The sequence below is a fragment of the Pseudomonas sp. CHM02 genome (assembly GCF_000612585.1).
Lineage (GTDB): Bacteria > Pseudomonadota > Gammaproteobacteria > Pseudomonadales > Pseudomonadaceae > Aquipseudomonas.
The window spans coordinates 1-57671 of record NZ_JFCA01000018.1 but is presented as its reverse complement, the minus strand read 5'-3'; the positions used below and the strand labels follow the sequence as shown (position 1 = coordinate 57671).

The window sequence follows — 57671 nt, the reverse complement described above, 5'->3', positions numbered from 1 at the left end:
CAGCCTGCGTTACGGCAAACAGCAAGGCCTGGGCCTGACACCCGCGTTTGAAACGCGCCTGGTCAGCCCCGACGGGCAATCGGTACGCAGCTTCAGTGATGTGATCATGCCGGTGGACGGCGGCCTGGAAGACGCCGACATCATCGTGCTGCCGGCCTTCTGGGATGACTTCGATGCCTTGTGCAGGCGCTACCCGCAGGTGCTGCCGTGGTTGCGCGAACAGCACGCACGCGGTGCGGTGCTGTGCGGCGAAGCCACCGGGGTGTTCTGGCTGGCCGAAGCCGGCCTGCTCGACGGCAAGGAGGCAACCACCTACTGGCGCTTCTTCAACGCCTTCAGCGAACGTTTCCCCAAGGTCCAGCTCAACCAGGACAAGCACCTCACCGACGCCGACAACCTGTATTGCGCGGGCGGCACCACCTCGGCGTGCGACCTCTACATCTACCTGATCGAACGCTTCTGTGGCGCCAACATCGCCCAGGCCGTGGCCCGCGACATTCTCTACGAGGTGCAGCGCAGCTATTCGCCTGGACGCATTGGGTTTGGCGGACAGAAGCTGCACCAGGACGTGATCATCCTGCAGATCCAACACTGGCTCGAAGAACACTTCGCCGATAAATTCCGCTTCGAAGACGTCGCAAGGGAACACGGCATGAGCATCCGCAACTTCATGCGCCGCTTCCAGACCGCCACCGGTGACAAGCCGCTGCATTACCTGCAGCGGCTGCGTATCGAGACAGCCAAAGGCCTGCTTTCGGGCAGCCGCAAGAGCATCAAGACCATCAGTTATGAGGTGGGTTACGACGATGCGAGTTTCTTTGCGCGATTGTTCAGGCAGCACACGGAGTTGTCGCCGAACCAGTACCGCCAGCAATTCCAGCAGGCCGCCTGATCTCAGGCAAACGCAAACCATTGTGGGAGCTGGCTGGCCCGCGATGGGTGTGTATCAGCCAGCAAATAAGTTGACTGATACACACCCATCGCGGGCAAGCCCGGCTCCCACATTAGATCTCCATTGAGCTGGAGATTGATTAAGGCTTGTGACCGCGCGACAGGAATTCGTGGGACTGCATTTCCAGCAAGCGACTCAGGGTGCGCTGGAACTCGAAGTTCAGGCGACCGCCGGTATACAAATCCTTGAGCTCGACTTCCGCCGAGATAATCAGCTTGACGTTACGGTCGTAGAACTCGTCGACCATGTTGATGAAACGTCGCGCGATGTCGTCGGTGGTGACGCTCATCTGTTCCACGCCACTGAGGATCACTGCGTGGAAGATCTTGCCCAGTTCAATGTAGTCGTTCTGGCTACGCGGGCCGTCGCACAGCTGGCGGAACTCGAACCAGGCCACGTCATCGCAGGTGCGCAGCGCGATGATTTCGCGATTCTCGATCATCAACTTGTCGTTTTCCACCGCCTGGGTGCATTCCGGCGTGAGGGCGCGGAAGCTCTTCTTCAGGCTTTCGTGGGCCGCTTCGTTCAGCGGGAAGTGGAACAGCTCCGCTTGCTCCAGGTGACGCAGGCGGTAGTCGACGCCGCTGTCGACGTTGACGATCTCGGTGTTCTGCTTGATCAGCGCGATGGCCGGCAGGAAGCGCGCGCGTTGCAGGCCGTCCTTGTACAAGCCGTCCGGCACGATGTTCGAGGTGGCGACCAGGGTCACGCCGTTCTTGAACAGCTCTTCCATCAAGGTGCCGAGAATCATCGCGTCGGTGATGTCGGAGACGAAGAATTCATCGAAGCAGATCACCCGCGCCTCTTGGGAAAAGCGCTTGGCGATGATGGTCAGCGGGTTTTTCTCGCCCGGCAGGGTCTTCATCTCTTCGTGCACGCGCTTCATGAAGCGGTGGAAGTGCGTCCGCACCTTTTCCTTGAACGGCAGCGCTTCGAAGAACGTATCGACCAGGTAGGTCTTGCCACGGCCCACACCGCCCCAGAAGTACAGGCCTTTGACCGGCGTGTGGTCTTTTTTGCCAAACAGCTTGCTGAACATCCCTGGCTTGCTCTGCGAGGCCGCGATCAGGTCATCGTACAGGCGCTGCAAATGACGCACCGCGTTTTCCTGGGCCGCGTCATGGAAGAATTCAGGGCGTTTCAGATCAGCTTGATATCGTTCTAGGGGCGTCATAATTTCGTTAGCAAGGCAACAAAAACGGGCCGTCACTGTAACGACGGCCTTGGATAATGGCAATCAACCCTTGGTCGGGTTAATCCTCGATGGGGGTCAACGCGACGCGCAAAGCGGCGATGGCTGCATCACGGGACGCTTCGTCGGCGAACTCGGCGCTGTCAGCGACTGCCGCGCCGTCCAGCCAAACACTGAAGCCCAGCGCCTCGGTGCGCAGGTCCAGCGCGCCGCCGCCTTGCAGTTGCTTGGTCACTGCGCCCGCCACCTTGCCATCGGCAAAGTTGCGCGACAGCAGCAGTTGCTCGCCGTCCGCCGCCAGCAGGCGGAAGCGGAAGCTGCCGTCGTCTTCACGGAAGCTCACGAAGCGCGCGGCTTTTGCGGCTTTCTTCTTGGTTGCGACCGGCGCGGCCGCCTGGTTGACAAACGAACGCAGGCCCACCGCCTCACGCAGCTCAGCCAGGAACGGCGCCGCCACCGCACGGGCCTTGTTGGCACCGACCAGCAGCAGGTCTTCCATGTCGGATGGGCGCGACATCAATTGATGGTAGCGCTCGCGGGCTTCGCCCAGTTGGCCATCCAACAGTTGGAACAGACGGTTTTTCGCCTCGCCCCAGCCCAGCCCTTGCAGCAGCTCGGCGCGGAACTCTTCTTCCTGGGCCTTGCTGGCAAACGCCTGGTACAGGGTGAACAGGTGCGAATTGTCCGGGTCCTTGGCTTCGCCGGGCGCGCGGGAGTCGGTGACGATCCGCGAGATGGCGTCCTTCATGTCCTTGGCGCTGGTGAACAGCGGGATGGTGTTGTCGTAGCTCTTCGACATCTTGCGACCATCCAGGCCCGGCAAGGTGGCGACGCTTTCTTCGATCAACGCCTCGGGCATGGTGAAGAATTCTTTACCGTTGCCGAACAGGTGGTTGAAGCGCTGGCCGATGTCGCGGGCCATTTCCACGTGCTGGATCTGGTCACGACCGACCGGCACCTTGTGCGCGTTGAACATCAGGATGTCCGCCGCCATCAGCACCGGGTAGCTGTACAGGCCCATGCTGATGCCCGCATCCGGGTCTTCGCCGGCTTCCACGTTCTTGTCCACCGACGCCTTATAGGCGTGGGCGCGGTTGAGCAGGCCCTTGGCGGCAACGCAGGTGAGCAGCCAGGTCAGCTCGGGGATTTCCGGGATGTCCGATTGGCGATAGAACGTCACGCGGTTCACATCCAGGCCGCCGGCCAGCCAGGTCGCGGCGATTTCCATGCGCGAGCGCTGGATGCGCTGCGGGTCATCGCATTTGATCAGGGCGTGGTAGTCGGCCAGGAAGTAGAAGGAATCGGCATTGGCGTCCTGGCTGGCGAGGATGGCCGGGCGGATCGCACCGGCGTAGTTGCCCAGGTGCGGCGTGCCGGTGGTGGTGATGCCGGTGAGGATACGGGTACGAGTCGTCATGGGTAATCGCTTGTCAGACTGCTATCAATTCGAGAGGCGCGGCAGCACCAGATCCTTGAGATCGGTCAGCTTGCCATGAAAAAAGTGTCCGCATTCTGCCACTTTCAGCAGCTCATGGGGGCGTTTCAGGGCGGCGGACCAGTCGTAGACGGTCTGCGGGTCGACCACTTCGTCGGTTTCCGGCTGGATCAGGGTCAGTGGGCAGCCTTGTGGCAACGCGTCGGTATCGCGCAGGCGCATCACCGCCGCGGCGACCATGAACAGGTGCGAGAGTTTTTCGCCCTTGGCTTCCAGGCGGCCGCCGAGGCTGGCAGCCACGTAGCCGCCGAAGGAAAAGCCGAGCAAGGTGAGCGGCAGCCCTGGGTGTTTTTCCCGCAGCCAGGTGGCGGCTGCTTCGGCATCGTCCACTTCACCGGTGCTCATGTCGTGGGTGCCGGCACTTGCGCCGACGCCACGGTAATTGAAACGCAATGTAATCAAACCGGCGTCGCGGGCGGTGCGTTGCAGGGTCGATACCACTTTATTGAGCATGGTCCCACCCTGCACCGGGTTGGGGTGGCAGATCAACGCCAGCCCACGTGGCTCGGGGTGATCCAGGTACAGGGCTTCCAATTGGCCTACCGGGCCATCGATCAAAACAGGGGTTTCACGCATGAGCAAGGAATGAACTCCGTGACCTCTCAAAGGGTCGACTCGTCTAGCTAAAAGTCTGTGCATGGCATCATTGCGAGCTTAATCGCGGTATACAGCGCAGGTCCGAGCCGTTAACGTAAAGCAAAGCCGTTTATAGAGGAAGGACTCGTGGAACACTCGCTCTTAGTTTGGTTGTTGCCGACTCTTGCCCTGGTTGCCGGTGTCGCCATTGGTTTCCTGGTTGCTCGCTTGCTGCCGAATGCCGCGCCTAACCGCACGCAGCGTCAGCTGGATGACATTCAGGAACGTTTTGACAGTTATCAGAACGAGGTTGTTACCCACTTCAACAGCACCGCGACCCTGGTCAAGAAGCTCACCCAGAGCTACCAGGAAGTACAGGATCACCTCGCCGATGGCGCCAATCGCCTGGCCCTCGACGACATTACCCGTCAGCGCCTGCTGGCCGCGCTGCATTCCGATGCACCGCAGACCCCACGGGAACGCTTGACCCCACCCCGGGAAAACCAGGAGCCACCACGGGACTACGCGCCAAAAACGCCGAACGCCCCAGGCATGCTGGATGAGCATTACGGCTTGAAGAAGTAAGTCGTCTTCAAGCACTGAAAAAGCCCGGCTGATCGATGATCAGCCGGGCTTTTTTTGGCTCACGATCAACCAACTGTAGGAGCCGGCTTGCCGGCGATGCAGGCGCCTCGGTATTTCTGACGTAACGAGGTGATGCTATCGCCGGCAAGCCGGCTCCTACAAGGACCGTGTCAGGACACGGGTTGCTCCTGCAATCGACCGCTGTCGATGCGCACATGCCGCCCATGGAAACGCTTGAGGCTGCTGCGGTGGCCGACGCTGACGATGCTCAGCCCCGGCAACTCATCGATCAGCGCCTGATACAACGTCGCCTCATCCTCTTCATCCATGGCCGAGGTGGCTTCGTCCATGTACAGCCACTGCGGCGCGAACAGCAACGCACGGGCGAAGGCCAGGCGTTGCTGTTCGCCCGGTGACAGCATGCGCTGCCAGTGATTGGCTTCATCCAGCCGGTCGACCAAGTGCGGCAGGCGGCAGGTTTCCAGGACCTGTGCATAACGTTCTGCGGGGTAGACGCTGTCGTCCTGTGGATAACTCAACACCGCCTTCAGCGTGCCAATCGGCAAATAGGGCTTCTGTGGCAGGAACAGGTAACGCTTGGCCGGCAGGCGAATGCTGCCGTGGCCAGCAGGCCAGAGATGGCCCATCGCACGCAGCAAGGTACTTTTGCCGCTGCCGGAACGACCGCTGAGCATCACACGCTGACCCGGCTCAACGACCATGTCGGCGTCGGTCAGCAGGTGACGACCATCGGCAAGGTCCATGCCCAGCCCTTGCACCACCAGGCGTTCGCCCTCGGCACTTACCTTGATGGCTGCTGGGCGTTGCTCGTTGTCACGCATGGCCTGCTGAAAGCTCAGCAGACGATCGCTGGTCGCGCGCCAGCCGGCCAGGTCGGCGTAGGCGCTGATAAACCAACTGAAGTTGCCTTGCACGTTGCCGAACGCCGAGTTGATTTGCATCAGCTCGCCCAACTCGATCTTGCCGGCGAAGTAGCGCGGCGCGGCCACGATAAACGCAAACACAATAGCGATCTGTTCATAGCCCGCAGTGAAGAACGTCAGGCGCTTGGACACCTTCATGATGTCCCAGTAGTTATGCCAGACCTTCCCGAAGCGCGCGCTCAAGCGTTGATTTTCGTTGGGCTCGCCGTTGTACAGGGCGATGCTCTCGGCATTCTCCCGCACTCGCACCATGGAGAAACGCAGGTCCGCTTCGAAGCGCTGTTGCTGGTTACTCAAGCCGATCAGACGGCGACCGATCAGATGGGTCAACCAACTGCCGACGACGGCGTACACCAATGCACACCAGAACATGTAGCCAGGGACCGTGATACCGAAGACCTCGATGCTGCCCGACACGCCCCACAGGATGATCGAGAACGACACCAGGCTGACCACGTTGCGCAGCAGGCCCAGGCCGAGGCTCAAGGTGTTCGAGGTAAAGCTGTTGAGGTCTTCGGAAATCCGCTGGTCCGGGTTATCGGTGTAGCCGCCCTGCTCCAGCTGGTAGTAGTTCTTGTGGCCAAGCCAGCGCGCAAAATGCTTTTCAGTGAGCCAAGCCCGCCAGCGGATCGTCAGCATCTGGGTCAAGTAGAGGCGGTATACCGCGCCGAGAATGGCCACCGTGGCGATGCCGCAGAAATAGCCGATCTGTTGCCAGAAGGCGGCGGTGTCCTTGTTCTCCAGGGCGTTGTAGAAGTCCTTGTACCAGTGGTTGAGCCACACGGAAATCGCCACGCTGAACAGCGACAGGCCGATCACCACCGCCAGCAACAACCAGGCCTTGCCCTTCTCTTCACTGCGCCAATAGGGCGTGATCATCGCCCAGGTGCGGCGAAAGAATTGCCCACGCACCGCGTCGTTGACCGCGGAGTACTCAGCGCTCTGATTCATCGTTCAGGCTCGGTAGGGAAAAGGTGACAGGCATTCGAACCGATCATAGTTGATCGGTTCGCAGCTCCGTGCGGCCTGAAGCAGATTGTTCAGCCGGCGTTCAGCGACGTACCGGGCGCTTCTGCAGCTTGCGCTGCAAGGTGCGGCGGTGCATGCCCAGGGCGCGGGCCGTGGCGGAGATGTTGCCTTCATGCTCGGTGAGCACGCGCTGGATGTGCTCCCACTGCAGGCGGTCCACCGACATCGGGTTTTCCGGCACCAGGGTGTCCAGGTCAGCGTGCTCGGACAGCAACGCTGCCAGCACATCGTCAGCATCCGCGGGTTTGCACAGGTAGTTGCAGGCACCGCGCTTGATCGCCTCGACGGCGGTGGCAATGCTGGAATAACCGGTGAGGATCACCACGCGCATTTCCGGGTCGAGTTCCAGCAGCTTGGGCAACAGCACCAGGCCGGAGTCGCCATCCATTTTCAGGTCGAGCGCGGCGTAGTCCGGCAGGTCGGCCTGGGCGATGGTCAGGCCTTCCTCGGCAGACCCCGCGGTGCTGACCCGGAAACCGCGACGGCTCATGGCGCGCGCCATCACGCGGGTAAAGGTGGCGTCGTCATCTACCAGCAGCAAGTGCGGCAGTTCTTCGCCTTCGACTTGGATCTCGTCACTCATCGATATCTCCTCGTGCGACACGGGGCAGGCGCAGCTCGGTAAGCGTGCCGCCTTCCTCATGACTATAGAGCTTCACTGAGCCGCCCGCGCGGGTCACGCTGGCCTTGCTCAAAAACAGGCCGAGGCCGAAGCCTTTGCCCTTGGTGGTAAAGAAGGGTTTGCCGATCTGCTCGGCAATGGCCAGCGGCACGCCCGCGCCGTGGTCACGAATACTGATGGTCACGTTTTCCGCGTCCCAGTCCAACTGCACGCCCAAGCCCTCGGGGCAGGCGTCGGCGGCGTTGTTCAGCAGGTTGAGCAGCGCCTGGGTCAAATCCGGCGGCGGCGCCATGCGTGGCACAGTGCCCTGCCCCAATAGATGAAAACGATAACTGGCTTCGGGGCGCATCAGGTGCCAGCGGTTCAAGGCTTCGTCGAGCCACTGGGTCACGTCCTGCATCTCCACCGCCAGGCGGCGATTGGCTTCGGCGGCGCGCACCAGTTGCTGCAAAGTCTGCTTGCACTGCTTGACCTGCTCCTGCAATACGCTCAGGTCATCCTGCAGGGCCGGGTCGTGATGGTCCTGAGTCATTTCCTTGAGCAGCACGCTCATGGTCGCCAACGGCGTACCCAGTTCATGGGCAGCGCCGGCGGCCTGGGTGGCGACGGCCAGCAGTTGCTGATCGCGCAGGCCTTCTTCACGGCGAATGGCGCGCAGCTCTTCCTGGCGCCGCAGTTCTTCGGCCATGCGTGCGGCGAAGAACGTGATGACCGCGGCGGACAGGGCAAAACTCAACCACATCCCGTAGATTTGCAGGTTTTCCCGGGCGATGGGGAAGGTTTGCAGCGGGTAGAAACGCGCCAGCAACAAGGTGTACAGGGTCAGGGCGATGCCCGACAGCACCACCGAATAGCGCCACGGCAGGGTCACGGCGGCGATGGTCAGTGGCACCAGGTAATAAGAAACGAACGGGTTGGTGGAACCGCCAGAGAAATACAGCAACACACTGTGGATAAACAGGTCGCAAGCCAACTGCAGGGCGTATTCCAACTCGGTCACCGGCCAGGTGGTGCGCAACCGGATGGCGGTGAACACACAGAGCACGATGGAGAAGCCGAGGGTCACACCCAGTTGCAGCCACGGCAGCGGCAGCAGGTCGAACCAATACGCAAGCCCGACGGAGCCGGCCTGTGCGGCCAGGACCAGGGTGCGGATGAACGTCAGGCGCCAGAGGTTCTGGCGGGTGGCGGAAGTCAGTTTTACGGCGGCGAGCATGAGCTCTCCCGGTGAGCGCTGCAGGCGGATCGGCAGGAGTATAAACGAAGCGACGCCTCGGACATTGGGTGTGTGGCTCTTTGACGCAGGGCAATGCAGCTTCAAGTGACAAGCTTCAAGCAGCAGGAATCCGCGGGCCTTTTAGCGTGTAGCTTGCAGCTTGAAACTTTTTTTCTAATTCGTAAACCCGAAGAACCCAACGCCACCGTCTACAGTCATACCGAACACGAATCCCCCAAGGAGCTTCCATGTCTCGTTTCATTCGCAGTACCGCCTTCATGACCCTCAGCGCCAGCGCCCTGGCCAGCCTGCCGGCAATGGCCGCCGATGAGCTGCATTACAACCAGATTTCCCTGCGCGCCGAGGTCAGCCAGGAGGTGGCCCGCGACAAGATGATCGTGACGCTGTACACCGAATCCCAGAACAGCGACCCGGCCAAACTGGCTGCCGAAATCACTACCACCATGAACACGGCTCTGGGCCAGGCCCGTGAAGTCAAAGGCGTGACCCTGCGCCAGGGCAGCCGCAACAGCTACCCGATCTACGACAACAAGAACCAGAAGATCACCGGCTGGCGCGAGCGCGCCGAGCTGCGCCTGGAAAGCGCAGACTTCCCGGCGCTGTCCAAACTCACCGGCGAGCTGCTGAATACGTTGAAGATGGAAAACATGGACTTCGCCATCGCCGACGCCACGCGCAAGTCCAGCGAAGATGCGTTGCTCAAGGACGCGGTCGCCGCGTTTAAAGCACGCGCGCAACTGGCCACCGATGCGTTGGGCGGCAAGGGCTACAAGATCGTCAATCTCAACTTCAACACCAATGGCTACCCGATGCCTTATGCCCGTGGCGCGATGATGATGAAAGCCGCCATGGCGGATTCGGCGCCGACACCTGAAGTGGAGGCGGGTACCAGCCAAGTGTCTATGTCGGCAGACGGAGTAATTGAAGTCATCCAGTAAAGACTTCAACCCTGTGCAAAAACGGCGCGAACTGAAAAACGCGCCGTTTTTTTCGCCTGAAACAAACCAGATAAAACACGCGTCTTGTCAGCCATTTCGTAACACGCTGCCATCAATCAGCAGCGTCTTCGTGGAATTGATCACCCGGTTCAAAACACTCAGCTAGACCCTCCCAGACTTGCAAGGAGAGCTCGGCGGGCAGGTATTCACACCACAGCGAGAACTGAATCGATGACCATCACCCCCCGTTCGTCCGCCCTTTCGCCTCAAAACGCCCCACCGACCGTTCAGCGCGACACCAACGCGCCAAGGGCGGCTGACGTACCGCCCACCAGCCGCGCCGAGGGCGACAGCCAATTGGCGCAAAACCTGGCCAGCGCAGTGCACAAAGCGAAGGGTGACTGGCAGGCACCTGTTCAAGTCCCACCCTCTTCCACACTGGGTCAGTGGCGAACCCAATTGACCATCGCACTGAAAAACCCCGAGTTTCAACACTGGATAAAGGCCAAGGGGATCAAGCCTGAGAGCATTGCGATTTTCCCAGACACCGGCTCCATCATGGCGACGATCAACCATCAGCGCACCACCTTCACCCTCAACGATAATTCCGGATGGTCCACCGTCGCTGCTCCCATCTTGTCGGCAAGCAAGGTGATAGAAAGCGGCAGTGGTGACTCCATTCACTACCATGACGTTTTTCGCGAGACCATGGACCTGAGACACATAGCCTCCTTTTATGGCGTGCCGGCCTTGGGAGATGCGACGCTCAAAGAAATCGAACGCACTCGCACGTTTCCTCCAATTGCGCCGACAGATGCGCACAGGTCGCCCTCCGTACGCGGAGAAAAATCACTGGGCGAACAACAACAGGCCGTGGCCGCCATTTATCAGCGCAACAGCGCTAACCCTGTTCCGCCGGGTGAGGCGCAACTGGTGCAACTGTTCACCCGCGAATGGCAAAAGAAGCTGGAGGGTGGCCAACCAGGCTTGGTCAGCGTCCCGCTTCAAACCACATTGGGCCAATGGCTGGACTTTTATGGCGCCCTGCTGGAAACACCGGTGGTTAAAAACTGGATGCGCGAGCAGAACATTGATCCAGGCACCCTGAGAATCGTTCCGTCCACCGGCGCCATGTCGGCGATGGTCGACGGCAAAACGACAGCCTTCTCACTGACCGATAACTCGGGCTGGCGGCAAATCGCGGGCCCTTTGCTGGAAGCAGGCAAGGTTATCGCCCCCGCGCCCAAGCAGTCCTTGAGCGTGTCCTTTGACCAAGGTGTCGCTGCCGTCTCCTTGAAGGTGGTTGCCAAGTTTTATGGAGAACCCACCCCTGCCAACAGGGCCGCGTGCAAGCCGCGCATAGAGCAATTGAATCGGCAGAAAACTTTTGGCGCGCTGCCAAATGAACGGCAATCGGCAGACGCCCTTGAGACACTCAGGCGCAATGCCGAGAAGGCTTACGCCGTGGCGCCTGCCAAGCTCGCCTACACCCGCCTGGCAACCGGCCTGGCTAACGCTGTGCCCAATCCGCGCGCGCAAGCAAAGCAACTGGCAGAAAAAATACTCCGGGAACATCTGCCAAAGGAACAACTGGCCAAGCTTGAACCATTGGATGCAGACAAGCTTTACCTGAATCGTTTTCAGGGCGGCGTTTCATCCTCGACTGCACGGTCCGGGTGGGACCATCCAGGCGAAGAGCCCAAACGCTCACAAACGCTGACAGAGGCTGTTCTGAGTAATTTTACAGAACATGATTGGCTTCCCGGAGAGCTCGACAACAACGCCGGTATTTATATCGAAGGCCCAGGGCAGAGCACAAAGCAGGGCTACGGGGCACACAACGAAGTGGCTATCGACCCCTCGACCTTTATGCGAGGCGTATGGAAGGCCGACTTCCAGAGCGAGATCACCCGAAAAATAGAGACGTTCTGGAAGGAGCACGGTACTGACTACCGCACGATCTCAAAGGGGGAGTTCATCAATCAGGCGCGCCAGCAGCTCAAAGCCCAAGAGGCAAAAAGCGCCTCGGAGCGTGCATCGCAGGCCGACGAACATAAATTCACCCGATCTGACTATCAACTGGTGATGAACGCCGTCTCCAATGTCCCCGCGGGTGAAAACACCCCCGCCACCCTTGAGCAATTGCAGGCTCAAGCGCCAACAGAAGACAAGTTGCGCGCGCACGCCTTCGATATCAACGGTTGGCCCAGCAATATCATCCGCTTTGCGGACGCGAATGACGGCCAATACAACTACGAAAACAACCGCCGAGACGGCCGACAAATCCTCTATGTGCCTGGCGCCACGCCGGCGTTCTTGCGGTTTGATTCACTGAAGAAAATGGACGATTGGGTGGTCGAGCAAGCCAAGGACCCGAAAAAACGTGAAGCCCTGGCCTCGCACTTTTCTTTGTACAACCGCCAGGACCGTGGAGTGCTTGGCAAGTATGGCGTCGATTCTGCACTGGCCCACCTGGCCACTGGGAATTGGGATAACTGGGAAGGCAAAACCATCGACCGTCGCGACATCAAAATCGAGGGTGATGTCTTTACGCACCTGAGCGACGAAGCCAAGGACCGCATGACAAGTGACGCCGATACCGTGATCAAGTCCAACGGCGAAGTGACCCGGGATACTTGGCTCAATGACATTAGCGCAGGTGCGGAGCTACTGATCAAACTGGCGCCACTGGGCGCGCCTGCTGCCCTTGCGGCCCTTGGCACCAGCCTCACCGAGATGGCGCTGGGTTCGGAAAAATCCTATTCGGGCGACACACTGGCCGAACGCAAAGACGGGGCGTGGAAAACCTTCGATGGCGCCCTCAATACATTGTTTTCGGCACTCGCCGATGGGGGCCATGCAAAGGACCCGTTCGAACTGCCGGAAGAAGAGCTTCCTTCATCTCCCGCCGCGGGAACGAATGACATTCCAGAATCGACTCCCGGCAGTTCCGGTGGCACGCCGTCGCAGAATGAGGTGCCCGGCACAACGCCGTCACGCCAATCCTCCACAAGCCTCATTAAAATGAGCGAACACGCGTTGCCTGATGGAGAGGCATTAATCAGAAATGTCACCCCTGATGCATTGGGTGTTTATCGCGTCCAGGCCGCCGACGGACTGTACCGCCAGCTGGTTCGCTTTACCGATGAAATGGGCGATAACAAGGTATTTGAGCTCAAAGGCAATTACAAAACAGGCGATATGTTTGCTTCGATCATTAACCCCAAAACCGGCAGGGATGTGATGAAGGTCAATCCTGGCCGCAACGGAGAGTGGGGACGGGCGCCAGGAAATGGTGGGATAAAATGGCCGTGGGAACGCCCGGCGTCACCCACGCCAAGTAACGATCTGAAGACACCTCCCAAAGTTTCAGATGGCTTCGAAATCCTGGGCGATCCAAAAACAAGTGGCGCCGACAAATTTGACGAAATCTTCAAAAGCGATAGCACTGGTCACTATGAGCAATCGATCAATAACATTGAAGAGCACGGCGTCATTAAACAAAAACTCACGGTGACCTCGACGACCGAAGAAAAGAACTTTGAGGTTTACCCAAGCGAAAGAGCACAGCCCAACGAACACAGTTCGACGGACTACTCGCCAAACTTTCTAAAAGACCTGAACCGTGACCGCTACACCGTCCAAATAAAGCAACCTGACGGCAGTTACACCACTGTCGAGTTGGATGCTACGGGAAGCGCGAACGGCGAAACATTGAGCAAGCGCCTGAAGCAATTCGAGGAGGCAATCCCCGACCCGGCCCTGCGCTCGCGTATATCCGAAGTCGCTCACCAGGCAAGTGTCGCCCCGACGTCGGTGGAGCTGAAAATGAACCAATTGCAGGACCATATCGGCTTCAGAGGCAAGGACACGCATTACACGATCATTTACGACCCGGCAGTTGGTCAAGCCCAAGTCAAATTTGAGGCAAAAATGACGCTGGTCGACTTGGATAAAGATGCTGCGCAAATTCCGAATGTCGAGGTCAGTGCGAAGAGAACCTTCCAGATTGGAGAAACCAACGAACTGCAGGACGATGCAAACCCTTACATCATTGATAAAAATGCACCCTTTACCTTGAGCACGACGGTAACTACAGACCTGAAATAGCTCGTGACTACCTGAAAAGCCACAACGGCGGTAACCTCGGTAACCGCCGTTTTGTGCCACTTCAGGGGTCTCCATGGAAAGAATCGCCTTAAAACCGCTCCTCCTCGCTGCCGGCCTGCTGGCCTTCATGCCAATGGCCCACGCCGCCAGCACCCTGGTCTACTGCTCCGAAGCCAGCCCCGCCGGCTTCGACCCCAGCCAGTACACCAGTGGCACCGATTTTGATGCTTCCGCCGAAACCGTGTTCAACCGCCTGACCCAGTTCAAGCGCGGCGGCACCGAAGTCGAACCAGGCCTGGCGACGAGCTGGGAGGTATCCAAAGACGGCCTGACCTACACCTTCCACCTGCGCGATGGCGTCAAGTTTCACACCACCGATTTCTTCACCCCTACCCGCGACTTCAACGCGGATGATGTGCTGTTTACCTTCAATCGCCTGCTGGATGCCGACAGTCCGTTCCGCAAGGCCTACCCCTCCGAGTCGCCGTACTTCACCGACATGGGCTTGAACACCACGATCAAGAGCGTCGACAAACTCGACGAACACACCGTGCGCTTCAACCTGAATAACGTCGATGCGTCATTTGTGCAGAACCTGGCGATGAGCTTCGCCTCGGTGCAATCCGCCGAGTACGCCGCTCAACTGTTGAAACAAGGCAAAGCCGAAGACATTAACCAGAAGCCTGTGGGCACCGGGCCGTTTGTGTTCAAGCGCTACCAGAAGGACTCGCAGATCCGCTACGTGGCCAACAAGCAGTATTGGAAACCCGAGGATGTGAAGCTCGATAACCTGGTGTTCGCCATCACCCCGGATGCCGCGTCGCGCCTGCAAAAGCTCAAGGCCGGCGAGTGCCAGGTCAGCGGTTACCCGCGCCCTGCCGACATTGAAGTGATGAAACAGGACCCGAACCTGCGCGTGCTGCAGCAAGCCGGTTTCAACCTGGGCTTCCTGGCCTACAACGTGACCCACCCGCCGCTGGACCAACTCAAGGTGCGCCAGGCCTTGGACATGGCCATCGACAAGCCGGCGATCATCAAGGCCGTGTACCAGGGCGCCGGGCAATTGGCGCAGAATGCGCTGCCTCCTGCGCAGTGGTCTTATGACCCCACCCTCAAGGATGCGCCTCACGATCCGACCAAAGCCCGTGCGCTACTAAAAGAAGCAGGGGTTGCACCAGGTACCACCCTCAACCTTTGGGCAATGACCGTACAACGTGCATCCAACCCGAACGCGCGCATGTCGGCACAAATGATCCAACAGGATTGGGAAAAGATTGGCATCAAGGCCAATATCGTCAGCTATGAGTGGGGCGAATACATCAAGCGCGCCAAAAATGGCGAACACGACGCCATGATTTATGGCTGGACGGGCGACAACGGCGACCCGGATAACTGGCTGGGCGTGCTCTACAGTTGTGCCGCGGTCAAGGGCAGCAACTATGCCAAATGGTGTAATCCGGCGTACGACAAACTCGTGCAACAGGCCAAGGTCAGCAGCGATCGCGAGCAGCGCATCAAGTGGTATCAACAGGCGCAGAAAATCCTTAAGGAACAGGTACCTATAACGCCTATTGCAAATTCGACGGTTTTCCAACCGCTGCGCAAGGAAGTGAAAGACTTCAAAATCAGCCCCTTCGGGCTGACGCCTTTCTACGGTGTGAGTCTAGATAAGTAACAGCAACGCCCCAACCGAGTGCGCTAGACGCCTCGGTTGGTCATTTTTGGTGCGACGCTTGCACCGAAAAAACCCTCAAAATATGCGCAAATATGTACAAACTTTCATAATTGCGACATTCCTGTACGTTCGTACCACTGTTTCACCCTCGTAACGGTTCAGCATCTTGCAATGGGTATGGCGCCTGCATAAGTATCCGCAGGCCGACTCACGAGGTCGCCCTCACCACCAAAAATGACAACAAATCATGAGGCCAACATGCTTAAACACGCAGTCATTCCGTTAATTGTTAGCGCTGGCCTTATGGCCGCAGCTCCTTTCGCCCAAGCGGCGACTAACCTGGTGTTCTGCTCCGAAGGGAGCCCGGCCGGTTTTGATCCAGGCCAGTACACCACCGGAACAGACTTCGATGCCTCGGCCGAAACCATGTTCAACCGCCTGACCCAGTTCGAACGCGGCGGCACCGCTGTGATTCCTGGGCTGGCCACCAGCTGGGACGTTTCCCCGGATGGCTTGACCTACACCTTCCACCTGCGTGATGGCGTCAAGTTCCACACCACCTCGTACTTCAAGCCGACCCGTACCTTCAATGCCGATGACGTGCTGTTCACGTTCAACCGCATGATCAACAAGGACGATCCGTTCCGCAAAGCCTACCCCACCGAGTTCCCGTACTTCACGGACATGGGGATGGACACCAACATCAAGAACATCGAGAAGGTCGATGAGCACACCGTCAAGTTCACCCTTGGCACTGTGGACGCCGCCTTCATCCAGAACCTGGCAATGAGCTTCGCTTCGATCCAGTCGGCTGAATACGCCGCCCAACTGCTGAAAGAAGGCAAACCCGCGGACATCAACCAGAAACCGGTCGGCACTGGCCCGTTCGTGTTCAAGAGCTACCAGAAAGACTCGAACATCCGCTACACCGGCAACAAGGACTACTGGAAACCTGAGGACGTGAAGATCGACAACCTGATCTTCGCCATCACCACCGACCCGTCGGTGCGTATCCAGAAGCTCAAGAAAAACGAATGCCAGATCACCCTGTTCCCACGTCCGGCCGACCTCAAGGCGCTGGAAGCCGACAAGGACCTGAAACTGCCGAACCAGGCCGGTTTCAACCTGGGCTACATCGCCTACAACGTCATGGACAAGGTCAAGGGCAGCGACCAGCCAAACCCGTTGGCTGACCTGCGCGTACGCCAGGCGCTGGACATGTCGGTGAACAAGCAGCAGATCATCGACTCCGTATACCAGGGCGCCGGTCAGTTGGCCGTGAACGCCATGCCACCGACCCAATGGTCGTATGACACCACCATCAAGGACGCCAAGTACGATCCCGAGAAAGCCAAGTCGCTGCTCAAGGAAGCCGGCGTCAAGGAAGGTACTGAAATCGTTCTGTGGGCCATGCCGGTTCAGCGTCCGTACAACCCGAACGCCAAGCTGATGGCAGAAATGCTGCAAAACGACTGGAAGAAGATCGGTCTCAACGTGAAGATCACCAGCTACGAGTGGGGCGAGTACATCAAGCGCTCCAAAGGTGGCGAGAACCAGGCCATGATCATTGGCTGGAGCGGTGACAATGGTGACCCGGACAACTGGCTGAACGTGCTGTTCGGCTGCGACTCGCTGTCCGGTAACAACTTCTCCAAATGGTGCGACAAGAAATTCGACGGCATCGTGAAAGAAGCCAAGGCTACATCGGACGTCGCCAAACGCACCGAGCTGTACAAGCAGGCGCAACATATCCTCAAAGATGCAGTCCCGATGACACCTATCGCGCACTCGACGGTGTATCAACCCATGCGCAACACCGTGCAGGACTTCAAGATCAGCCCGTTTGGCTTGAACTCCTTCTACGGCGTGAGCGTAAGCGGCAAGTAAGGAGCCTTGACGGCGACGTTTCATGACGTCGCCGTTATTGCATCCGCCTGGCCCGTAGGAAACAAACCACGTCCGCAATCGCTGCTTCCTACAGCAACGAATTGCGATGCGCGGCGCCGTTGCCTACAAGGTCAATCCAATTCGGCGCATTTACTGCGAAGTCCGCGACTCATAACGTTGTAGGACAGCGGAAGCTCCGAATTCGGAAAGGCACTTGCTGCGTGTGGGATCAGTGATGTCACCCTGGCTGTGCGCCAGGGTGATTGCTCGCTGATGACAAATACAAACAAGGATCGGGATCGTCATGCGCCATACCACCGTTCTATCCGCAATTTTTGCCACCAGCCTGCTGGCTGTGGCCACGATGGGCCAAGCCGCCGACAAGAAGAGCCTGGTGTTCTGCTCCGAAGGCAGCCCGGCAGGCTTCGACACCGCGCAATACACCACCGCCACTGACAACGATGCGGCCGAGCCGCTGTACAACCGTCTGGTTGAGTTTGAAAAGGGCGAAACAGGGGTCGTACCTGCGCTGGCAACCAAGTGGGATATTTCGCCAGATGGCCTGATCTACACCTTTCACCTGCGTGAAGGGGTGAAATTCCACAGCAACAAGGAATTCAAGCCGACGCGGGACTTCAATGCCGACGACGTGCTGTTCACCTTCAACCGCATGCTTGACCCTGACCACCCGTTTCGCAAGGCCTACCCCACCGAGTTTCCGTACTTCAACGGGATGAGCCTGAACAAGAACATTGCCAAGGTCGAAAAAACCGACCCGCACACCGTGGTGATCACCCTGAACACGGTAGACGCCGCGTTCATCCAGAACATCGCCATGAGTTTCGCCGCGATCCTGTCGGCTGAATATGCCGAGCAATTGCTCAAGGCCGGCAAGCCCAGCGACATCAACCAGAAACCGATCGGCACCGGCCCCTTCGTATTCCAGCGGTATCAGAAAGATTCGCAGATCCGCTATGCGGCCAACAAACAGTACTGGGACTCGAGCAAGGTCAAGCTGGACCAGTTGATTTTCGCCATCAACACCGACGCGTCGGTGCGGGTGCAGAAACTCAAGGCCGGCGAGTGCCAGGTCACGCTGCATCCGCGCCCGGCTGACGTCGACGCCCTCAAGGCCGACCCCAACCTGCAACTGCTGACCAAGCCGGGTTTCAACCTCGGCTACATCGCCTACAACGTGCGCCACAAGCCATTCGACCAGCTCGAAGTGCGCCAGGCGCTGGACATGGCGGTGAACAAGCAGAGCATCCTGAACGCGGTGTACCAGGGCGCCGGGCAATTGGCCGTCAATGCCATGCCACCGACGCAGTGGTCCTACGACGACAGCATCAAGGACGCCGCCTACAACCCGGAAAAAGCCAAGGAACTGCTCAAGGCCGCCGGCGTGAAGGAGGGCACCGAAATCACCCTGTGGGCGATGCCAGTACAACGGCCCTACAACCCCAACGCCAAGCTGATGGCCGAGATGCTGCAAAGCGACTGGGCCAAGATCGGCCTCAAGGTCAAGATCGTCAGCTACGAATGGGGCGAGTACATCAAGCGCACCAAGAACGGTGAGCACGATGTGAGCCTGATCGGCTGGACCGGCGACAACGGTGACCCGGACAATTGGCTGGGCACCCTCTACAGCTGCGACGCCATCGGCGGGAACAACTACTCCATGTGGTGTGACCCGGCGTACGACAAGCTGATCAAGCAAGCCAAGGTCGTGACCGACCGCGAACAAAGGACTGTTCTGTACAAACAGGCGCAGCAACTGCTCAAGCAGCAGGTGCCGATCACGCCAATCGCCCACTCGACGGTCAACCAGCCGTTAAGCGCCAAAGTCGAAGGGTTCAAGGTAAGCCCCTTCGGCCGCAACGTATTCTCGGGCGTCAGTATCAACCCATAAGAAAATAACCGGATTGCGCAGGGCGCCCCACGTCCTGCTGCAAACGCGCGGCCTTTTGTTGGGATTTTTCCTACGCCAAACGTTTGCAAGGGCTTGAACGAGTTACACACCCAATAGCCGGATCACCAAAAAAGACCGGCATTAAAAAGAGAACCAAAGGAGCTTCATCAATGAAACTGAGCAGCAAAGCGCTTCTGGCCCTGGCCATCAGCAGCATCACGGCCACCGCCTACGCTGAATCCGCCAGCCAGGACTTCGTGCCAACCACATTGGCCGGCACCAGCGCCCAAAGCGAGGCCAAAGGCTTTATCGAAGACTTCAGCCTGGGCGGCACTACCCGCAACTGGTACTCCCACGAAAGCAAATACCGTGGCGGCACCTTCGAGTACAAGAAGCACGGCCAAACCCTGACCGACCGTAACCGTACCAACTGGGTACAGGGCACTATCATCAACGCCAGCTCGGGTTTCACCCAGGGCACCGTGGGCGTGAAGACTGAATTGGCGGTGTACAACGCCTTGGTCCTGGACCGCAGCAAGCGTGACATCAAGGGCGGTTCCAACCGTACCCTGGCTGACTCCGACGGTGATGCAGTAGGCCAGTGGAGCAAACTGGGCCTGGCCAACGTGCAGTTCCGCGTATCGAACACCACCCTGACCGCCGGTCGCCAGAACTTCAGCAGCGGCATCGTCGACACCATCGGCAACCGTGCGCTGCCTTCGAGCTTCGAAGGTGTGAGCTTCAACAGCGAAGAGTTCAGCAACCTGTCGTTCCAGGGCGGCGTGTTTGACCGCGTTTCGCCACGTACCGAACAGAGCCTGTCGAAATTCCGTTCCGAATACGGCAATGGCGCGGAAACCGACAAGGTGTACACCCTGGGCGCGAACTACCAGCCGCTGAAGAGCCTGAAAACCAGCATCTTCGCCGCCAACGTGAAGGACTTCTGGAACCAGTACTACCTGGGCGTAACCCACGAGCTGGGTGATGCACAGCAACTGGCGCTGACCACCGGCTTCAACTACTACAAAACCGTCGATGAAGGCAAAAAAGAGATGGGGGAAATCGACAACGATACCTACTCCCTGTCCCTGGGCCTGGCCCACCAGGCTCACAGCCTGACCTTCTCCTACCAGCAAGTGAACGGTAACGAGTACTTCGACTACCTGCACGAAACCAACGGCATCTACCTGGCCAACTCCCTGACCTCTGACTTCAACGGTCCGAACGAGAAATCCTTCCAGATCGCCTACGGCATCAACATGGCCGAATACGGCGTGCCAGGCCTGAAGTTCAACGCCTACTCGGCGCGCGGCTGGGACATCGACGGTACCCACTACACCGGCAACGGTGGTCGGGCCAAGTTCGCCTATGACGGCATCCAGAAACAAGACGGCGAAAAACACCAGGAATACGGTGTAGGCGCCTCTTACGCCATCCAGAGCGGCGCTCTCAAGGCCACCACCGTACGCGCAACCTACGTTGAGCACCGTGGCAGCGAGTTCCAGTCCGACGGCAGCATCAAGGAACTCCGTCTGGTCACCACCATTCCGTTCAACATCCTTTAATCAGCGCCAGGTAGACGGCGGGCTCAGGACGAGCCCGCCGTCTACGCTTGTCTGGTCCCATCGATTGCAGAGGGCTCCGAATGAAATTGCTCCCACTACAAGCCGCCATGGCTGCCGCGCTGTTGAGCGTGGCGATCGGCGTTTCGGCCAAACCACTGGTGGTCTGCACCGAAGCCAGCCCGGAAGGTTTCGACCCGGTCCTGTACACCACGGCCGTGACCGCTGACGCCGCCGCTGAAACCATGTTCAACCGCCTGGTGGACTTCAAGCCCGGCACCACCGAAGTGATCCCCGCGCTGGCCAAAGACCTGCCCGAGATCAGCGCCGATGGCCTGACCTACACCTTTCACCTGCGTGACGACATCAAGTTCCACACCACCGACTACTTCAAACCCACGCGCAACCTGAATGCCGACGACGTGCTCTGGAGCTTCCAGCGCCAGCTGGACCCGAACCATCCGTGGCACAACAAGTCCCTCGTGGGCTACCCGTACTTCGAAAGCATGGGCTTCAAGGAACTGCTCAAGAGCGTCGAGAAGACCGACGACCACACCGTTGTCTTCACCCTGACCCGTCCTGAAGCACCGTTCCTGGCCGACCTGGGCATGGCATTCTCTTCAATCCATTCGAAGGAATACGCCGACCAGTTGCTCAAATCCGGCAAGACCGAAGACCTTAACGCCAAGCCCATCGGCACGGGCCCGTTCATCTTCACCCGTTATCAGAAAGACGCCCAGGCGCGGTTCAAGGCCAACCCCGACTACTTCCGTGGCAAACCGCAGGTAGACCCGCTGATCCTGGCGATCTCAACCGATAACAACGTGCGCCTGCAGAAACTCAAGGCCAACGAATGCCAGATCGCGTTGTTCCCCAAGCCCGATGACATTCCAAGCATCAAGAAAGACCCGAACCTGAAAGTCGATGAACTGGCGGCGATGACCACCAGTTACACCGCGCTGAACACCACCCACAAATACATGAGCGATGCGCGGGTCCGTCACGCGATCAACATCGCGTTCGACAAGGCCGGCTATACCGAAGCCCTGTTCGGCAAAGGCAATGCCGTGGTGGGCACCGGCCCTTATCCGCCGACCTTGCTGGGTTTCAGCGACAAGCTTAAAAACCCGACCCGCGATCTGGACAAGGCCCGTGCCCTGCTCAAGGAAGCCGGCGTACCGGAAGGCACTGAGTTCAGCCTGTTCACCCGTAACGGTGGCGGCCCGACCAACCCCAACCCGATGCTCGGCGCCCAGCGCATGCAGGCGGACCTGGCGCAGATCGGCCTGAAAGTGAATATCAAAGTCATGGAATGGGGCGAAATGCTCAAGCGTGCTAAAAACGGCGAGCACGACATGGTTTCGGCGGGCTGGGTCGGTGATAACGGCGACCCGGACAACTTCCTGACGCCAAACCTGAGTTGCGATGCAGCGAAAAACGGCGAAAACTACGCCCGCTGGTGTAACAAAGAGTTTCAAGACTTGATCGACAAGGCACGCGCTGTCGCTGAACCCGCCCAGCGTGCTGCACTCTATGAACAAGCACAGGACGTTTTCGATAAAGACCAACCATGGCTTCCCATGGCTTACCCGAAACTGTTCACCGCCATGCGCAAGAACGTAGAAGGCTTCACCCAAAGCCCTCTGGGTACAAATAACTTTGCCACTACCCAGGTGAAGTAAATAAGAAAAACGCTCGGCGCCGTCGCTGTTGACGGCGCCGAACCTGCCTAACCGGCTGATTGAGGTACACGACAAGATGTTTAGTTTTATTGCCCGCCGACTGGGGTTATTGATCCCCACGTTTTTCGGCATCACGTTGCTGACGTTTGCGTTGATTCGCATGATTCCCGGCGACCCCGTAGAAGTCATGATGGGCGAACGCCGCGTCGACCCCGAGATGCACGCACAGGCAATGGAACGCCTTGGCCTTAACAAGCCGCTGTATGCGCAATACCTGGATTACGTCGGCAAACTGGCCCAGGGTGACCTTGGCGAATCGCTGCGTACCCGCACCAGCGTGTGGACTGAATTCACCGCCCTCTTCCCGGCGACCCTGGAACTGTCCATGGCCGCCCTGCTGTTCGCCGGCATCCTGGGCCTGTTGGCCGGGGTGATCGCGGCCCTGAAGCGAGGATCCCTGTTCGACCATGGGGTGATGGGCATCTCCCTCGCGGGATATTCGATGCCGATCTTCTGGTGGGGCCTGATCCTGATCATGTTCTTCTCGGTAAGCCTGGGCTGGACCCCGGTTTCCGGACGTATCGACCTGCTCTACGACATCGAGCCGCGCACCGGCTTCATGCTGATCGACACCCTGCTGGCTGACGAGCCGGACGCCTTCTTCGACGCGCTGCACCACCTGATCCTGCCGGCCATCGTGCTCGGCACCATCCCGCTGGCGGTGATCGCGCGGATGACCCGTTCGTCGATGCTCGAAGTGCTGCGCGAAGACTACATCCGCACCGCCAAGGCCAAGGGCCTGTCGCCGACACGCGTCGTGTTCGTGCACGGCCTGCGTAATGCGCTGATCCCGGTACTGACCGTGGTCGGCCTGCAAGTCGGCACGCTGCTGGCCGGCGCGGTTTTGACCGAAACCATCTTCTCCTGGCCCGGCATCGGCAAATGGCTGATCGAAGCCATTGGCGCGCGGGACTACCCGGTGGTGCAGAACGGCATCCTGCTGATCGCCTGCCTGGTGATCCTGGTGAACTTCGTGGTGGATATCCTCTACGGCTTCGCCAACCCACGCATCCGTCACCAGCGCTGAGATCATGACCATGACCACACCTACTCAAGTGTCAGCAGTCGATCAAAGCCTGCTGTACCCGTCCCCGTACAAAGAATTCTGGCAAGCCTTCTCCAAGAACAAAGGCGCGGTTGCCGGCCTGCTGTTCATGTTGCTGATCGTGTTCTGCGCGATCTTTGCCCCGTGGGTTGCACCGCATAACCCAAGCGAGCAATACCGCGACTTCCTGCTGACCCCGCCGGCTTGGCTGGAGGGTGGGCAGATGCAGTTCCTGCTCGGCACCGATGAGCTGGGCCGTGACCTGCTCTCGCGTCTGATCCAGGGCTCGCGCCTGTCGTTGCTGATCGGCTTGTCGTCGGTGGTGATGTCGCTGATCCCGGGGATCCTGCTGGGTCTGTTCGCCGGGTTCTTCCCGCGCCTGCTCGGCCCGACCATCATGCGCCTGATGGACATCATGCTGGCCCTGCCGTCGCTGCTGCTGGCGGTTGCCATTGTCGCGATCCTCGGCCCTGGCCTGATCAACACCGTGATCGCCATCGCTATCGTGTCGCTGCCGTCCTATGTCCGTCTGACCCGCGCTGCGGTGATGGGCGAGCTGAACCGCGACTACGTGACTGCCGCCCGCCTGGCCGGTGCCGGCCTGCCGCGCCTGATGTTCATCACCGTGCTGCCTAACTGCATGGCGCCGCTGATCGTCCAGGCCACCCTGAGTTTCTCTTCGGCGATCCTCGATGCCGCGGCCCTGGGCTTCCTCGGCCTTGGCGTACAACCGCCAACCCCTGAGTGGGGCACCATGCTGGCCTCGGCCCGTGACTACATCGAACGCGCCTGGTGGGTGGTAAGCCTGCCTGGTTTGACCATTTTGCTCAGCGTGCTGGCAATCAACTTGATGGGCGACGGCCTGCGCGATGCGCTGGACCCGAAACTCAAGAACGCCGCCTGAGGAGATTCCCATGTCACTGTTAGAAATCAAGAATCTCAACGTCCGTTTCGGCGACAAGACCGCCGTACCGGTGGTCGATGGCCTCGACATTTCCGTCGACAAAGGCGAAGTACTGGCGATCGTTGGCGAGTCGGGCTCGGGTAAGTCCGTGACCATGATGGCGTTGATGGGCCTGATCGAGCACCCCGGCATCGTCACCGCCGATGCCCTGAACTTCGACGGCAAGGACATGCTCAAGTTGAGCAACCGCCAGCGCCGCCAGATCGTCGGCAAAGACCTGGCGATGGTGTTCCAGGACCCGATGACCGCGCTGAACCCCAGCTACACCGTGGGTTTCCAGATCGAAGAAGTGCTGCGCCTGCACCTGAAGATGTCCGGCAAGCAAGCGCGCAAGCGTGCCATCGAGCTGTTGGAAAAGGTTGAAATCCCGGGCGCTGCCAGCCGTATGGATGCTTACCCGCACCAACTGTCCGGCGGTATGAGCCAGCGCGTGGCAATCGCCATGGCGATTGCCGGCGAGCCGAAACTGCTGATCGCCGACGAACCGACCACTGCACTGGACGTAACGATTCAAGCGCAGATCATGGACCTGCTGCTGGCCCTGCAGAAAGAGCAGAACATGGGCCTGGTGCTGATCACCCACGACCTCGCGGTCGTGGCGGAAACCGCCCAGCGCGTGTGCGTGATGTACGCCGGCCAGGCTGTAGAGGTCGGCCAGGTGCCGCAGTTGTTCGACATTCCGGCGCACCCGTACAGCGAAGCCCTGCTCAAGGCGATCCCCGAGCACAGCCTGGGCGCCACGCGCCTGGCCACGCTGCCGGGTATCGTGCCCGGTCGTTATGACCGCCCACAGGGTTGCCTGCTGTCACCGCGCTGCCCGTATGTGCAGGAATCCTGCCGCGCCCAGCGACCTGGGCTTGACCCGAAAAGCAACAGCCTTGCGCGCTGCTTCTACCCCTTGAACCAGGAGGTGGCGTAATGGCCGTCGTTCTTACTGCCCGCGACCTGACCCGTCACTACGAAGTGTCCCGTGGCCTGTTCAAGGGCCACGCCACCGTGCGTGCCCTCAATGGTGTGTCCTTCGAGCTGGAAGCCGGCAAGACCCTCGCCGTGGTAGGCGAGTCGGGTTGCGGCAAATCCACCCTGGCCCGTGCGCTCACATTGATTGAAGAGCCGTCTTCCGGTTCGTTGAAAATCGCCGGCCAGGAAGTTGCCGGCGCCGACAAAGCCCAGCGCAAGCAATTGCGCAAAGACGTGCAGATGGTGTTCCAGAGCCCGTACGCCTCGCTGAACCCTCGGCAGAAAGTCGGTGATCAACTGGGCGAACCGCTGCTGATCAACACCAACCTGTCCGCCGCCGAACGCCGCGAGAAAGTGCAGGCGATGATGAAGCAAGTGGGCCTGCGCCCTGAGCATTATCAGCGCTACCCACACATGTTCTCCGGTGGCCAGCGCCAGCGAATCGCCCTGGCCCGCGCCATGATGCTGCAACCGAAGGTGCTGGTGGCGGATGAACCGACCTCCGCACTGGACGTGTCGATCCAGGCCCAGGTGCTCAACCTGTTCATGGACCTGCAGCAGGAGTTCAACACGGCCTACGTGTTCATCTCCCACAACCTGGCAGTGGTGCAGCACGTTGCCGATGATGTGATGGTGATGTACCTCGGCCGCCCGGTGGAAGTGGGTCCCAAGGAAGACATCTACGCGCGTCCCCTGCACCCGTATACCCAGGCGCTGCTGTCGGCCACCCCGACCATCCACCCGGACCCGAACAAGCCGAAGATCAAGATCGTCGGCGAGTTGCCCAACCCACTGAACCCACCGCCTGGCTGTGCGTTCCACAAGCGCTGCCCGTATGCGACGGCGCGGTGCAGCACTGAAGAGCCGCAGTTGCGCGCCCTGGATAACCGTCAGGTGGCATGCCACTACGCGGAGCAATTCGTGGCTTGAGGCAAACACCGCGCCCTGTAGGAGGGACGTGGCAGTAATGAGTTCTACAACCCTTCCCACCCGGTTGCGCATCAGCCGGGTGGGAGGGGTTTTCTTTTGGCTAAAACCTACGTTTGGCTGTCGCCATCATCGTCGTCCGGATCGTCACTGTCCGGCTCGTTCGTGGTGGAATCATCATCGTCCTTGCTGCCGCCCTGGTCCTTGTCCCCAGGCTCGGCTTCCGACTTGGCCAGCAGCAGCCCCGCATCATGCGACGCCGAAAAGCTCGCCTGACCGCTCTGCACCGGGTTATGGGCCCAGGCCGCCGACATTCCCAAAGACATCAGCACCAGCACCTTTATCAACAGCACTACTCGTTGAAAAATACTCATGGTCGATTTCCGTCCAGTCAGTAGATGAAACCCGTACGACAGTGATCCACCGTCGCCAGTCCTTGAAGCTAGTTGTGATACCGGGTTTGCGCCAGCTCTCAGGTGTCACCGTCATCATAGGTTTCGCTGTCTTCCCCTTCGTTGTAGGGGTTTTCCGCATCCTCCTTGGGCGCCGGTTGGGCCTGTGGCTGCCAACTACCGGAGTTGACCTCCTGCTGTTTTTTCTTGGTGACAGGGCCGGTGTCTTTCCATTGGGGTGTGCCGGCGTCGGCCAGGGCGTGGGTGGTAGGGAGTAGCAGGCCCGTTAGCAGAACCAGATGGATGGCGTGTTTAAGACTCGGCACTGGGGGCTCCTTCTCAGTCGTTGGGTAAAAACTAGACCCGAAGCATGATTCTCACCAATCTCCAGCCGAGTGGAGATCAAACTGTGGGAGCGGGCTTGCTCGCGAATGCGGTGTGTCATTCACAGCATAGGCTGGCTGATCCACCGCTTTCGCGAGCAAGCCCGCTCCCACATTTGATGTGAATTGCCCATGAAAAAGGGTGAAGCCATCACAGCTTCACCCTTCTATTTACCGCTCAGACCTTAATGGTGTTCGCGGGTCGCGCGGAACTTCACATCCGGCCAGCGCTCTTCCATCAGCGCCAGATTGACCCGGGTCGGGGCCAGGTAGGTCAGGTGACCGCCGCCGTCGAGCGCGAGGTTTTCCACGGCCTTGTTGGAGAACTCTTCCAGCTTCTTCTTATCGCTGCACTCGATCCAGCGCGCGGAATAAACGGTGATCGGCTCGTAGGAGCATTCGACCTTGTATTCCTCTTTCAGGCGGCTGGCGACCACATCGAACTGCAGCACGCCGACGGCGCCGAGGATGATGTCGTTGCTGCGCTCGGGGAAGAACACCTGGGTGGCGCCCTCTTCCGCGAGTTGCTGCAGGCCCTGGCGCAGTTGCTTGGATTTGAGCGGGTCACGCAGACGCACGCGGCGGAACAGTTCCGGGGCGAAGTGCGGGATGCCGGTGAAGCCCAGCGCTTCGCCTTCGGTGAAGGTGTCGCCGATCTGGATGGTGCCGTGGTTGTGCAGGCCGATGATGTCGCCAGCGTAGGCTTCTTCAAGTTGCTCACGCTCGGAGGAGAAGAACGTCAAGGCGTCGCCGATGCGCACGTCCTTGCCGGTGCGCACGTGGCGCATCTTCATGCCTTTTTCGTATTTGCCGGAGCAGATACGCATGAAGGCGATACGGTCGCGGTGCTTGGGGTCCATGTTCGCCTGGATCTTGAACACGAAGCCCGAGAACTTTTCTTCCACCGGCTCCACGGTACGCTCGTTGGCGACACGGGCCAGCGGGCGCGGCGCCCAGTCGACGACGGCGTCGAGTACGTGGTCGACCCCGAAGTTGCCCAGGGCGGTCCCGAAGAACACCGGGGTCAGTTGGCCGTCGAGGAATTCCTGCTGGTTGAACTCATGGCAGGCGCCTTGAACCAGTTCCAACTGGTCGACAAAACGGTCGTACTCGTCACCCAGGTGGGCGCGGGCTTCGTCGGAGTCGAGTTTCTCGATGATCTTGGTTTCGGTGCGCTCGTGACCGTGGCCGGCGGTGTAGACAATGATGTAGTCGTCGGCCAGGTGGTACACACCCTTGAAGTCGCGGTAGCAACCGATCGGCCAAGTGATCGGCGCGGCCTTGATCTTCAGGACCGCTTCGATTTCATCCAGCAACTCGATCGGGTCGCGGATATCGCGGTCGAGTTTGTTGATGAAGCTGACGATCGGCGTGTCACGCAGACGGCACACGTCCATCAGCGCGATGGTGCGTGGCTCGACGCCTTTACCGCCGTCGAGGACCATCAGCGCCGAGTCCACTGCGGTCAGGGTGCGGTAGGTGTCTTCGGAGAAGTCTTCGTGGCCCGGGGTGTCGAGCAGGTTGACCATGTGGTCGCGATACGGGAACTGCATGACCGACGTGGTAATGGAGATACCCCGTTGTTTTTCCATTTCCATCCAGTCGGAGGTGGCATGGCGGTCGGATTTGCGGGATTTCACCGTGCCGGCCACTGCGATTGCCTTGCCCATCAGCAAGAGCTTCTCGGTGATGGTGGTTTTACCGGCATCGGGGTGGGAAATAATGGCGAAAGTGCGGCGTTTCGCGACTTCGGCGGCCTGGTGGGTCATGGGAAATCGCCTGGCAGGTGAGTCAAAAAAGGGCAGCGAGTATAGCGCAAACCCGGGGAGCCAGACCACCGTTCACCCCATTGGGGGTGGCTAAATGCTGCCAAGTGTGGAACCTTTTAAAAGGTAGAGACGTCCACTCCCCTGCTACCGCACTCGGAACAGGGGCTGATAAATCAGCAAGTTAGCCTGACGAGGCTGCGCTCATGGCTCGATCGCATACCGCGTTGCCGGTATCGGCGAGCTGCTTTTCGCGAACTCATTCGCCGACAGCCAGGAATGGCATTGCCGCTCGGAAATGTGTTCGCCGACAAAAGAAAAAAGGAGTCCGCCTGTGGCTATTCGCTATGGCAAAGGGCTGATAGGAGGAGCGGTTGTCGTCGCCCTCTTGGCCCTGCTGGTCCACTGGATCGGCATCAACACGATCGAACTGTACCGCGACGATTTGTTGTTTTACCTGCAAGCTCATCTGATCCTCGTTCTTGTCTCCATGCTGGCCGCCCTCGTTGTGGGCATCCCCGCCGGTATCCTGCTCAGCCGACCGAACATGGTCGGGCGCGCAGAACGCTTCATGCAGATCTTCAACATCGGCAACACCGTCCCACCCCTGGCCGTACTGGCCATCGCCCTCGGCGTCCTTGGCATCGGCAGCGGCCCGGCCATCTTCGCGCTGTTCCTCGCCTCCCTCCTGCCCATCGTGCGCAACACCTATGAAGGGTTGAAAAACGTACAGGGCTCCCTGAAAGAAGCCGCCACCGGCATCGGCATGACGCCGCGCCAGGTGCTGTTTCGCGTGGAATTGCCCAACGCCGTGCCGATCATCATCGGTGGCGTGCGCGTGGCCCTGGCGATCAACGTCGGCACCGCGCCGCTGGCGTTCCTGATCGGCGCCAACAGCCTGGGCAGCCTGATCTTCCCCGGCATCGCCCTGAACAATCAGCCGCAATTGCTGCTTGGCGCCGCGTGCACCGCGTTGCTGGCATTGCTGCTTGACGGTCTGGTGACCATGGCCAGCCGCCTCTGGCTGGAACGCGGGTTGCGTCCGTCTTAAGGCTTGGCAAAGGAAATCACATGAAAAGACTGACCCTGATATTGAGCTGCGTCCTGCTGTTTGCAGGCATTGCGCAAGCTGCCGAAAAACCTGTGATCCGCATCGGCGCCCGGGTGTTCACCGAACAGACCCTGCTGGCCGAAATCACGTCCCAGTACCTGCGCACCAAAGGCTACGACGCCCGAGTGACCGGCGGCCTGGGCAGCAACCTGGCGCGCAGTGCCCAGGAAAGCGGGCAACTGGACCTGATCTGGGAATACACCGGCGTGTCGCTGGTGGCCTACAACCATGTCGACGAGAAACTCGACAGCGAACAGTCCTACGCTCGGGTGAAAGAACTCGACGCGAAAAAAGGCCTGGTCTGGCTCTCCCCATCGCGCTTCAGCAACACCTACGCCCTGGCCCTGCCCGAGAACGTGGCCAAGGAATTCCCGCAGATCAACAGCATCAGCGACTTGACCCAAGCCCTGGCAGAGAAAACCAAAAGCACGCGCCTGGTGGCCCTGGACACCGAGTTCGCCAACCGTTCCGACGGCATGGGCGGCATGGTCAAGCTGTATGACATGAACCTCACGCGCAAAAACACCCGGCAGATGGACGCCGGCCTGGTCTACACCGCCCTGCGTAACGGCCAAGTGTTCGCCGGTTTGGTCTACACCACCGACGGTCGTCTGAACGCCTTCAAATTGAAGCTGCTGGAAGACGACAAGCACTACTTCCCGGACTACACCGCCGCACCGGTGATCCGCCAGGAGTATCTCGACCAGCATCCAAAACTGGCGGCTGAACTGAAACCGCTGGCCGACCTGTTCGACGACGAAACCATGCGCCAGCTGAACGCGCGCGTCGACGTCGACCATGAAAGCCCTTCCGCTGTTGCCGCCGATTTCCTGCGCCAACATCCCATCAATCAATAAGAGGAGAAGACATGGAATTCCTGAACGCCTTTTCCCATCTTGATTGGGCCCAAGTCCTGCACCTGACCGGGCAACACATCACCCTGGTCGGCATCGCCGTGATCCTCGCGATCCTGATCGGCGTGCCCCTGGGCATCTTGATGACACGCTTCCCGACCCTCGCCGGCCCGCTGCAAGCCAGCGCCACGGTGTTGCTGACCGTGCCGTCCATCGCCCTGTTCGGCCTGCTGTTGCCGTTCTACTCCAAGTTCGGCCAGGGCCTGGGGCCGATGCCGGCGATCACCGCCGTGTTCCTCTACTCCCTGCTGCCGATCATGCGTAACACCTACCTCGCCCTCACCGGCGTCGAGCCGGGCATTCGCGAAGCCGCACGCGGCATCGGCATGACCTTCGGCCAGCGCCTGCGCATGGTCGAACTGCCCATCGCCGTGCCGGTGATCCTCGCCGGCGTGCGCACCGCCGTTGTGATGAACATTGGTGTGATGACCATCGCCGCCACCATCGGCGCCGGTGGCCTGGGTGTACTTATTCTGGCTTCCATCAGCCGCAGCGACATGTCGATGCTGATCGTCGGCGCCGTGCTGGTCAGTCTCCTGGCCATCTTCGCCGACCTGCTTCTGCAATGGCTGCAACGCTCGCTGACTCCAAAAGGACTGCTCAAATGATCGAACTTCAAAACCTGACCAAGACTTTTCAAAGCAACGGCAAGACTGTTTCCGCCGTCAACGACGTAAGCCTGACCGTCAATGAAGGCGAGATTTGCGTATTCCTCGGTCCGTCGGGCTGCGGCAAGAGCACCACGCTGAAGATGATCAACCGCCTGATCAAGCCCACTTCGGGCAAGATCTTGATCAACGGCGAAGACACCACTGATCTCGACGAAGTAACCCTGCGTCGCAACATCGGCTATGTGATCCAGCAGATCGGCCTGTTCCCGAACATGACCATCGAGGAAAACATCGTGGTGGTGCCCAAGCTGCTCGGCTGGGACAAGCAGAAATGCCACGACCGCGCCCGCGAGTTGATGAGCATGATCAAGCTGGAGCCCAAGCAGTACCTGCATCGCTACCCGCGTGAGCTGTCCGGTGGCCAGCAACAGCGTATCGGTGTGATCCGCGCACTGGCGGCCGATGCGCCGCTGCTGTTGATGGATGAGCCGTTCGGCGCGGTCGACCCGATCAACCGCGAGATGATCCAGAACGAATTCTTCGAGATGCAGCGCGCGCTGAACAAGACTGTGATCATGGTCAGCCACGACATCGACGAAGCCATCAAGCTGGGTGACAAGATCGCGATCTTCCGTGCCGGCAAGCTGTTGCAGATCGATCACCCGGACACCCTGCTTGCGCACCCGGCCGACGAGTTCGTCAGCAACTTCGTGGGCCAGGACAGCACCCTCAAGCGTCTGCTGCTGGTGAAAGCCGAAGACGCGGCGGACAACGCCCCGTCAGTCAGCCCGGAAACCCCGGTGGCCGATGCGCTGGAGTTGATGGACGAACATGACCGCCGCTACGTAGTGGTCACCTGTGCCGAGAACAAAGCGCTGGGTTATGTACGACGTCGCGACCTGCACCGTCAGACCGGTACGTGCGGCCAGTACCTGCGCGAGTTCAACGCCACGGCGGCGTACGACGAGCATTTGCGCATCCTGCTGTCACGCATGTACGAGTTCAACCGCTCGTGGTTGCCGGTGATGGATGCGGAGCGGGTGTTCCTCGGGGAAGTGACCCAGGAGTCGATTGCCGAGTACCTGAGCTCCGGTAAGTCGCGTGGGGGCAAGACCAGTATTGTTTCGCCTGCCGAGACGGCCCTGGCCTGATAAATCGTTATCGCCGGCAAGCCGGCTCCTACAGTGGGCATATATTTCCTGTTGGAATGCATTCCCTGTGGGAGCCGGGCTTGCCCGCGATGCAGGCACCACAAATCCCATCGATTTGCCCCGTCCGGGGAACATCAATCCGTCACACCTGTCGGTTACATAAGTAGCTGCACGTGGCTCCGCGACGAACGCGTGCAAAAACGCGACATTTTTAGTTGATCTATGGCCCCTCACGTCCTAAAGTTCGCGCCGAACGTCCATGCTGGAAACGATCCATCCGGCTCAAGTACTGACGACGAGACAGCAAGGCCAAGGGAAGCGGTTATTCCCATGGCCTTTTTGCTTTCGGCGACATGCCTTGGGAAGTAGGCGAACCAAAGTGGGGATACGGAGGACGTTCATTTGCACCCATTGATCAAATTAGTTTGCCCTTAGGAGTTCCCAGCATGTCGATCAACGTCGAAGATTATTTCGCGCGCGCCACTTTTGACAAAATGAAGGCGTTCGCCGACAAGCAAGAAACCCCGTTCGTGGTGATCGACACCGCGATGATCAGCCAGGCCTACGATGACCTGCGCGCCGGTTTCGAATTCGCCAAGGTGTATTACGCGGTCAAGGCCAACCCGGCCGTCGAGATCATCGACCTGTTGAAAGACAAGGGTTCGAGCTTCGACATCGCCTCGATCTACGAGCTGGACAAGGTACTGGGCCGCGGCGTCAGCCCCGACCGTATCAGCTACGGCAACACCATCAAGAAATCCAAGGACATCCGCTACTTCTACGAGAAAGGCGTGCGCCTGTTCTCCACCGACTCCGAAGCCGACCTGCGCAACATCGCCAAGGCCGCGCCGGGCTCGAAAGTGTATGTGCGTATCCTCACCGAAGGCTCCACCACCGCTGACTGGCCGTTGTCGCGCAAATTCGGCTGCCAGACCGACATGGCCATGGACCTGCTGATCCTCGCCCGTGACCTGGGCCTGGTGCCTTACGGCATCTCGTTCCACGTCGGTTCGCAACAGCGCGACATCAGCGTGTGGGACGCGGCGATCGCCAAGGTCAAAGTGATCTTCGAACGCCTGAAGGAAGAAGACGGCATCCACCTCAAGCTGATCAATATGGGCGGCGGCTTCCCGGCCAACTACATCACTCGCACCAACAGCCTGGAAACCTACGCCGAGGAAATCATCCGTTTCCTCAAGGAAGATTTCGGCGACGACCTGCCGGAAATCATCTTGGAGCCGGGCCGTTCGTTGATCGCCAACGCCGGTATCCTGGTCAGCGAAGTGGTGCTGGTGGCGCGTAAATCCCGCACCGCCGTCGAGCGTTGGGTGTACACGGATGTGGGCAAGTTCTCCGGCCTGATCGAAACCATGGACGAAGCCATCAAGTTCCCGATCTGGACCGAGAAGAAAGGCGAGATGGAAGAAGTGGTCATCGCCGGCCCGACCTGTGACAGCGCCGACATCATGTACGAGAACTACAAGTACGGCCTGCCACTGAACCTGGCGATTGGTGACCGCTTGTACTGGCTGTCGACCGGTGCCTACACCACCAGCTACAGCGCGGTTGAATTCAATGGCTTCCCGCCGCTGAAATCGTTCTACGTCTGATCATCCCGCCCGGGAACGATCACCCTCTGTAGGCGCCGGCTTGCCGGCGATGGCGTCCTTAAAATCGCCATCGTCGGCAAGCCGGCGCCTACGGGTTGAGGTGCATAGCGCGACCTTTGTATATTTCGGCCATCGCGCGGATTTGCGCATTGTCTGCCGCCTCCAACGCCTTCTGCGCCGTCCGCAAAAACTTCAAATTCCCGCCCGCCAATGCCTCTCGCAACCACTCCAACGCCACATCAATCTGACCTCTGTCCGCCAGCACTGCCGCATAACTGAACTGCCCGCGAAAATCCCCGCCTTCGGCTGAACGTCGATACCACGCCTCGGCAGCCTCCAGATCCCTTGGGCAAAATTGCCCTTCTTCCAGATAACGCCCCAACAGGTTCATCGACTTGGCATGCCCCTGCTCGGCTGCCTGGCGATAAAGGGTCAACGCTTGTGGCTGATCCTCGGCGGCACCACGCCCGGTGGCGAGCAAATTGGCGTAGTTGTATTGCGCCCAATCCAGGCCCGCCTCGGCAGCTTGCTGGTATTCCCGAGCCGCCGCCGCCTCGTCGACGGCGCAGCCCCAGCCATGCTCCAGGCAACGCCCGGCCATATTGCGTGCCATCAGGTGACCGCCCTTTGCCGCGATCTGGAACCAGCGCAAGGCCAACGCCTCGTCGCGTGCAATGCCGCGCCCTTCCAGCAGGATCTGCCCGAGCAAGGCCTGGGCATCGACCACGCCCTCCTTGGCCGCCATCAGGATCGCCTGGGCTGCGCGCACCGGGGAGTCGTCGAGCATGCTTTGCAGTTGCTCGACATTGAGTACTTCTTCACGGCGCACTAAAAAGCCCAACTCAGACCTCGACCCAGCGGCGCAGCAGGTTGTGATAGGTGCCGGTGAGTTGGATCAGCGCCGGGTGGTCGGGTACGTCACGGGTCAGTTGCTGGATCGCGCCGTCCATTTCGAACAACAGGGTGCGCTGGCTGTCTTCGCGTACCAGGCTCTGGGTCCAGAAGAACGAGGCATAGCGCGCGCCGCGGGTCACGGCGTTGACTTTGTGCAGGCTGGAGCCGGGGTACAGCACCATGTCGCCAGCCGGCAACTTGACGCGCTGCAGGCCGAAGGTGTCCTGGATCTCCAGTTCGCCGCCGTCGTATTCGTCCGGGTCGCTGAAGAACAGCGTGGACGACAGGTCGGTGCGCACCCGCTCATGGCTGCCCCTCGCCTGGCGCACGGCATTGTCGATGTGGAAGTCGAAACTGCCACCGGCCGTGTAGCAATTGAGCAGCGGCGGAAAGACTTTGTGCGGTAACGCCGCGGACATGAACAGCGGGTTTTTCCACAACCGTTCGAGCATCGCCGCGCCGATTTCCTTGGCCAGCGGGTGGCCTTCGGGCAATTGCAGGTTGTGCTTGGCCTTGGCGGACTGGTGCCCGGCGGTGATTTTACCGTCGGCCCACTCGGTGGTTTCCAGAGCCTGGCGAATGCGCTGCACCTCCTCACGAGAGAACAGGCCGGGAATGTGCAGCAGCATGGGACAACACCTGGAATCAGAGAGGCGCCAATGGTATTGATTCTTATCCGCCCTGTAAAACGCAGCGGACGAATGAGTTCGTAAAAACCGTAAGCAAAAAGTGTAAAGAATGTAAATTCAATGCAATTAACAATGTATCGCAATTGATAGAAAGTCTTGTTCACCCTATATTCCGCGGCCTCACATCCTTGGGGAAAGGACACGTCATGTCGCGCACCACTACAAAAATACCTGCCAGTTCACCACGCATGCTGGCTTCGGCCATCGGCGTTGCCCTCAGCGCCAGCTCTGTCGCCCACCTGGCGCAAGCGGCCGAAGACACTGAACAAAAAGGCCAGCGCAACAGCATTTCCCTGGGCGCCACCAGCATCACCGGGGAAGAGCAGGACAACACCTCGTACCAGGTCGAAAAAGCCTCGTCGCAGAAATACACCGCGCCGCTGGTCGACACGCCGCGCTCCGTCACCGTGGTGCCGCAGCAAGTGCTCAAGGACACGGCTGCCACCTCGCTGCAGGATGCATTGCGCACCGTACCGGGCATTACCTTCGGCGCCGGTGAAGGCGGCAACCCCCAGGGCGATCGCCCGTTCATCCGTGGTTTTGACGCCCAGGGCGACACCTATCTGGACGGCGTGCGCGACACCGGCGGCCAGAGCCGCGAGATCTTCGACATCGAGTCGATCGAAGTCAGCAAGGGCCCGAACTCCTCGTTCGGCGGGCGCGGCTCGGCCGGCGGCAGCCTCAACCTGGTGAGCAAGACCCCGCAAGCGCGGGACTTCACCAATGGCGGCTTCACCTACGGTTCCGATCAGACCCGCCGCTACGTACTCGACGTGAACCGTCAGTTCCTCGACGACAGCGCGGCGTTCCGTCTGAACCTGATGAGCCACGAACAGAACGTGGCCGGCCGCGACGCGATCAATTACGACCGCTGGGGCGTGGCACCGTCGCTGACCTTTGGCCTGGGCACCCCGACCCGCGTCAACCTCAGCTACTACCACATGGAAAGCAATGACCTGCCGGATTCGGGGATTCCGTACGGCTATGGCTCGTCGACCGCCACTACCCACGGGCACGACAAACCCACCGACGGTGGCGACAGCAACAACTTCTACGGCCTCAAGAACCGCGATTTCCGCAAGACCCGCGCCGATATCAGCACGTTCTCCTTCGAACATGACCTGAACGACAACATGACGCTGAAAAACACCTTGCGCCACGGCAGCACCGGCCAGGACTATGTGCTGACTCAACCGGATGACAGCCAGCGTAACGTCAGCCGTTTCGGCACGGTGTGGCGTCGCGCGAACACTCGCGTCTCCACGACCACCACCACGACCAACCAGACGGATCTGTTCGGCAACTTCCAGGCCCTGGGTTTCAAGCACAGCTATTCCACCGGCCTTGAATTCACTGGCGAAGAAACCCGCGTCAGTGGCTACACCGTCACACCGAACACCAACCCGACCTGCACCGTCGCCGCCGGCAGCCTGGGTGGCCAGTGCACCTCGCTGGGCAACCCGAACCCGGATGACGCCTGGAGCGGCAGCGTCGCGCGCAATTACAACGGCACCAACACCAAGGCCACCAGCCGCGCCGCCTATGTGTTCGACACCATCGAACTCGACCCGAAATGGCTGCTGAACGTCGGCCTGCGCTACGACACCTTCGACACCGAAGCCAATACCAACGCAGTGCCGACCTCCACCGTCAAGGCACGCAGCAAGGTCAAGGACGACAGCCAGTTCTTCAACTGGCAGGCCGGCCTGGTCTGGAAGCCGCTGGACAACGGCAGCATCTACACCTCCTACGCCACCTCGGCCTCGCCGGCCGGCGGCCTGGTGGGTGAAGGCGTGGACAACAACGCGATCCCCACCGGCATCAACACCAGCGACCTCAAACCGGAAGAGACCGTCAACTACGAGCTGGGCACCAAGTGGGATTTGTTCCACAACCGCCTGTCCCTGTCCGCGGCGGTGTTTCGTACCGAGAAGAAAAACACCCGCATCCTGGTGGATTCCAACACCTACGAAACCGCAGGCGAATCCCGCGTAGACGGCCTGGAACTGTCGGCAAGCGGCAAGATCACCGACCAATGGCAAGTGTTCGCCGGCTACAGCTACCTGAAAGCCGAACTGGTTGACCCCGGCAAGAACGGCAACCGCCAGGGCGTCGTGCAGGCCGGCTCCAACAAAGGCAACCAGATGCCCAACACGCCAGAAAACTCGTTCAGCCTGTGGACCACGTATGACGTGACACCGAAGCTGACCATCGGCGGTGGCGCCTTCTATGTCGACCAGGTTTACGGCGATGCGGCCAACACCGTGTATGTGCCGTCCTATACCCGCTACGACGCTATGGCCAGCTACAAGCTGACCAAGAACGTCGACCTGCAACTGAACGTGCAGAACCTGACCGACAAGACCTACTACGACAAGGCCTACGCCTCGCACTTTGCCAACCAGGCGGCCGGTCGTACGGCACTCTTGTCCACCAGCTTCCACTTCTAACCAGCGGCGCCAAGCAGCAAAAAGCCCCACGCATCGGATGCGTGGGGCTTTTGCGTGTAAAACAGAATGTTTCTCGACAAGCCACGGCATAATGCGCGCCGTGCCCTACATATTCAGATAGACGAGGCGGTCAGACGTGTTGAAGAAAACCCTGTTCCAGTTGCACTGGTTCTTCGGCATTACCGCCGGGCTGGTGCTGGCCTTGATGGGGATCACCGGGGCTTCGGTCTCGTTTCAGGATGAAATTCTGCGGGCGCTCAACCCGAGCGTGCTGACTGTGGAAAAACGCGACGCCGGCGTACTGCCGCCCGCCGAGCTGGTGCGCAAGCTGGAGGCCACCGAGGGCCAGACCGTGGCCATGCTGTTCGTCGAGAGCGAAAGCGGCAACGCCGCCCGTGTGTTCTTCACCCCGCCGCCCGGCGAGCGCCGTGGCCAGCTGCGCTACTTCGATCCCTACACCGGCGACTACATGGGCGATGTGGTCGGCCAGGACGTCTTCGGCTTCCTGCTGCAATTCCACCGATTCCTGGTGATGGGCGATACCGGGCGCAATATCACCGGTGCGTGCACGCTGATCCTGGTGTTCTTCTGCCTCTCCGGCCTGTACCTGCGCTGGCCGCGCCAAGTGGCGAGCTGGCGCGCCTGGCTGACGCTGGACTGGGGCAAAAAGGGCCGAGCCTTCAACTGGGACCTGCACTCGGTATTCGGCACCTGGTGCCTGCTGGCCTACCTGCTGTCAGCGCTGACCGGTTTGTATTGGTCCTACGACTGGTACAGCCAAGGCCTGACCAAACTGCTGTCCGACGCGCCGCAAAACGAGCGGGTGCGCAAGCGCGGCCCGGCACCCGAAGGCGCGGCGCCCGTGGCCAACTACGATGCGATCTGGAGCAGCATCTACAGCAACGCCGGCCCCGGCTTGAGTGCCTACAACATCCGCATGCCGGCCGTCGCCGGGCAACCGGCCACCGTCTACTACCTGCTGGAAAACTCGCCCCATGACCGCGCACTGAACCAGATCAACCTGGACCCGGCCACCGGCGAGGTCAAATCCCACGACCGGTACGCCACCAAGAGCCTCGGCGCCAAGCTGCTGACCAGCGTCTACGCGCTGCACACCGGCAGCTACTTCGGCCTGGTGGGGCGAATTGTCCTCACCATCAGTTCGGTGCTGATGCCGTTGTTCTTCATCACCGGCTGGCTGCTGTACCTGGACCGTCGGCGTAAAAAGCGCCAGGTGCGTGATGCGCGAAAAGGCCTCACGGCCAACCACAGTGACGCACCGGCGTGGCTGATCGGCTTTGCCAGCCAGAGCGGTTTTGCCGAACAGCTTGCCTGGCAAACGGCTGGCCAATTGCAGGCGGCCGGCCTGCCGGTGAAGGTGCAGCCCTTGGGCAGCGTCAGCCAGGATGACCTGCGCCAGTCGGAGAATGCACTGTTCGTGGTCAGTACCTTCGGCGACGGCGAAGCCCCCGACAGCGCCCGAAGTTTCGAGCGCAGCGTGCTCGGCCAGGACCTGTCCCTCAAGGGCCTCAACTATTCGGTGCTGGCCCTGGGTGATCGTCAGTACGAACACTTCTGCGGCTTTGCGCGGCGTCTGCACTTCTGGCTGACCAACCAGGGTGGCAACCCATTGTTCGCCCCGGTGGAAGTCGACAGCGGCGACACCACCGCCCTGCTGCACTGGCAACAACAGCTTGGCCAACTCACCGGCCAAGCTTCGGTCTCCGCCTGGCCGACCGCCCAATATGAAAACTGGACGCTCAGCCAACGCACCCTGCTCAACCGTGATAGCAGCGGCTCGGATGTGTATTTGCTGGGCCTCACCTCGCCTTCGCCCCACAGCTGGCAAGCCGGCGACCTGGTGGAAGTGCTGCCACGCAATTGCCCCTGGGCCATCGAACACTTCCTCGAAGGCCTGGGCCTGGCGGGCAGCGATGGCGTATTGATCGAGGGCTTGGCACAACCGCTCAACCAAGCCCTGTCCACCCGCCAACTGCCAGACAACCGCACTCACCTGGTGGGCCTGCACGCTCAGGCGCTGGTCAACGCGCTGGTGCCCCTGGGCATGCGCGAATACTCGATTGCATCGATTGCCAGCGATGGCGTGCTGGAATTGATCGTGCGCCAGGAGCGCCACCCTGACGGCAGCCTGGGACTGGCGAGTGGCTGGCTCACCGAGCACGCCGCCATCGGCTCAAGCATCAGCCTGCGCCTGCGCCGCAACAGTGGCTTCCACCTGCCGGATGCGCCGGTGCCGCTGATCCTGGTGGGCAACGGCACCGGCCTGGCGGGCCTGCGCAGTTTGCTCAAGGCGCGTATTGCCGATGGCCAGCAGCGCAACTGGTTGCTGTTCGGCGAACGCAATATCAAGCATGACTTCCTGTGCCAGGACGAGTTGCAAGGCTGGCTGGCCAGTGGTGACCTGGCGTTGCTGGACCTGGCGTTTTCCCGCGATCAGGAAGAGAAAATCTACGTGCAGGATCGGCTGCGTGAATCGGCCGAGGTCCTGCGCAGATGGCTGGCGGAAGGCGCGTCGATTTATGTGTGCGGGAGCCTGCAAGGCATGGCGGCCGGCGTGGATCAGGCGCTGGTGGACATACTCGGTGATGAAGCCGTGGAGCGGCTGATCGAGCAAGGCCGCTACCGCCGCGACGTCTACTGACCTCCCCCTTTACTGTAGGAGCCGGCTTGCCGGCGATGGCGCCCTTGAGATGTATGCAGGACTCAAGGGCCTCATCGCCGGCAAGCTGGCTCCCACAGGGGGCGGGGTTTAGGCGGGTTGCAGCTTTTGTTCGAACACCGAGACGCCATCCAGGTCGCGCAGGATGACCGTCAACTCCGCGGTCTGCCCATCGATCTGCACCTCGCCAAAAAACTGAAACCCGGCGAACGGTGACGTGTTCTGCGCCGGCGGCGCTTTCTCGAAGACCACCTCGGGGCCGAAGGTTTTATCCAGCGGGTTGGGCCCGAAACTCCCCGCATTCAACGGCCCGGCGACAAATTCCCAGAACGGTTCGAAATCCTGGAACGCCGCGCGATCCGGGTGGTAGTGGTGCGCTGCGCAGTAATGCACATCGGCCGTCAGCCACACATGGTTACGCACCTGTTGCGCCCTTAAAAAGCCCAGCAACTCGGCAATTTCCAGCTCGCGACCTTGCGGCGCCCCCGGGTCGTTGTTGGCGATGGCTTCCCAACGCGCCACGCCGGGGCTGACCTCACCGTCGGGCACGCCGAGGCCGATGGGCATGTCGGCGGCGATCACCTTCCACTGCGCCTGGGATGCCTTGAGTTCACGCTTGAGCCAGTCCAATTGTTCGCGGCCGAGGAAGGGCTTTTCACCGCCCAGATTGGCATCGTTGGGCCCGCGATAGCTGCGCATATCCAACACGAACACATCCAGCAGCGGACCATAACTGAGCTTGCGATAGATCCGCCCGCCGCCATCGGCGCTTTGCCGGCGCATGGGCGAATACTCCAGCCAGGCCTGGCGCGCACGGCCCACCAAGGTGTTGATGTCCTTGGTCTGGTAACGCTCATCCAGTTGCTTGCTCGGCGACCAGTTGTTCACCACTTCATGGTCGTCCCACTGCCAGATCTGCGGCACCTCGGCGTTGAAGCGGCGTACGTTTTCGTCCATCAGGTTGTAGCGGTAATTGCCGCGATACTCATCGAGGGTTTCGGCGACTTTGCTCTTGGCCTCAGTGGTGAGATTGCGCCAGATGCGCCCGTCTTCGACGGTGAGCTGCGCGGGCACAGGGCCGTCGGCGTAGATGGTGTCGCCGCTGTGGATAAAGAAGTCCGGCAGGCGCAGGCGCATGGCTTCGTAGATGCGCATGCCGCCAATGTCCGGATTGATGCCGAAGCCTTGGCCAACCGTGTCGCCGCTCCACACAAAACGGATATCGCGGCGCTGTTGCGGCACGCTGCGCAGATGGCCGAACCACGGCTCGCTGGCGATGCCGGTCTGGGCATCCTCGAAGTGCACGCGGTAGAAGATCGCCTGGTCGACGGGCAGCCCGGTGAGTTCGACGCGGGCGGTGAAGTCGGTGCGATTGTCGGCCAGGGGCGAGATGAATTTGCGCGGGTTGCTGAAAACGCTGCGGGTGTCCCACTCGACCACCATGCGCGCCGGCCGGTCGCTGCGGCTCCAGATCATGGCGCGATCGCCGAGCAGGTCGCCGGACTGCACGCCGTCGGTGAGTTGCGGCCGGTCCTTGACCGACGCGATCACCGCCGGGGCCAGGCCCGGCAACAACAGGCCGGCGCCGACGGCTTGCATCACGCGGCGGCGGCCGAGGTCGAAGTGACTCATGCAGGTGCCCTCTTGAGTATCAAAAGGGAAACTTAACCACGTCGGGATGAAAGCCAGATGACACCCTCTTGCCGGCGATGGCGACCTTGCAATTCATGCAGGATTCAAGGGCCTCATCGCCGGCAAGCCGGCTCCTACGGGGTCAGGCAGGGGCGACGGCCAGCTCTACCGCTTCCGGGCGCTTGATCAACGCGTACACCAACCCCGTCAGCAGGCTACCGGCAACGATTGCCAGCAAATACAGCAACGCGTGGTTCATCGCATTCGGAATCACCAGCACGAACAGGCCGCCGTGGGGCGCGGCCAGTTTGCAGCCGAAGTACATCGACAGTGCACCGGTCAAGGCGCCGCCGGCAATGCTGGCCGGGATCACGCGCAACGGGTCCTTGGCGGCAAATGGAATCGCGCCCTCGGAGATAAAGCACATGCCGAGGATCATCGCGGCCTTGCCGGCCTCGCGCTCGGTCTGGGCGAATTTGCGGCGTGCCAGCAACGTGGCGATGCCCATGCCAATCGGCGGCACCATACCCGCCGCCATGGTCGCCGCCATCGGCGCGCCGCTGGACGCCGCCAGCAAGCCGACGGAAAACGCATACGCCGCCTTGTTGATCGGCCCGCCCAGGTCGACACACATCATGCCGCCCAACAGGATGCCCAGCAGCACCGCATTAGTGGTGCCCATGGTACTCAGGAAGTCGGTAAGCGCGGTGAGCAGGCGCGCCACCGGCGGGCCGACCAGGTAGATCATCGCCAGGCCGGTGAACAGGCTCGCCAGCAACGGGATGATCAGGATCGGCTTGAGCGCCTCCAGGCTCTGCGGCAACTTCACCGCACGGGTGATCAGCTTGACGCAGTAGCCGGCGAGAAAACCGGCGAAGATCCCGCCGATAAATCCCGCCCCCAATGTACCGGCTAACAATCCACCAATCATGCCGGGCGCAATGCCAGGACGGTCGGCAATCGAGTAGGCGATGTAGCCCGCCAGCAACGGCACCATCAGCATGAAGGCGCGATCACCCACGGTTTTCAACGCTGCCGCCAGGGTGCCTTCCTGCTCGAATGCGTGAATGCCGAACACAAACGACAAGGCGATCAGCAACCCGCCCGCCACCACCATCGGCAACATGAACGACACCCCGGTGAGTAGGTGTTTGTAGACGCCGGTTTTTTCCTTCTTGGCCACCGTACCGCTGGCCGCGCTTTCCACCGCACCTTCAGCGAGAGCCTTGTTGAGGATGGCTTCGGACTGCTTGAGGGCAATGCCGGTGCCGCAACGGTAGATCTTCTTGCCGGCGAAGCGCTCGGTGGCGACTTCAATATCGGCGGCCAGCAACACCACGTCGGCCTCGGCGATGGCCTGCGGGCTCAAGGGTGTACGGGCACCGACCGAGCCTTGGGTCTCGACCTGCAAGTCGTAGCCCAGGCGCTTGGCGGTCTGCTGCAAGGCCTCGGCCGCCATAAAGGTATGGGCGACGCCAGTCGGGCAGGCGGTGATCGCGACAATACGCGGCGCTTGCTTGGCTGGCGCTTGGGCAGCGACATACACCTGCGCCTCCTCAGCCCCCCGGCGCAGTACCGCTTCGACATCTGCCAGCGCCTGGGCCGGTGTGCTCTGGAACACACGCTTGCCGACAAAGCGCTGCATGTCCACCGGGGCGCTGCTGACCAGCAACACCCATTCGGCGTCATCGATGATCGCCTGGGACAATTGGCGCTCCGGGCGCTGCACATCCACCACTTCAGCGCTGGTGCTCCAGCCCTGGCGCTGCGCGGCGGCGTCCAACAAGCGGGCGCACAGCACACTGGTGACCATGCCGTTCGGGCAGGCGGTAACAATGGCTAACTTCATCACAAACCCTCTTATTGTTCTGTCAGCGTGCGCACAAGAACGCCGCTTTCGAGGCGCGCCAACTGCGCGTCATCGCTGATGCCAAAACCGATTTGCGTCACCGCCAGCGCGGCAATCGCCGTGGCGCGGCGCAAGGTTTGCTCCGGCGTATCACCCGTGAGCAGACCGTGGAGCATCCCGGCCAGCAGCGAATCGCCGGCGCCGACGGTACTGGCCACCGTGACCCTGGGCGGCGTGGCATGCAGCGCTGCATTTGGGCTGTACCAGCTCACGCCATTGGCACCATCAGAAACCACCACATGTTCCACGCCTTGCTGATGCAACTGGCGGATTGCATCCGAGGTCTCACCCAGGGCTTCAGCCAGCTCTTCGGTATTGGGTTTGACCAGCCATGGGCCGGCCAGCAAACCGGCGCGCAGCGCTTCACCGCTGGTGTCCAGGGCGACTTTCAAACCCAAGCGTTTCAACTGTTCCAACAGCCCTTGAAACCACTGCGGGCTGACGCCGCGCGGCAAGCTGCCGGCCACCACCACCGCATCGAAGCCAGGAGCCATCTGCGCCAGTTTTTCCAGCAAGGCGTTCTGCGCCTGCTCGGTCACCTGCGGTCCCGGTGCATTGATGTCAGTGACCCGGCCATCCTGCTCGGCAATCTTGATATTGCTGCGGGTTTCGCCGGGCACACGGACAAACGCATCAATGAAACCGCGTTGTGCAATCAGCGCTTCAAAGGCCTGCGGGTTGCCTTCACCGAGGAAGCCGCCCACGGTCAGCTCATGGCCCAGGTCGGCCAACACCTGCGCCACGTTCACACCTTTGCCGGCGGCATGGGTCAGCAGGGTTTCGCTGCGGTTCACTTCGCCGGGTTCCAGGCGCGCCAGGCGTACCGTCAGATCCAACGCCGGGTTCAGCGTCAGGGTCAGAATCCTTGCCATCTACACGGCCTCCACTAGGGCACGCACTTCGGCAGGCGAGCCCAGCGCCAGTGCTTTTTGCGCCAGGCCCTGGGCCTCGCTCAGACTGAATTCGCGCACGCGCGCCTTCACTTCAGGAATGCTGCGGGCCGACACACTCAACTCATCCACCCCCAGCCCGATCAGCACCGGCACCGCCAACGGGTCCGCCGCCAACTCGCCGCACACGCCGACCCATTTGCCATGGGCATGGGCGGCGCGCACGGTGATGTCGATCAGTTGCAACACCGCCGGGTGCAGGCCATCGGCCTGGGCGGACAGCGTCGGGTGACCACGATCGATGGCCAGGGTGTACTGCGTCAGGTCATTGGTGCCGACGCTGAAGAAGTCCACCTCCTTGGCCAGCACCGGCGCGAGCAGTGCCGCCGACGGCACTTCGATCATGATGCCCAGTTGCAGGTCCGCCACCGGAATTTCCAGGCGCAGGCGCTCGGTCATGTCGCGGGCTGCGCGCCATTCATCGACGCTGCCGACCATGGGGAACATGATGCGCAGCGGTCGGTTATCCGCAGAACGCAGCAGCGCACGCAATTGCGCTTCCATGATCTGCGGGCGTTGCAGGGTGAGACGAATGCCGCGCACGCCCAGGAAGGGGTTTTCTTCCTGGGCAATCGGCCAATACGGCAGCGGTTTGTCGCCGCCCACATCGAGGGTGCGCACCACCAGCGGCCGGCCCGCGAGACCGTCGAGGACACGACGGTATTCGGCTTCCTGGGTGGCTTCGTCGGGCGCCTGTGGGTGGGCCATGAAAATCAGTTCGGTGCGTAGCAAGCCAATGCCTTCGGCGCCCTGCTCCACCGCGCTGGCCACACCGGCGCTCTCGCCGATGTTGGCGAACACTTCCACGGCGTGGCCGTCGCGGGTCTGCGCGGGTTCATGGCGTTGCGCCGAGGCGGCTTGCAGGCGTTGTTCGCGGGTGTCGCGCTCAACCGTGGCGCGCTGCAGGGTGGCGGTGTCGGCGTCCACGTGCAGACGTCCGCGCTGGCCATCGAGCAGCAACGGCGTACCGGGAGCCAGCAGCAACACCGCTGGACCTGCGCCGACCAACGCCGGAATACCGAGGGCACGGGCGACGATCGCACTGTGCGCCGTTGCGCCGCCACGCGCAGTAAGGATGCCGGCGACGCGCGCCGGATCAAGCCGTGCAACATCGGACGGGCCGACTTCGTCCATCACCAGGATGTAGGGTTCGTTCGGCGCCTGGGCGGTTTCAACGCCACACAGTTGCGCCAGCACACGACGGCCGATATCACGCAGGTCGGCGGCACGCTCGGCGAGCAGGGCGTCTTGCAGCGATTCCTGTTGCCTGGCAGCGACTTCGATCACACTCATCCACGCGGCTTCAGCGCTTTCGCCTTGCTTGAGACGGGTGTCGACTTCGTCGGTGAGTTCCGGGTCGTCGAGCATTTCCTGGTGGGTGATGAAAATCTCGCGGATCGCCTTGGATTGGCTGCGCTCGATCAGGCCCTGGATATCACCGCGCACTTCGGCCAGGGCGCCGTGCAGGCGCTGGCGCTCGATGGAAGAGGATTCGCCGCGCAGCGGGTAATCGAATACCTGTTGAACCTGGATATGCGCAGGGCCGATGGCAATGCCCGGTGCGGCGGCGATGGCCTGGATCTGGCTTCCGGCCAAAGGCGCGCTGACCACCGGTTCGATATCGAGGGCTTCGGGCTGGGTGCTCAGGGTCGGCAGTGGCTCGACGTCTTCGCCCAAGCCTTCTTCCACCGCTGCCAGCAACGCGGGCAGTGCATCACCGGCAATGGCCGGCTCGGCGACAAATTCCAGTACCTGGCCGCGCCGCGCGCCGAGACTCAGCAGTTTGCTCAGGCTTTTCACCGACACGGCGCCCACCGGGCCATCGACGAGGCGCACGCGGATATCGCCGTCAAAACTTTTCGCCAACTGCGCGAGGATCTTCGCCGGCCGCGCATGCAAGCCGTGGGCATTGGCCAGGGCGATGCGTGCGCTGGGCCAGTCCGCCGGCAATTCGCCGCCGAGCGCTTCAAGGACGGCGCGGCTGCTGGTGGCGCGCCCCAGCTCTTGGCCGCGACCTTCGATCAGCAAGGCGCACAAGCGCTCAAGCAAGACCTGGTGGGCTTCACCGAGACTGGCCAGGCAGAACAGGCCATTGAGAGGCTGCCCGAGGTAGCGCATGGGTTTGTCCGGGGTGACAAACGCCAGGCCCGGGCGCTTGACGGTCTGCTCGCTGTGCAACCACCACAGGCCGTCGCCGAGCGGTAGCGCATCCACCTGCTGCAACACAGCGGCGAACCCATTGCTCACACAGTCGGCCTGACGCAACAGGCGTGCGCCACGCCAAACCAGCTCCTCGAAGTCGTCGGCGGACACGCCCAGGCTGATCATCTGCGCATCCAGCGCCAGTTCCTGCGGCGCGCCTTGCAACAGTTTCAGCAAGGCTTCGGCAGTTCCGGCACGGCGCAGCGCCTGGCCCAGGTCGGTTTCGCCAAGGGCACGGGTGAGCAGTTGCAACAGGCGCAGGTGTTCGTCGGATTTGGCGGCAATGCCGATGGCCAGGTATACGATCTGGCCGTCGCCCCAGTCCACCCCTTCGGGGAACTGCAGCAGGCGCACACCGGTGGAGAACACCTGGTCGCGGGTTTCGGGGGTGCCGTGGGGGATGGCAATACCTTGGCCGAGAAAGGTCGAGCCTTGGGCTTCACGGGCTTGCAAACCGCTGAGATAACCCTCGGCGACCAGGCCGTCGGCCACCAGTTTGCCAGCGAGCAGGTGCAAGGCAGCAGATTTATCCACAGCCACCTGGCCCATGGAAATCTGCTCTACAGTGAGCTCAAGCATGCCGTTCTCCTAGTTAGTGCAGTGGCGCACTAGGTATTGTTTTAAACAAACAGTGTAAGGGGTGTTCATGATTTATTGACTGAGCAGTCAATTGGCAGTAGCGACTCAGTCGCGAACGTCGTAAAAATACGCTGGCTGAAACGTTTAATCTAGAGTTTATGGAAGACTACGCGTTAATTGCGCATCCTTGAAGAACCACTCGGCACTTGAGCTGGGACATTGGTCGGGTGCTGGAATCGGTTACGATTGGACAAAATGTCGGGGCAAGCTCCAGAAAACAAGGAAATCCCGGTTTGAAACTCAGTGATATCGCACGTCTCGCCGGTGTGTCCGTGACCACCGCCAGCTACGTCATCAATGGCAAGGCCGAACAGCAACGCATCAGCAACGCCACCGTCGAACGGGTGCGCGCTGTCGTCGAAGCCCACGGCTTTACCCCAAACCCACAGGCCGCCGGGCTGCGCAGTCGGCACACGCGCACCTTGGGCTTTATCCTGCCCGACCTGGAAAACCCCAGTTACGCACGCATCGCCAAGCTCCTGGAGCAAGGCGCACGGGCGCGTGGCTATCAACTGCTGATCGCCAGCTCCGACGACGACGCCAACAGTGAGCGCCAATTGCTGCAACTGTTCCGCGCCCGACGTTGTGATGCCCTGTTTGTCGCCAGTTGCCTGCCGGCCAGCGATGACAGTTACCGCGAGCTGCAAGCCAAGGGGCTGCCGGTGATTGCCATTGACCGGGTGATGGGCCCGGACCAGTTCTGTTCGGTGGTCAGCGACGACCGCCAGGCGTGCCAGCAATTGACCAGCAGCCTGCTGCAACCGCTGCCCAAACAGATCGTACTGATCGGCGCACACCCCGAGCTGAGTATCAGCCAGGAACGTGCCGCGGGTTTCCGTGAAGCCCTCGAAGGTTTCACCGGCGAGGTGATCATCGAGCATGCTGAAGCCTTCAGCCGCGACTGCGGCCGACAGCTGATGGAGCAACTTCTGAATCAACTGGGGCATTTGCCCGACGCGCTGGTGACCACGTCCTACGTACTGCTGCAAGGCGTGTTCGACGCGCTGCATGACTTCCCGCTCAAGTCACGCCCGCTGCGCCTGGGCACCTTTGGTGATACCCAATTGCTGGACTTCCTGCCGCTGCCGGTCAACGCCATGGCCCAGCAACATCAGTTGATCGCCGATACCGCCCTGCGCCTGGCACTGGCAGCTATCGAAGAGGAACAGTACCAACCTGGCGTGCATGCCATCGGCCGGACCTTCAAGCAGCGTATTCACGAGGCTTGAGCGTGGAGCTGATCGACACCCACACTCATCTGGACTTCCCGGATTTCGACAGCGATCGCCGGGACGTCCTCGACCGCAGCCGAACATTGGGCGTGCGACGCATGGTGGTGTTGGGGGTGTATCAGCAGAATTGGCAGCGCCTGTGGGACCTGGTGCAGGCGGATGAAGATCTGTTCGCGGCCTTTGGCCTGCACCCGGTGTATCTCGAGGAGCATCGCCCCGCTGATCTTACGGAACTGGGCGATTGGTTGACCCGCCTGCACGGCCACCGGCAACTCTGCGCGGTGGGCGAGATCGGTCTGGATTATTTCCTGGAACAGCTGGACCGCGAACGCCAGCAAAGCCTGTTTGAAGCACAGCTCAAGCTGGCGGTGGACTTCCAGTTACCTGCGTTGCTGCATGTACGTCGCAGCCACGCCGCCGTGATTGCCACCCTAAAGCGCATCCGCCTGCCCCGCGGCGGCGTTATCCATGCGTTTGCCGGGAGCCACGAAGAAGCCCGTGAGTACATCAAGCTCGGCTTCAAGCTGGGTCTGGGCGGTGCCGCCACCTGGCCTCAGGCCCTGCGGATGCACAAGGTGTTGGCGCAACTGCCGCTGGAAGCGGTGGTGCTGGAGACCGACGCCCCCGATATGGCACCCGCCATGCACCCCGGCCAACGCAACAGCCCCGAGCACCTGCCGGCGATCTGCACCGCCCTGGCCGAGCGCATGGGCATCCGCCCGCTATTGTTGGCTGAGGCGAGCACACGCAATGCGTGCGAGCTGTTCAATTGGTAGCGCCGGCGTGACCCGTTGCAGATCCAAGGTTATTTGCTGGCAATACGGGCAATCGAACGGTTCCTCAATGGCGATGGCATTCAGTTGCCAAGGCTTGAGATTGAACGTGATGTCGCAATGAGCGCAGTGCCCCTTGATGCCGATTACAACGGTCATCACTGTGCCCCCCTAAGCGTGAAATCGAGTGAAACAATTTTCACCCATTCAGGGACCCAGAAAAGAGCCGCAGTGAAATCAGGACGGACACCACGCCAGCAAACGACAAATCCTACACACAGGTCTCACACGCGAAACGCACCAATCAATTGCTTGAGCTCGACCACCTGTATCGACAACTGCCGACTCGCCGCTTCGGTCTGATGCGCGCCTTCGGCGGCATGCTCGCCGGCACGATTGATTGCAACGATATTCTGGTCGATATCGTGGGCGACAGCGGTCTGCTGCTCAACGGCGGCGGCGATCTGCTGGTTCTGATCAACGATCATTCCTACGGCACCGAGGATATTTTCCAGGGCCTGCTGGACTTTTTCCGACTGGCCCACGGTGCCATTCGCCATTTCATGGCTGCTGCCCATGGCTTTTACGGCCGCCGCCACGCCGCCGTGCAAGCGGCTGATCATCTGTTCGATTTCTTCTGTGGAGTGCTGGGTGCGTCGAGCCAGGGTGCGCACTTCGTCGGCCACCACCGCAAAACCACGGCCCTGCTCACCGGCCCGAGCGGCTTCGATGGCGGCATTGAGGGCCAGCAGGTTGGTTTGCTCAGCAATGCTTTTGATCACTTCCAACACGCTGCTGATGGACTGGCTGTCGGTGGCCAACTGGTTGATCACCCGCACCGACTGATCGATCTCCGAAGCCAGCCGCGCGATGCTGCCCTGTTGGGACTGCACAAGGCCACGGCCACTGACGGTCTCATCATTGACGCTGTGGGCACTGCTGACCGCTGCCGCCGCACTGCGCGCCACTTCCTGGGCAGTCGACGACATCTGGTTCATCGCCGTCGCCACCTGCTCGATCTGGGTACGCTGGCCCGACACGGCCAGGTTGCTCCGGGCCGACACCGTTTCCACCTGGCCAGCCTGGAGTTCAACCTGGCTGACGGTATGCCCGACGCGCTCGATCAAATCATGGATCTTCGCCACGGTGCCGTTGAACACCTGGCCGAGGTCACCCAACTCGTCGCGGCTGTGTGCCACAAAGGTGACCGTCATGTCGCCAGCGGCCACCTTGTCCATCATCGCGCCCAGGCGCCGCAACGTGGTGCGCGTAGACGCGTAGAACCCTGCGTACAGGTAGAAGATCAGCAAGAACACCGCCGACAGGGCCGAGACCAGCACCACCATGTGCGTGCGGTTCTGCGCCAGGCGTTGTTCCAACTGCTGGCCGAGGAACGTCAGCGTGGCGGCATCGAGCTGGTAGGTCTGGGCCATCAACTGGCTGACGCTGTCGTAGAAACCCTGCCAGGGCGCGTCGAGGGTTTCGGCCATCACCACCTGCTCTTCAAACAACTCGCTGCCTTGCTTGAGGCTGGCATTGCTGGCCTTGGCCAGGCTGTCGAGCGCGGTGTGGGCCGCGTTGCTGGAGCCCAGGGCATCCTGCAACTTCAGGCCATATTCGGCCTGGAGTTTTTCCAATTGCTGCAACAACTCGTCAAAGCGCGTGCTGGATGCCGAATTGAGAAAACCCTGGCCCAGGGAATACGCGCCCATGGCCCGCCCTTCGCCAAGGGTCTGGGTGATTTGCGGTGTCACGCTGGTGATCAGTTCGCTGAGCTGGCGCAGGTCGCTCTGGGGGTCGCGGCTCAAGCCGGATTGGCTGGCAATGATCTGGCTGAGCATCTGCGCCTTGTTGAGCAGCTTGCCGATCAGTGCACTTTTGCTCTGCAACGAGGTTTCCTGTTGCTGGGCCTTGAAGGCTGCAATCAACTCATCGCGCTTGCCGTCAAAGGCGGCAATTTGCTCGGGCTCGGTGGCCATCGCGCTGAGGCCCTGCAGGCGGTTCAGCACACTTTGTTCCAAGGCGCTGATCTTGCTCTCGAGGTCGCCGGCCTTGCCGGACTGGCCAAGGGTCGCGTTGATCTGCACCTGGTTGTTGAGGGTTTCCAGGTCGCGGCGCAGGGCCAGGCTGCTGCCGAGCAAGTCGAGGCTTTGCAGTTCCACACGTGTGCCCTGGAATTCACGCCACGAGTCATGCACCAGGTAATAGTTGGTCGCCAGCATGGGCAGCAGGAATAACACGCTGATCAAGCTGAACTTCATGCCGAAGCTCAGGCGGTTCATCAGGGCGACGGCGGGATAGAGCAAGCTCTTCACAGGTGAACTCCCTTTCTTTTATTTTTATTGAGGCGCAGGGCGGCAGTTAGCCAGCATCTGTATAGCTCAATTTGAAAGGAAGTTTTGTAACTTAAGGTTAACGACAGAAAGGACGCGGCAAAAACAAATATGGGAGCGGGCTTGCTCGCGAATGCAGTGTGTCAGACAAAGACTCATCGACTGATATACCGCATTCGCGAGCAAGCCCGCTCCCACATTTTTTGACCTTGTTCGCAGTCAGGGCAACACGGTCCAGATCGCAAACCCGGCATACCAGAGCACCGCCGCGCGCAGCAGCAGTTCCCAAATGCGGTCCAGGCTGTTGATGCCATCGGGGCCTACTGCCGGTGGCGGGATTTCGGCGGCGACCAGGCCGACTTTTTCCACCAGTTGGGCGGCGCTGATGTCCCAGCTCAGCAGTTCGTGGAGCATTACTCGGCCAACCGCGACGAAGTTGCCCACCAGGGCAAAACTGGCTGCCAGCAGGCGAACCGGCAACCAGTCAAAGGCATGGCGCAGTTGCCCGGCACGTTCGGCCACCAGAGGGTTCTTGCTGTGTTCACTGGCCAGTGCGAGCAAGCGATAGGCCAGCGCGGCAACCGGGCCCAGCAGGAAGTACCAGAAAATCACCGCGAAAAAGCTCTGATAGGCCTGCCACAACAAATGGCCCTGTACGCCTTCGAGCAATTGCTCGCCGCTGTCGGCGCTCAGGTTCAGGTCGCGCTCGGCCACATGCTCGGCGGCCTGCAGGTCGCCACGTCGCCAGGCATCGCGAAACGGACCAAGCCCGGCGAGCAGATCACCGCGGCCCAGGCTGTAGATCACCACCAGCAGGTGCACCGGCAGCGCCAGCAGTCCGTAGGCCACCGGTTCCAGCACCAGCAGCAACAATGCCAGCAAGGCCACCGGCAACAACACCAGCAACGCCAGAATCAGCCAGGGCTGCTTGCCCATGCGCGGGCTTGATTCCAGCTTGGCCAGTTCACGCAACCAACCGCCATCACGCTGCAACCGCTGGCGCAGGGCCGAGAATTTCTCGATCCATACCGCCAGCACCAACACCAGGAAACTCATCGTGCGTGTCCTCCATCCTGCAGGGCGCTGCGAAAGCGCGTCCAATCAAAAGCGGGGCCGGGGTCGGTCTTGCGTCCCGGAGCAATATCGCTGTGTCCACAAATGCGCTGGGACGTGATGCCAGGGTAGGCCGCCAGCAACTGGCGGGTCAGGTCGATCAACGACGCGTATTGGGCATCGGTGAACGGTTGATCATCCGTGCCCTCCAGCTCCACCCCCAGGGAAAAGTCATTGCAGGTTTCCCGCCCCTCGAACGTCGAGACCCCGGCATGCCAGGCCCGGTCGAGACAAGACACAAACTGCGTCACCGCGCCATCACGCTCAATCAGAAAATGCGCAGACACCCGTAGGTCGGCAATCCCTTCAAAGTAGGGATGTTCCGTGACATCCAGGCGGTTCTGGAAAAACTCCTGCACTTTGCCAGTGGCGAACTGCGCCGGTGGCAGGCTGATGTTGTGCACCACCAACAGTGAGATTTCGCCGGCGGGGCGCTCGTTGAAGTTGGGCGACGGGCAATGACGGATGCCCTGGCACCAACCGCTGGTGGGGTCCAACTGCATACAGGTTCCTTGAACGAGACAAAGTGTGACCAGTATGCCGCGTTCGACCCTCTGGTTGCGATCACTTGCCGCGATTGAGTTGACGCAGCTTGACCACCACAGCGGCCAACGCACGCTCGAACAGCGGCCCGTCATCCAGGGTGTGCAGTGCGCCACGCTTGAACGCCACGGCCAATTGGCCGGCGCTTTTCTCCAGCACCTTGAGCCCCGTGCGACGGGTGAACACATAGGTGTTGGCCGGCGCCATGATTGCGGTCAACCTGCAGCGCAGCGTACTGGTGTCGTCTTCCTCGAACACCACCCAGCCACCCACCTTGAGCTGGTGAGCCTTGAGCAAGTCGGGGTCATTGTCCGGCAGGTCGCTGACCGGGTCGGGCAGCGCGCTCAGCACAAACGGCTCGCGCACTTCGATCAGCTCATCGACGCCCTCGGGCGCCTGGACATGCAGGGCCTGCAGGCGCACAAAGAATTCACGCGTACTGAAGGGGTCGAACGCGGCGCTGGTCAGGCCATCGCGCAAAGCCTTGAGCAGGCCCGGCAGTTGCTCCAGCAAATGACGCCCGGCTTCGGTGTCCTGCTGCAGGCTGACGCTCCAGATCAGTTCGTCCATGGTGCGCAGCCCCGCTTGCCACTGCACCGACTGCTCGCCGTGCTTGAGGCTGGCCAGCAACAGCACCTGACTCCAGGCCTGCTGCAGGAACTGCACGACCGGACGCGGCAGGACCTTGCCCAACAACCGCCGATTGAGCACTTCAGCCACGCGCTGGCGGGCGGCTTCGGTGCGCACGTGCCCGGCTTCGGCATCGCGGGTGTGCTGTTCCAGCAAGTCGCTGCGCCGACGCTCATCAGCGGTAAACGCGCCGAACTCTGCGAGCAATTGGGAAAAAATCGCCGGGTCTTCGACATATTCATTGAGCAAGCGCTGCACGACTTGCTCGATACGCAGGTAGACAGGGTCACGCTGATAATCATCGCGCGGGCTGCAGCCCATGGCGGCGGCCGCGATTTCATTGAGCAGGCGCCGCGCCGGGTGGCTGGGGCGACTGAAAAGACTCTTGTCCAGTACCGCCACTTTAAGCATCGGGATCTGCAGGCGCCCGATCAAAGCCTTGAAGGCATCGGGTACGGTGCGATCGTTGAGGATGAATTCGAACAGCAGCGCGATCAGGTTGATCACGTCTTCGTCCGCCTCCTCCACCACCCGCGATTTGCCGCTCTTGACGCTGACACGGGTGAGCAACTGTTCAAGCTGGCTACGCAGGTCGAAATCATCTTCGACCTCCGGCTCCGGCACGTACTGCTGCAAGTGGGAGAGCAGGCGCAACAGGTCACGGGTGGCAATAGGCAGCGGTTCGGCGCTGGCTTCCAGTGTCGGCGCCACGCTACCGCGTACCGCCGTGAGCAACGGCTGGAGGGCGGCGAAGGCTTCCTGGCCATTCTCGTCGACGGGCAGGTCGGCGGCCGGCAAGGCGTCTTCACGGCGATGTTCTCGGTCCGCACGCCCCTCGAGGCGGCGGGACGGTACGGCCTTGAGCCCAGGTAACACGCCCGTCGCGATCAGCAACTGGTTGGCTTCGCCGTACAACTGGTCGGCGTCACTGAGCACGTACTTTTCAAAGAGCTTGAGCATGATCAGTTTGACGCGGATCTCCACACCCAGGCTGCGCCCCGCCCGCAGGAAACAGTCACACAGCAGTGCCGGGCCCAGGGGGTTCTCACGATCATCCAGGCGGTTGCCCAGCAACGCGCTCAACCGCGCGGTGAGTTGCCCCAGCGCCAGGCCATCGCGATGCCGCACCCGACCCAGCATGCCTTCAAGTGCCACGGTTTTCTCCAGGTTGTCCTTGGACGAACCCGGCGCCGCGTCATAGGAAAGCACCGGCACCAGTTGCAGCTCGCCCCGCCCCGCCTGGCCCAGGCTGGCGAAGGCTTCGAACAGGCGCTCCATGAACACGCGCTCGAAATTCTTGCGCTTGAGGCGCAGGTCGCGCATGGCTTCAAAGAAAATATGGTGATCCAGGGTGTTGCGCGCCTTGTCGGCCATCTCGAACAAGGTGTCGTCGGCGTTATCGAACAGGTCCTGCAGCCCTTGCTGCAACTGTTGCGCCGCCTTGTCGCGGACCTGCAGCAACACCACCGGCAGTCGGGCGAGCGGCGATGGCGTAGCGTGTGCCTTGTTGATTGGCACCACCTTTCCGTCATTGTGCATCCTGGCCTCCTGAAACGGCGGTATTGGGGGTGGGAAAGATCGGTACGGGCCCCGTCGGGAACCAGGGATAACCGGTTATCACCAGGACGTCAAAGCTATGACGCCAATTGCAAGGCGCGAGATTATCTTGCAAATGAGGGGGGTTGCGCCAGCAAACTCTGCCATTGCGCGGTAAATGAGTAGCGAGTCTGGGTTCGAACGCACACTGCCCCTATAATCGGGACACTTTGTATGTGGAGCCTGTTATGCCGAACCTCCGTCTTGCCGACCTCACCGCCGAAATCGAAGCCAACGTGCGCCGCGCACTGCTGGAAGACATCGGCAGCGGCGACATCACCGCGCAGTTGATCCCGGCCGAACGGCTGGCCACGGCCACCATCATTACCCGCGACGCCGCGATGATCGCCGGCACGGCCTGGGTCGATGCGGTGTTTCGCCAGTTGGACCCACGGGTCGCCGTGCATTGGCAGGTGGCCGACGGCGAACGCGTCAGCCCCAACCAGGTGCTGTTCCACCTCGAAGGCCCGGCACGTTCGCTGCTCAGTGGCGAACGCTGCGCACTGAATTTCCTGCAACTGCTCTCCGGCGTCGCCACACGCGCCCAATTCCTGGCGGACGTTGTCGCCAGCACCCAGGTCAAGCTGCTGGACACCCGCAAAACCCTGCCGGGCCTGCGCCTGGCGCAGAAGTACGCGGTCACCTGCGGCGGCTGCCACAACCACCGTATCGGTTTATATGACGCGTTCCTGATCAAGGAAAACCATATCGCCGCCTGCGGTGGCATTGCCCAGGCGATCACGGCCGCCCACAAGATCGCACCCGGCAAGCCGGTGGAAATCGAAGTGGAAAGCCTGGACGAACTGCGCGAAGCGCTGGCGGCGGGCGCCGACATCATCATGCTCGACGAGTTGAGCCTGGACGATATGCGTGAAGCCGTGCGCCTGAACGGCGGCAAGGCCAAGCTGGAGGCCAGCGGCGGGATCAATGAAAGCACCCTGCTGCCCATTGCTGAGACCGGGGTGGACTACATCTCGATCGGCGCAATGACCAAGGATGTCAAGGCGGTGGATCTGTCGATGCGCCTGAGCATCTAAACCGTTGCAAGCAGTAGTGAGCGGGCTTGCCCCGCGCTGGGTGGCGTAGCCGCCCAAAAATCTACCGCCGCGTTCTAATT

Annotated in this window: 43 protein-coding genes (1 of these 43 running past the window's edge); 23 read left to right on the top strand and 20 right to left on the bottom strand. The window is 60.9% G+C overall.

Annotated elements, in window-relative coordinates; translation table 11 throughout:
- Positions 1-892, top strand: the 3' portion of a protein-coding gene (locus BM70_RS0112140) for a GlxA family transcriptional regulator (RefSeq protein WP_177326553.1). The gene continues 29 nt to the left of window position 1, outside the view; the window shows 892 of its 921 coding nt (coding positions 30-921); its start codon lies beyond the left edge, outside the window; the stop codon is at positions 890-892.
- 139 nt (positions 893-1031) lie between these two features.
- Here the strand turns inward: BM70_RS0112140 and zapE are convergent, their stop codons facing one another.
- The 3 genes from zapE to BM70_RS0112125 form a co-directional block, all read right to left on the bottom strand.
- Positions 1032-2126, bottom strand: a complete 1095-nt coding sequence (zapE, locus tag BM70_RS0112135; protein WP_025856278.1) for a cell division protein ZapE — start codon at positions 2124-2126, stop codon at positions 1032-1034.
- 79 nt (positions 2127-2205) lie between these two features.
- Entirely contained in the window at positions 2206-3561 is a 1356-nt protein-coding gene (locus BM70_RS0112130; RefSeq protein WP_025856277.1) for a tryptophan--tRNA ligase, read from the bottom strand.
- A 24-nt stretch (positions 3562-3585) separates the two neighbouring features.
- A complete protein-coding gene (locus tag BM70_RS0112125; RefSeq protein WP_043274230.1) occupies positions 3586-4215 on the bottom strand; it encodes an alpha/beta hydrolase in 630 nt (209 codons plus the stop codon).
- A gap of 147 nt (positions 4216-4362) precedes the next feature.
- On the opposite strand from BM70_RS0112125, the gene BM70_RS0112120 reads away from it, so the two are divergent.
- Positions 4363-4800, top strand: coding sequence for a YhcB family protein (locus tag BM70_RS0112120; protein WP_003171734.1), 438 nt, complete (start codon positions 4363-4365; stop codon positions 4798-4800).
- A 170-nt stretch (positions 4801-4970) separates the two neighbouring features.
- Here the strand turns inward: BM70_RS0112120 and BM70_RS0112115 are convergent, their stop codons facing one another.
- The 3 genes from BM70_RS0112115 to BM70_RS0112105 all read right to left on the bottom strand — a co-directional run bounded on the left by BM70_RS0112115 (position 4971) and on the right by BM70_RS0112105 (position 8611).
- A complete protein-coding gene (locus BM70_RS0112115) occupies positions 4971-6695 on the bottom strand; it encodes an ABC transporter ATP-binding protein/permease (protein ID WP_025856275.1) in 1725 nt (574 codons plus the stop codon).
- 100 nt (positions 6696-6795) lie between these two features.
- Entirely contained in the window at positions 6796-7356 is a 561-nt protein-coding gene (locus BM70_RS0112110; RefSeq protein WP_003171731.1) for a response regulator transcription factor, read from the bottom strand.
- On the bottom strand, positions 7349-8611 hold the full coding sequence (locus BM70_RS0112105) for an ATP-binding protein (RefSeq protein ID WP_025856274.1): 1263 nt from the start codon (positions 8609-8611) through the stop codon (positions 7349-7351). Before BM70_RS0112105 ends, BM70_RS0112110 begins: the two co-directional genes overlap by 8 nt.
- A gap of 248 nt (positions 8612-8859) precedes the next feature.
- Between BM70_RS0112105 and BM70_RS0112100 the strand changes: the two genes are divergently transcribed.
- From BM70_RS0112100 to BM70_RS0112050, 11 genes are all read left to right on the top strand, one after another.
- Positions 8860-9570: an SIMPL domain-containing protein gene (locus BM70_RS0112100; RefSeq protein ID WP_025856273.1), complete on the top strand. Its 711-nt coding sequence runs from the start codon at positions 8860-8862 to the stop codon at positions 9568-9570.
- Between the two features lie 231 nt (positions 9571-9801).
- Positions 9802-13680, top strand: a complete 3879-nt coding sequence (locus BM70_RS31865; RefSeq protein ID WP_025856272.1) for a dermonecrotic toxin domain-containing protein — start codon at positions 9802-9804, stop codon at positions 13678-13680.
- Positions 13681-13753: 73 nt separating this feature from the next.
- The gene (locus BM70_RS0112090; RefSeq protein ID WP_025856271.1) at positions 13754-15355 is read left to right on the top strand and encodes an ABC transporter substrate-binding protein; all 1602 of its coding nucleotides are present in this window, start codon (positions 13754-13756) and stop codon (positions 15353-15355) included.
- Between the two features lie 258 nt (positions 15356-15613).
- Positions 15614-17242 carry an ABC transporter substrate-binding protein gene (locus tag BM70_RS0112085; protein WP_025856270.1) on the top strand — a complete coding sequence of 543 codons (1629 nt, stop codon included), beginning with the start codon at positions 15614-15616 and terminating at the stop codon, positions 17240-17242.
- Between the two features lie 304 nt (positions 17243-17546).
- A complete protein-coding gene (locus BM70_RS0112080; protein WP_025856269.1) occupies positions 17547-19151 on the top strand; it encodes an ABC transporter substrate-binding protein in 1605 nt (534 codons plus the stop codon).
- Positions 19152-19321: 170 nt separating this feature from the next.
- On the top strand, positions 19322-20716 hold the full coding sequence (locus BM70_RS0112075) for an OprD family outer membrane porin (protein ID WP_025856268.1): 1395 nt from the start codon (positions 19322-19324) through the stop codon (positions 20714-20716).
- 80 nt (positions 20717-20796) lie between these two features.
- A complete protein-coding gene (locus tag BM70_RS0112070; RefSeq protein WP_025856267.1) occupies positions 20797-22395 on the top strand; it encodes an ABC transporter substrate-binding protein in 1599 nt (532 codons plus the stop codon).
- 76 nt (positions 22396-22471) lie between these two features.
- Complete coding sequence (locus tag BM70_RS0112065) at positions 22472-23482, top strand: ABC transporter permease subunit (protein ID WP_025856266.1); 1011 nt, start codon at positions 22472-22474, stop codon at positions 23480-23482.
- A gap of 10 nt (positions 23483-23492) precedes the next feature.
- Entirely contained in the window at positions 23493-24404 is a 912-nt protein-coding gene (locus BM70_RS0112060; protein WP_003188486.1) for an ABC transporter permease subunit, read from the top strand.
- A gap of 10 nt (positions 24405-24414) precedes the next feature.
- Complete coding sequence (locus BM70_RS0112055; RefSeq protein WP_008437263.1) at positions 24415-25383, top strand: ABC transporter ATP-binding protein; 969 nt, start codon at positions 24415-24417, stop codon at positions 25381-25383.
- Complete coding sequence (locus BM70_RS0112050; RefSeq protein WP_025856265.1) at positions 25383-26354, top strand: peptide ABC transporter ATP-binding protein; 972 nt, start codon at positions 25383-25385, stop codon at positions 26352-26354. Before BM70_RS0112055 ends, BM70_RS0112050 begins: the two co-directional genes overlap by 1 nt.
- A 107-nt stretch (positions 26355-26461) precedes the next feature.
- On the opposite strand, the gene BM70_RS0112045 is transcribed toward BM70_RS0112050, so the two are convergent.
- The 3 genes from BM70_RS0112045 to BM70_RS0112035 form a co-directional block, all read right to left on the bottom strand.
- A complete protein-coding gene (locus BM70_RS0112045) occupies positions 26462-26725 on the bottom strand; it encodes a hypothetical protein (RefSeq protein ID WP_025856264.1) in 264 nt (87 codons plus the stop codon).
- A gap of 98 nt (positions 26726-26823) precedes the next feature.
- The gene (locus BM70_RS0112040) at positions 26824-27069 is read right to left on the bottom strand and encodes a hypothetical protein (protein WP_025856263.1); all 246 of its coding nucleotides are present in this window, start codon (positions 27067-27069) and stop codon (positions 26824-26826) included.
- A gap of 242 nt (positions 27070-27311) precedes the next feature.
- Entirely contained in the window at positions 27312-28895 is a 1584-nt protein-coding gene (locus BM70_RS0112035; protein WP_025856262.1) for a peptide chain release factor 3, read from the bottom strand.
- Positions 28896-29226: 331 nt separating this feature from the next.
- Here BM70_RS0112035 and BM70_RS0112030 point away from each other — a divergent pair, with 331 nt between their 5' ends.
- From BM70_RS0112030 to BM70_RS0112010, 5 genes are all read left to right on the top strand, one after another.
- Complete coding sequence (locus tag BM70_RS0112030; protein ID WP_025856261.1) at positions 29227-29943, top strand: ABC transporter permease; 717 nt, start codon at positions 29227-29229, stop codon at positions 29941-29943.
- Between the two features lie 20 nt (positions 29944-29963).
- A complete protein-coding gene (locus BM70_RS0112025; protein WP_025856260.1) occupies positions 29964-30860 on the top strand; it encodes a glycine betaine ABC transporter substrate-binding protein in 897 nt (298 codons plus the stop codon).
- An 11-nt stretch (positions 30861-30871) separates the two neighbouring features.
- Entirely contained in the window at positions 30872-31525 is a 654-nt protein-coding gene (locus tag BM70_RS0112020; RefSeq protein WP_016971596.1) for an ABC transporter permease, read from the top strand.
- Positions 31522-32679 (top strand): betaine/proline/choline family ABC transporter ATP-binding protein, encoded by a 1158-nt coding sequence (locus BM70_RS0112015; RefSeq protein WP_025856259.1) that lies wholly within the window; start codon positions 31522-31524, stop codon positions 32677-32679. Before BM70_RS0112020 ends, BM70_RS0112015 begins: the two co-directional genes overlap by 4 nt.
- Before the next feature lie 446 nt (positions 32680-33125).
- Positions 33126-34289: a type III PLP-dependent enzyme gene (locus BM70_RS0112010; RefSeq protein ID WP_025856258.1), complete on the top strand. Its 1164-nt coding sequence runs from the start codon at positions 33126-33128 to the stop codon at positions 34287-34289.
- Between the two features lie 88 nt (positions 34290-34377).
- On the opposite strand, the gene BM70_RS0112005 is transcribed toward BM70_RS0112010, so the two are convergent.
- Together BM70_RS0112005 and BM70_RS0112000 are read right to left on the bottom strand one after the other, a co-directional pair.
- Positions 34378-35130: a tetratricopeptide repeat protein gene (locus BM70_RS0112005; protein WP_025856256.1), complete on the bottom strand. Its 753-nt coding sequence runs from the start codon at positions 35128-35130 to the stop codon at positions 34378-34380.
- A gap of 1 nt (position 35131) precedes the next feature.
- Entirely contained in the window at positions 35132-35812 is a 681-nt protein-coding gene (locus BM70_RS0112000; RefSeq protein WP_025856255.1) for a Fe2+-dependent dioxygenase, read from the bottom strand.
- 206 nt (positions 35813-36018) lie between these two features.
- Here BM70_RS0112000 and BM70_RS0111995 point away from each other — a divergent pair, with 206 nt between their 5' ends.
- Positions 36019-38322, top strand: coding sequence for a TonB-dependent siderophore receptor (locus BM70_RS0111995; protein WP_025856254.1), 2304 nt, complete (start codon positions 36019-36021; stop codon positions 38320-38322).
- A gap of 136 nt (positions 38323-38458) precedes the next feature.
- Positions 38459-40984: a sulfite reductase flavoprotein subunit alpha gene (locus BM70_RS0111990; protein ID WP_025856253.1), complete on the top strand. Its 2526-nt coding sequence runs from the start codon at positions 38459-38461 to the stop codon at positions 40982-40984.
- Between the two features lie 108 nt (positions 40985-41092).
- Here the strand turns inward: BM70_RS0111990 and BM70_RS0111985 are convergent, their stop codons facing one another.
- From BM70_RS0111985 to ptsP, 4 genes are all read right to left on the bottom strand, one after another.
- On the bottom strand, positions 41093-42634 hold the full coding sequence (locus BM70_RS0111985; protein ID WP_025856252.1) for an alkaline phosphatase: 1542 nt from the start codon (positions 42632-42634) through the stop codon (positions 41093-41095).
- 142 nt (positions 42635-42776) lie between these two features.
- Positions 42777-44483 (bottom strand): PTS fructose-like transporter subunit IIB, encoded by a 1707-nt coding sequence (locus tag BM70_RS0111980; RefSeq protein ID WP_025856251.1) that lies wholly within the window; start codon positions 44481-44483, stop codon positions 42777-42779.
- Positions 44484-44494: 11 nt separating this feature from the next.
- The gene (pfkB, locus tag BM70_RS0111975) at positions 44495-45415 is read right to left on the bottom strand and encodes a 1-phosphofructokinase (RefSeq protein ID WP_025856250.1); all 921 of its coding nucleotides are present in this window, start codon (positions 45413-45415) and stop codon (positions 44495-44497) included.
- Entirely contained in the window at positions 45416-48274 is a 2859-nt protein-coding gene (gene ptsP, locus BM70_RS0111970) for a phosphoenolpyruvate--protein phosphotransferase (RefSeq protein ID WP_025856249.1), read from the bottom strand.
- Between the two features lie 293 nt (positions 48275-48567).
- Here ptsP and cra point away from each other — a divergent pair, with 293 nt between their 5' ends.
- A complete protein-coding gene (gene cra / locus BM70_RS0111965; RefSeq protein ID WP_025856248.1) occupies positions 48568-49563 on the top strand; it encodes a catabolite repressor/activator in 996 nt (331 codons plus the stop codon).
- A gap of 2 nt (positions 49564-49565) precedes the next feature.
- Positions 49566-50342 carry a TatD family hydrolase gene (locus BM70_RS0111960; RefSeq protein WP_025856247.1) on the top strand — a complete coding sequence of 259 codons (777 nt, stop codon included), beginning with the start codon at positions 49566-49568 and terminating at the stop codon, positions 50340-50342.
- On the opposite strand, the gene BM70_RS33605 is transcribed toward BM70_RS0111960, so the two are convergent.
- From BM70_RS33605 to BM70_RS0111940, 5 genes are all read right to left on the bottom strand, one after another.
- Positions 50289-50498, bottom strand: a complete 210-nt coding sequence (locus tag BM70_RS33605) for a hypothetical protein (RefSeq protein WP_081782059.1) — start codon at positions 50496-50498, stop codon at positions 50289-50291. The genes BM70_RS0111960 and BM70_RS33605 overlap by 54 nt on opposite strands.
- Before the next feature lie 125 nt (positions 50499-50623).
- Positions 50624-51328 (bottom strand): methyl-accepting chemotaxis protein, encoded by a 705-nt coding sequence (locus BM70_RS33930; protein ID WP_371262142.1) that lies wholly within the window; start codon positions 51326-51328, stop codon positions 50624-50626.
- 1563 nt (positions 51329-52891) lie between these two features.
- Complete coding sequence (ampE, locus tag BM70_RS0111950) at positions 52892-53728, bottom strand: regulatory signaling modulator protein AmpE (RefSeq protein ID WP_025856245.1); 837 nt, start codon at positions 53726-53728, stop codon at positions 52892-52894.
- Entirely contained in the window at positions 53725-54288 is a 564-nt protein-coding gene (gene ampD, locus BM70_RS0111945; RefSeq protein ID WP_025856244.1) for a 1,6-anhydro-N-acetylmuramyl-L-alanine amidase AmpD, read from the bottom strand. Before ampD ends, ampE begins: the two co-directional genes overlap by 4 nt.
- A 61-nt stretch (positions 54289-54349) precedes the next feature.
- Complete coding sequence (locus tag BM70_RS0111940) at positions 54350-56497, bottom strand: DUF1631 domain-containing protein (protein ID WP_025856243.1); 2148 nt, start codon at positions 56495-56497, stop codon at positions 54350-54352.
- A 245-nt stretch (positions 56498-56742) separates the two neighbouring features.
- On the opposite strand from BM70_RS0111940, the gene nadC reads away from it, so the two are divergent.
- Positions 56743-57591 carry a carboxylating nicotinate-nucleotide diphosphorylase gene (gene nadC, locus BM70_RS0111935; RefSeq protein ID WP_025856242.1) on the top strand — a complete coding sequence of 283 codons (849 nt, stop codon included), beginning with the start codon at positions 56743-56745 and terminating at the stop codon, positions 57589-57591.
- The last annotated feature ends 80 nt before the right edge of the window (positions 57592-57671 follow it).

Excerpts from the sequence above, each read along its gene's own strand:
- BM70_RS0112050 (WP_025856265.1), top strand. The coding sequence starts at position 25,383 with ATGGCCGTCGTTCTTACTGCCCGCGACCTGACCCGTCACTACGAAGTG.
- BM70_RS0111980 (WP_025856251.1), bottom strand. The coding sequence starts at position 44,483 with ATGAAGTTAGCCATTGTTACCGCCTGCCCGAACGGCATGGTCACCAGT.
- BM70_RS33930 (WP_371262142.1), bottom strand. The coding sequence starts at position 51,328 with ATGTCGTCGACTGCCCAGGAAGTGGCGCGCAGTGCGGCGGCAGCGGTC.
- BM70_RS0112000 (WP_025856255.1), bottom strand. The coding sequence starts at position 35,812 with ATGCTGCTGCACATTCCCGGCCTGTTCTCTCGTGAGGAGGTGCAGCGC.
- BM70_RS0112020 (WP_016971596.1), top strand. The coding sequence starts at position 30,872 with ATGGAATTCCTGAACGCCTTTTCCCATCTTGATTGGGCCCAAGTCCTG.
- BM70_RS31865 (WP_025856272.1), top strand. The coding sequence starts at position 9,802 with ATGACCATCACCCCCCGTTCGTCCGCCCTTTCGCCTCAAAACGCCCCA.
- BM70_RS0112060 (WP_003188486.1), top strand. The coding sequence starts at position 23,493 with ATGACCACACCTACTCAAGTGTCAGCAGTCGATCAAAGCCTGCTGTAC.
- BM70_RS0112055 (WP_008437263.1), top strand. The coding sequence starts at position 24,415 with ATGTCACTGTTAGAAATCAAGAATCTCAACGTCCGTTTCGGCGACAAG.
- BM70_RS0112115 (WP_025856275.1), bottom strand. The coding sequence starts at position 6,695 with ATGAATCAGAGCGCTGAGTACTCCGCGGTCAACGACGCGGTGCGTGGG.
- pfkB (WP_025856250.1), bottom strand. The coding sequence starts at position 45,415 with ATGGCAAGGATTCTGACCCTGACGCTGAACCCGGCGTTGGATCTGACG.
- BM70_RS0111995 (WP_025856254.1), top strand. The coding sequence starts at position 36,019 with ATGTCGCGCACCACTACAAAAATACCTGCCAGTTCACCACGCATGCTG.
- BM70_RS0112130 (WP_025856277.1), bottom strand. The coding sequence starts at position 3,561 with ATGACGACTCGTACCCGTATCCTCACCGGCATCACCACCACCGGCACG.
- BM70_RS33605 (WP_081782059.1), bottom strand. The coding sequence starts at position 50,498 with ATGACCGTTGTAATCGGCATCAAGGGGCACTGCGCTCATTGCGACATC.
- BM70_RS0112125 (WP_043274230.1), bottom strand. The coding sequence starts at position 4,215 with ATGCGTGAAACCCCTGTTTTGATCGATGGCCCGGTAGGCCAATTGGAA.
- ampE (WP_025856245.1), bottom strand. The coding sequence starts at position 53,728 with ATGAGTTTCCTGGTGTTGGTGCTGGCGGTATGGATCGAGAAATTCTCG.
- nadC (WP_025856242.1), top strand. The coding sequence starts at position 56,743 with ATGCCGAACCTCCGTCTTGCCGACCTCACCGCCGAAATCGAAGCCAAC.
- ptsP (WP_025856249.1), bottom strand. The coding sequence starts at position 48,274 with ATGCTTGAGCTCACTGTAGAGCAGATTTCCATGGGCCAGGTGGCTGTG.
- BM70_RS0112010 (WP_025856258.1), top strand. The coding sequence starts at position 33,126 with ATGTCGATCAACGTCGAAGATTATTTCGCGCGCGCCACTTTTGACAAA.
- BM70_RS0112085 (WP_025856270.1), top strand. The coding sequence starts at position 15,614 with ATGCTTAAACACGCAGTCATTCCGTTAATTGTTAGCGCTGGCCTTATG.
- BM70_RS0112070 (WP_025856267.1), top strand. The coding sequence starts at position 20,797 with ATGAAATTGCTCCCACTACAAGCCGCCATGGCTGCCGCGCTGTTGAGC.
- BM70_RS0112035 (WP_025856262.1), bottom strand. The coding sequence starts at position 28,895 with ATGACCCACCAGGCCGCCGAAGTCGCGAAACGCCGCACTTTCGCCATT.
- BM70_RS0111985 (WP_025856252.1), bottom strand. The coding sequence starts at position 42,634 with ATGAGTCACTTCGACCTCGGCCGCCGCCGCGTGATGCAAGCCGTCGGC.
- BM70_RS0112045 (WP_025856264.1), bottom strand. The coding sequence starts at position 26,725 with ATGAGTATTTTTCAACGAGTAGTGCTGTTGATAAAGGTGCTGGTGCTG.
- ampD (WP_025856244.1), bottom strand. The coding sequence starts at position 54,288 with ATGCAGTTGGACCCCACCAGCGGTTGGTGCCAGGGCATCCGTCATTGC.
- BM70_RS0112110 (WP_003171731.1), bottom strand. The coding sequence starts at position 7,356 with ATGAGTGACGAGATCCAAGTCGAAGGCGAAGAACTGCCGCACTTGCTG.
- BM70_RS0111940 (WP_025856243.1), bottom strand. The coding sequence starts at position 56,497 with ATGCACAATGACGGAAAGGTGGTGCCAATCAACAAGGCACACGCTACG.
- BM70_RS0112065 (WP_025856266.1), top strand. The coding sequence starts at position 22,472 with ATGTTTAGTTTTATTGCCCGCCGACTGGGGTTATTGATCCCCACGTTT.
- BM70_RS0112025 (WP_025856260.1), top strand. The coding sequence starts at position 29,964 with ATGAAAAGACTGACCCTGATATTGAGCTGCGTCCTGCTGTTTGCAGGC.
- BM70_RS0112105 (WP_025856274.1), bottom strand. The coding sequence starts at position 8,611 with ATGCTCGCCGCCGTAAAACTGACTTCCGCCACCCGCCAGAACCTCTGG.
- BM70_RS0112080 (WP_025856269.1), top strand. The coding sequence starts at position 17,547 with ATGCGCCATACCACCGTTCTATCCGCAATTTTTGCCACCAGCCTGCTG.
- BM70_RS0112075 (WP_025856268.1), top strand. The coding sequence starts at position 19,322 with ATGAAACTGAGCAGCAAAGCGCTTCTGGCCCTGGCCATCAGCAGCATC.
- BM70_RS0112015 (WP_025856259.1), top strand. The coding sequence starts at position 31,522 with ATGATCGAACTTCAAAACCTGACCAAGACTTTTCAAAGCAACGGCAAG.
- zapE (WP_025856278.1), bottom strand. The coding sequence starts at position 2,126 with ATGACGCCCCTAGAACGATATCAAGCTGATCTGAAACGCCCTGAATTC.
- BM70_RS0112100 (WP_025856273.1), top strand. The coding sequence starts at position 8,860 with ATGTCTCGTTTCATTCGCAGTACCGCCTTCATGACCCTCAGCGCCAGC.
- BM70_RS0112090 (WP_025856271.1), top strand. The coding sequence starts at position 13,754 with ATGGAAAGAATCGCCTTAAAACCGCTCCTCCTCGCTGCCGGCCTGCTG.